Annotated in this window: 53 protein-coding genes (2 of these 53 only partly in view); 37 read left to right on the forward strand and 16 right to left on the reverse strand. The window is 62.4% G+C overall.

Annotation, left to right across the window (positions count from 1 at the left end; translation table 11 throughout):
• The 6 genes from ACSBPU_RS10345 to xth form a co-directional block, all read right to left on the reverse strand.
• Window positions 1–25, reverse strand: the start of a protein-coding gene (locus tag ACSBPU_RS10345) for a RelA/SpoT family protein (protein ID WP_442597860.1). 2,246 nt of this gene lie to the left of the window's left edge; 25 of the gene's 2,271 nt are visible here — the first part of the coding sequence; it begins with the start codon at window positions 23–25; its stop codon lies off the left edge, out of view.
• A gap of 16 nt (window positions 26–41) precedes the next feature.
• Window positions 42–245 (reverse strand): DNA-directed RNA polymerase subunit omega, encoded by a 204-nt coding sequence (rpoZ, locus tag ACSBPU_RS10350; RefSeq protein WP_442597862.1) that lies wholly within the window; start codon window positions 243–245, stop codon window positions 42–44.
• 33 nt (window positions 246–278) lie between these two features.
• Complete coding sequence (gene gmk, locus ACSBPU_RS10355; RefSeq protein ID WP_442597864.1) at window positions 279–914, reverse strand: guanylate kinase; 636 nt, start codon at window positions 912–914, stop codon at window positions 279–281.
• Window positions 915–993: 79 nt separating this feature from the next.
• On the reverse strand, window positions 994–1,350 hold the full coding sequence (locus ACSBPU_RS10360; protein ID WP_180069539.1) for a hypothetical protein: 357 nt from the start codon (window positions 1,348–1,350) through the stop codon (window positions 994–996).
• Window positions 1,331–1,978, reverse strand: coding sequence for a class I SAM-dependent methyltransferase (locus tag ACSBPU_RS10365; RefSeq protein WP_442597866.1), 648 nt, complete (start codon window positions 1,976–1,978; stop codon window positions 1,331–1,333). Before ACSBPU_RS10365 ends, ACSBPU_RS10360 begins: the two co-directional genes overlap by 20 nt.
• Window positions 1,979–2,135: 157 nt before the next feature.
• On the reverse strand, window positions 2,136–2,930 hold the full coding sequence (xth, locus tag ACSBPU_RS10370) for an exodeoxyribonuclease III (protein ID WP_442597868.1): 795 nt from the start codon (window positions 2,928–2,930) through the stop codon (window positions 2,136–2,138).
• Between the two features lie 121 nt (window positions 2,931–3,051).
• Between xth and ACSBPU_RS10375 the strand changes: the two genes are divergently transcribed.
• The 9 genes from ACSBPU_RS10375 (at window position 3,052) to ACSBPU_RS10415 (ending at window position 11,104) form a co-directional block, all read left to right on the forward strand.
• Window positions 3,052–3,195: a hypothetical protein gene (locus ACSBPU_RS10375; protein ID WP_442597870.1), complete on the forward strand. Its 144-nt coding sequence runs from the start codon at window positions 3,052–3,054 to the stop codon at window positions 3,193–3,195.
• Window positions 3,196–3,313: 118 nt separating this feature from the next.
• Complete coding sequence (locus ACSBPU_RS10380; RefSeq protein WP_442598303.1) at window positions 3,314–4,084, forward strand: spermidine synthase; 771 nt, start codon at window positions 3,314–3,316, stop codon at window positions 4,082–4,084.
• A 255-nt stretch (window positions 4,085–4,339) separates the two neighbouring features.
• Window positions 4,340–5,308 (forward strand): ABC transporter substrate-binding protein, encoded by a 969-nt coding sequence (locus tag ACSBPU_RS10385; RefSeq protein ID WP_442597872.1) that lies wholly within the window; start codon window positions 4,340–4,342, stop codon window positions 5,306–5,308.
• Between the two features lie 93 nt (window positions 5,309–5,401).
• Complete coding sequence (locus tag ACSBPU_RS10390) at window positions 5,402–6,292, forward strand: ABC transporter permease (protein WP_442597874.1); 891 nt, start codon at window positions 5,402–5,404, stop codon at window positions 6,290–6,292.
• A 4-nt stretch (window positions 6,293–6,296) separates the two neighbouring features.
• Entirely contained in the window at window positions 6,297–7,091 is a 795-nt protein-coding gene (locus ACSBPU_RS10395) for an ABC transporter ATP-binding protein (protein WP_442597876.1), read from the forward strand.
• A gap of 154 nt (window positions 7,092–7,245) precedes the next feature.
• Window positions 7,246–8,007 (forward strand): endonuclease/exonuclease/phosphatase family protein, encoded by a 762-nt coding sequence (locus ACSBPU_RS10400; protein WP_442597878.1) that lies wholly within the window; start codon window positions 7,246–7,248, stop codon window positions 8,005–8,007.
• The gene (gene clsB / locus ACSBPU_RS10405; RefSeq protein WP_442597880.1) at window positions 8,004–9,215 is read left to right on the forward strand and encodes a cardiolipin synthase ClsB; all 1,212 of its coding nucleotides are present in this window, start codon (window positions 8,004–8,006) and stop codon (window positions 9,213–9,215) included. The genes ACSBPU_RS10400 and clsB overlap by 4 nt, the downstream gene beginning before the upstream one ends.
• Window positions 9,212–10,204 carry a lysylphosphatidylglycerol synthase domain-containing protein gene (locus tag ACSBPU_RS10410; RefSeq protein ID WP_180069509.1) on the forward strand — a complete coding sequence of 331 codons (993 nt, stop codon included), beginning with the start codon at window positions 9,212–9,214 and terminating at the stop codon, window positions 10,202–10,204. Before clsB ends, ACSBPU_RS10410 begins: the two co-directional genes overlap by 4 nt.
• A gap of 270 nt (window positions 10,205–10,474) precedes the next feature.
• Window positions 10,475–11,104 carry a GlsB/YeaQ/YmgE family stress response membrane protein gene (locus ACSBPU_RS10415; RefSeq protein ID WP_442597882.1) on the forward strand — a complete coding sequence of 210 codons (630 nt, stop codon included), beginning with the start codon at window positions 10,475–10,477 and terminating at the stop codon, window positions 11,102–11,104.
• A gap of 132 nt (window positions 11,105–11,236) precedes the next feature.
• Here ACSBPU_RS10415 and ACSBPU_RS10420 read toward each other — a convergent pair whose 3' ends face one another.
• A complete protein-coding gene (locus ACSBPU_RS10420) occupies window positions 11,237–11,554 on the reverse strand; it encodes a BON domain-containing protein (RefSeq protein WP_180069503.1) in 318 nt (105 codons plus the stop codon).
• A 233-nt stretch (window positions 11,555–11,787) separates the two neighbouring features.
• On the opposite strand from ACSBPU_RS10420, the gene ACSBPU_RS10425 reads away from it, so the two are divergent.
• The 6 genes from ACSBPU_RS10425 (at window position 11,788) to ACSBPU_RS10450 (ending at window position 20,721) form a co-directional block, all read left to right on the forward strand.
• Window positions 11,788–12,978 (forward strand): efflux RND transporter periplasmic adaptor subunit, encoded by a 1,191-nt coding sequence (locus ACSBPU_RS10425; protein ID WP_442597885.1) that lies wholly within the window; start codon window positions 11,788–11,790, stop codon window positions 12,976–12,978.
• Window positions 12,979–13,038: 60 nt separating this feature from the next.
• Entirely contained in the window at window positions 13,039–16,239 is a 3,201-nt protein-coding gene (locus ACSBPU_RS10430; protein ID WP_442597887.1) for an efflux RND transporter permease subunit, read from the forward strand.
• The gene (locus tag ACSBPU_RS10435; protein ID WP_442597889.1) at window positions 16,236–17,747 is read left to right on the forward strand and encodes an efflux transporter outer membrane subunit; all 1,512 of its coding nucleotides are present in this window, start codon (window positions 16,236–16,238) and stop codon (window positions 17,745–17,747) included. Before ACSBPU_RS10430 ends, ACSBPU_RS10435 begins: the two co-directional genes overlap by 4 nt.
• A 213-nt stretch (window positions 17,748–17,960) precedes the next feature.
• Window positions 17,961–18,680, forward strand: coding sequence for a pyridoxine 5'-phosphate synthase (locus ACSBPU_RS10440; protein ID WP_180069491.1), 720 nt, complete (start codon window positions 17,961–17,963; stop codon window positions 18,678–18,680).
• 2 nt (window positions 18,681–18,682) lie between these two features.
• The gene (locus ACSBPU_RS10445; protein WP_442597891.1) at window positions 18,683–19,261 is read left to right on the forward strand and encodes a nitroreductase family protein; all 579 of its coding nucleotides are present in this window, start codon (window positions 18,683–18,685) and stop codon (window positions 19,259–19,261) included.
• 23 nt (window positions 19,262–19,284) lie between these two features.
• Window positions 19,285–20,721 (forward strand): dihydrolipoyl dehydrogenase, encoded by a 1,437-nt coding sequence (locus ACSBPU_RS10450; protein WP_442597893.1) that lies wholly within the window; start codon window positions 19,285–19,287, stop codon window positions 20,719–20,721.
• A gap of 129 nt (window positions 20,722–20,850) precedes the next feature.
• Here ACSBPU_RS10450 and ACSBPU_RS10455 read toward each other — a convergent pair whose 3' ends face one another.
• From ACSBPU_RS10455 to ACSBPU_RS10475, 5 genes are all read right to left on the reverse strand, one after another.
• A complete protein-coding gene (locus tag ACSBPU_RS10455) occupies window positions 20,851–21,447 on the reverse strand; it encodes an SCO family protein (protein WP_442597895.1) in 597 nt (198 codons plus the stop codon).
• 52 nt (window positions 21,448–21,499) lie between these two features.
• Window positions 21,500–23,554 (reverse strand): M3 family metallopeptidase, encoded by a 2,055-nt coding sequence (locus ACSBPU_RS10460; protein WP_442597897.1) that lies wholly within the window; start codon window positions 23,552–23,554, stop codon window positions 21,500–21,502.
• A 125-nt stretch (window positions 23,555–23,679) separates the two neighbouring features.
• Entirely contained in the window at window positions 23,680–24,546 is an 867-nt protein-coding gene (gene folD, locus ACSBPU_RS10465) for a bifunctional methylenetetrahydrofolate dehydrogenase/methenyltetrahydrofolate cyclohydrolase FolD (protein ID WP_442597899.1), read from the reverse strand.
• Window positions 24,543–25,169 carry a response regulator transcription factor gene (locus ACSBPU_RS10470; protein WP_442597901.1) on the reverse strand — a complete coding sequence of 209 codons (627 nt, stop codon included), beginning with the start codon at window positions 25,167–25,169 and terminating at the stop codon, window positions 24,543–24,545. Before ACSBPU_RS10470 ends, folD begins: the two co-directional genes overlap by 4 nt.
• On the reverse strand, window positions 25,166–26,923 hold the full coding sequence (locus ACSBPU_RS10475; protein ID WP_442597903.1) for a PAS domain-containing sensor histidine kinase: 1,758 nt from the start codon (window positions 26,921–26,923) through the stop codon (window positions 25,166–25,168). Before ACSBPU_RS10475 ends, ACSBPU_RS10470 begins: the two co-directional genes overlap by 4 nt.
• 261 nt (window positions 26,924–27,184) lie before the next feature.
• Here ACSBPU_RS10475 and aceE point away from each other — a divergent pair, with 261 nt between their 5' ends.
• The 7 genes from aceE (at window position 27,185) to purF (ending at window position 37,801) form a co-directional block, all read left to right on the forward strand.
• Window positions 27,185–29,896: a pyruvate dehydrogenase (acetyl-transferring), homodimeric type gene (aceE, locus tag ACSBPU_RS10480; RefSeq protein WP_442597905.1), complete on the forward strand. Its 2,712-nt coding sequence runs from the start codon at window positions 27,185–27,187 to the stop codon at window positions 29,894–29,896.
• Window positions 29,897–29,910: 14 nt separating this feature from the next.
• Entirely contained in the window at window positions 29,911–31,644 is a 1,734-nt protein-coding gene (gene aceF, locus ACSBPU_RS10485) for a dihydrolipoyllysine-residue acetyltransferase (RefSeq protein ID WP_442597907.1), read from the forward strand.
• An 8-nt stretch (window positions 31,645–31,652) separates the two neighbouring features.
• The gene (gene lpdA, locus ACSBPU_RS10490; RefSeq protein WP_442597909.1) at window positions 31,653–33,428 is read left to right on the forward strand and encodes a dihydrolipoyl dehydrogenase; all 1,776 of its coding nucleotides are present in this window, start codon (window positions 31,653–31,655) and stop codon (window positions 33,426–33,428) included.
• A gap of 93 nt (window positions 33,429–33,521) precedes the next feature.
• Complete coding sequence (gene folC, locus ACSBPU_RS10495; protein WP_442597911.1) at window positions 33,522–34,940, forward strand: bifunctional tetrahydrofolate synthase/dihydrofolate synthase; 1,419 nt, start codon at window positions 33,522–33,524, stop codon at window positions 34,938–34,940.
• Window positions 34,941–34,989: 49 nt separating this feature from the next.
• A complete protein-coding gene (locus ACSBPU_RS10500) occupies window positions 34,990–35,796 on the forward strand; it encodes an SPOR domain-containing protein (protein WP_442597913.1) in 807 nt (268 codons plus the stop codon).
• Window positions 35,793–36,281: a CvpA family protein gene (locus tag ACSBPU_RS10505; RefSeq protein ID WP_180069453.1), complete on the forward strand. Its 489-nt coding sequence runs from the start codon at window positions 35,793–35,795 to the stop codon at window positions 36,279–36,281. Before ACSBPU_RS10500 ends, ACSBPU_RS10505 begins: the two co-directional genes overlap by 4 nt.
• A 20-nt stretch (window positions 36,282–36,301) precedes the next feature.
• The gene (purF, locus tag ACSBPU_RS10510) at window positions 36,302–37,801 is read left to right on the forward strand and encodes an amidophosphoribosyltransferase (RefSeq protein ID WP_442597915.1); all 1,500 of its coding nucleotides are present in this window, start codon (window positions 36,302–36,304) and stop codon (window positions 37,799–37,801) included.
• Window positions 37,802–37,934: 133 nt separating this feature from the next.
• On the opposite strand, the gene ACSBPU_RS10515 is transcribed toward purF, so the two are convergent.
• From ACSBPU_RS10515 to map, 4 genes are read right to left on the reverse strand one after another with little or no spacing between them, the layout of a single operon-like run.
• Complete coding sequence (locus tag ACSBPU_RS10515; RefSeq protein ID WP_442597917.1) at window positions 37,935–38,417, reverse strand: disulfide bond formation protein B; 483 nt, start codon at window positions 38,415–38,417, stop codon at window positions 37,935–37,937.
• Between the two features lie 16 nt (window positions 38,418–38,433).
• Window positions 38,434–39,138 carry a MarC family protein gene (locus tag ACSBPU_RS10520; protein WP_180069442.1) on the reverse strand — a complete coding sequence of 235 codons (705 nt, stop codon included), beginning with the start codon at window positions 39,136–39,138 and terminating at the stop codon, window positions 38,434–38,436.
• 21 nt (window positions 39,139–39,159) lie between these two features.
• Window positions 39,160–41,745 (reverse strand): [protein-PII] uridylyltransferase, encoded by a 2,586-nt coding sequence (locus ACSBPU_RS10525; RefSeq protein WP_442597920.1) that lies wholly within the window; start codon window positions 41,743–41,745, stop codon window positions 39,160–39,162.
• Between the two features lie 9 nt (window positions 41,746–41,754).
• Complete coding sequence (gene map / locus ACSBPU_RS10530) at window positions 41,755–42,561, reverse strand: type I methionyl aminopeptidase (RefSeq protein WP_442597922.1); 807 nt, start codon at window positions 42,559–42,561, stop codon at window positions 41,755–41,757.
• A 190-nt stretch (window positions 42,562–42,751) separates the two neighbouring features.
• Here map and rpsB point away from each other — a divergent pair, with 190 nt between their 5' ends.
• From rpsB to rnhB, 15 genes are all read left to right on the forward strand, one after another.
• On the forward strand, window positions 42,752–43,501 hold the full coding sequence (gene rpsB, locus ACSBPU_RS10535) for a 30S ribosomal protein S2 (RefSeq protein WP_180069434.1): 750 nt from the start codon (window positions 42,752–42,754) through the stop codon (window positions 43,499–43,501).
• Window positions 43,502–43,614: 113 nt separating this feature from the next.
• Window positions 43,615–44,493 carry a translation elongation factor Ts gene (tsf, locus tag ACSBPU_RS10540; protein WP_180069432.1) on the forward strand — a complete coding sequence of 293 codons (879 nt, stop codon included), beginning with the start codon at window positions 43,615–43,617 and terminating at the stop codon, window positions 44,491–44,493.
• A 90-nt stretch (window positions 44,494–44,583) separates the two neighbouring features.
• Window positions 44,584–45,300, forward strand: coding sequence for a UMP kinase (gene pyrH / locus ACSBPU_RS10545; protein WP_180069430.1), 717 nt, complete (start codon window positions 44,584–44,586; stop codon window positions 45,298–45,300).
• Window positions 45,301–45,313: 13 nt separating this feature from the next.
• A complete protein-coding gene (gene frr / locus ACSBPU_RS10550; protein ID WP_180069427.1) occupies window positions 45,314–45,874 on the forward strand; it encodes a ribosome recycling factor in 561 nt (186 codons plus the stop codon).
• A gap of 21 nt (window positions 45,875–45,895) precedes the next feature.
• Window positions 45,896–46,654: a polyprenyl diphosphate synthase gene (gene uppS, locus ACSBPU_RS10555; protein WP_442597926.1), complete on the forward strand. Its 759-nt coding sequence runs from the start codon at window positions 45,896–45,898 to the stop codon at window positions 46,652–46,654.
• A gap of 16 nt (window positions 46,655–46,670) precedes the next feature.
• Window positions 46,671–47,525 carry a phosphatidate cytidylyltransferase gene (locus tag ACSBPU_RS10560; protein WP_442597928.1) on the forward strand — a complete coding sequence of 285 codons (855 nt, stop codon included), beginning with the start codon at window positions 46,671–46,673 and terminating at the stop codon, window positions 47,523–47,525.
• A 5-nt stretch (window positions 47,526–47,530) separates the two neighbouring features.
• Entirely contained in the window at window positions 47,531–48,733 is a 1,203-nt protein-coding gene (ispC, locus tag ACSBPU_RS10565; protein ID WP_442597930.1) for a 1-deoxy-D-xylulose-5-phosphate reductoisomerase, read from the forward strand.
• Between the two features lie 22 nt (window positions 48,734–48,755).
• Window positions 48,756–50,090 (forward strand): RIP metalloprotease RseP, encoded by a 1,335-nt coding sequence (gene rseP, locus ACSBPU_RS10570; RefSeq protein WP_442597932.1) that lies wholly within the window; start codon window positions 48,756–48,758, stop codon window positions 50,088–50,090.
• A gap of 53 nt (window positions 50,091–50,143) precedes the next feature.
• The gene (gene bamA / locus ACSBPU_RS10575; protein ID WP_442597934.1) at window positions 50,144–52,486 is read left to right on the forward strand and encodes an outer membrane protein assembly factor BamA; all 2,343 of its coding nucleotides are present in this window, start codon (window positions 50,144–50,146) and stop codon (window positions 52,484–52,486) included.
• A gap of 62 nt (window positions 52,487–52,548) precedes the next feature.
• Window positions 52,549–53,103, forward strand: a complete 555-nt coding sequence (locus ACSBPU_RS10580) for an OmpH family outer membrane protein (protein ID WP_442597936.1) — start codon at window positions 52,549–52,551, stop codon at window positions 53,101–53,103.
• A gap of 6 nt (window positions 53,104–53,109) precedes the next feature.
• The gene (gene lpxD, locus ACSBPU_RS10585) at window positions 53,110–54,204 is read left to right on the forward strand and encodes a UDP-3-O-(3-hydroxymyristoyl)glucosamine N-acyltransferase (protein ID WP_442597938.1); all 1,095 of its coding nucleotides are present in this window, start codon (window positions 53,110–53,112) and stop codon (window positions 54,202–54,204) included.
• A gap of 28 nt (window positions 54,205–54,232) precedes the next feature.
• Window positions 54,233–54,685 (forward strand): 3-hydroxyacyl-ACP dehydratase FabZ, encoded by a 453-nt coding sequence (gene fabZ, locus ACSBPU_RS10590; protein ID WP_180069402.1) that lies wholly within the window; start codon window positions 54,233–54,235, stop codon window positions 54,683–54,685.
• Between the two features lie 2 nt (window positions 54,686–54,687).
• A complete protein-coding gene (gene lpxA, locus ACSBPU_RS10595; RefSeq protein WP_442597940.1) occupies window positions 54,688–55,482 on the forward strand; it encodes an acyl-ACP--UDP-N-acetylglucosamine O-acyltransferase in 795 nt (264 codons plus the stop codon).
• Complete coding sequence (lpxB, locus tag ACSBPU_RS10600) at window positions 55,479–56,699, forward strand: lipid-A-disaccharide synthase (protein WP_442597942.1); 1,221 nt, start codon at window positions 55,479–55,481, stop codon at window positions 56,697–56,699. The genes lpxA and lpxB overlap by 4 nt, the downstream gene beginning before the upstream one ends.
• Window positions 56,686–57,008 carry the 5' portion of a ribonuclease HII gene (gene rnhB / locus ACSBPU_RS10605; protein ID WP_442597944.1) on the forward strand. It continues 325 nt past the right edge of the window, so the window shows 323 of its 648 coding nt (coding positions 1–323); the start codon lies at window positions 56,686–56,688; the stop codon falls past the right edge of the window. The genes lpxB and rnhB overlap by 14 nt, the downstream gene beginning before the upstream one ends.

Here is a 57,008-nt window from a genome sequence, read left to right on the forward strand (position 1 = left end):
CACCGCGAAGACTGGAGAACGCCATTGCTGCCCCGGCGAGATCAGGTTGGCACTTTGCGCAGCATTTCCAGGCCGGTCACACCGGCGGCGATTTCACGCAGGGCGGTGACGGTCGGCTTGTCTTTGGTTTCCAGCCTGGGCTCATGACCTTGCGCCAGTTCCCGGGCGCGATAGGTGGCGGCCAGAGTGAGATTGAACCGGTTGGGGATTTTGTCCAGACAGTCTTCGACAGTGATGCGGGCCATTTTTTACCTATGAATCCGAGAAGTTAGGGAATTTCAAGCAACAGTCTTGCTGATGCCGAGTTGAGAAAAGAGGTCGGCATTGCGCGCAGCCTGGGTGCCGTAGCGCAAGCGGGTTGCCGCAACGATTTGCCCCAGCTGCAGGAGCGCAGTGCTAAAGTCTTGATTAATAATAACATATTGACACTCTGACGCATGCGACATCTCGCTTCCGGCGGCCAGCAGCCGGCGTGCAATGACGGTGGGCGCATCCTGCCCGCGCTTGGTCAGGCGCGTTTCCAGCGCTTCGATCGAGGGCGGCAGTATGAATACGCCGATGGCTTCGGGATGATGCCGGCGCACTTGGCGTGCGCCTTGCCAGTCTATTTCCAGAAGCACGTCTTTGCCTTCGCTCATGGCTTGTTCCACGCGGTCGCGCGGCGTGCCATAGAAATTGCCATGCACTTCGGCCCATTCGAGCAGGGCGTCGTCATCGCGCAGCGTCTGGAATGCTTCGTGGGTCACGAACCGATAGTGCTTGTCGTGTTCCTCGCCGGGCCGGGGCGTGCGCGTCGTGCACGAAATGGAGAGAACCAACGATGGATCCTGCGCCAGCAGGGCGTTCACCAGGCTGGATTTTCCCGCGCCGCTGGGTGCGACGATCATGAATATATTGCCAGAATAAGACGACATAGGGCTGATTGATCACTACAAGAGTGGCAAGGATAGCAAATCCTTGCCACTCTCACCGAAAATTCTTCTTTTGAAGCGCTCAGTTCAAGCGTTGCGGCGACGCAGAGCCCCCATCCAGGATCTCCTGGCCGAGTTCCTCGAGGGCGCTCAGGTAGGCTTTCTCATTGCCGCACAGGAAAATCGCGGCATCTCCCTGGTTCATGTTGAAGGCGATATCCTGGATCTGATCACGGGCTTCGGCCGGGTAGCTGATGGCTGTCACGTGCACATCCCCGTCTTCTTCGAACTGCTGCTGCGGAACGAAATCGGCCACGAGGTTGATGTCGGGCGGGCTGACGACGACATAGGCCCGGAACTGAAGGTCTTCCATGGTGACGTCCAGCACGACGCCGTGTTCCAGGGTGTCGACGATGCGGCTAAGAGGAATGGTGCTCATGGCGTGGCGGCGTAAGTTTGCGTGTCTTGAATGAAAACGTCGAGATTTGGGCCGGCGGCAGGTTGGCCCAAACGGTGGCGGATCCGATTTCCTCGGCGCGCAGCAAGTCGCGCCAACCGGGGCGGCGCAAATTGTACGTGAATTGCACCGCGATCCCTTCATCGTTCAATAGTATGCGCCATTGCTCGAGAACGGCGCGACTGATGGGAGCAGGCAGCGAGCACAAGGGCAGGCTCGAGACGATGGCGCGGATCCGTTCGCCTTGCGGAATAAGCTGGGCGAGCTCCGCGGCGCTTCCATGAACGACTCTTACATCGGGAAAGCGTTCCCGCAGCCGCTGCACGAAACTGCTGGAAAGCTCGACGACGATCAGGCGGTCGGCCGGGATGCCGCGCTCGAGCAGTGCGCGCGTAATGACCCCGGTACCGCCTCCAAGCTCTATGACAAGGCCGTCGCCATCGGGCACTTGCTGCGCCATGCGGCGCGCGAGATAGGGGGAACTGGGACAGATGGCGCCGATAGCGCCCGGCTTGGCGCAGAGTTCCTGGAGAAAGATGCCGGGGGCCAGGTTCTTGAAGTAATGCGCTACGCGCCTGGGATGCCCAAGCTTCAGTAATCGATACACCATGCTGCCATTGTCTCCATGAATGAAGTCTTACGTTAACAGCAGAGCGTTCAGAGCAAGTGTCGATTTGTAAAGCCCGGCTGCATTGGCTTCCGGTCGGCAGGTGTCGCGTTCTGCTTCTTCCGCAGTATATATTCTTCGCCGCGCGCCATGGCGGTCCTCAAGCCGGGGAGGATGCGAAATCGAGCGTCGCGATCACCGGGGCATGGTCGGAGGGCTGCTCGTTCGCTCTTGGCGCACGATCGACAATGCACGCGGCGCAGTGGGGCCGCAACGCCTCGGACAGCAAGACATGGTCGATGCGCAGGCCGGCATTCCTGCGGAAGGCATAGCGGCGATAGTCCCACCATGTGAAGGTTTTTTCCTCTTGGTCGAACAACCGGAAAGCGTCGGTCAGGCCCAGGCCGATCAGGTCGCGGAATGCGCTGCGTTCGGGTTCGGACACCAGGACTTCGCCTTCCCATTTGGCGGGGTCGTGCACATCTTCGTCCGCCGGCGCGATGTTGTAGTCGCCCAGGATGGCCAGGCGCGGGTAGCGCTGCAACTCCTGTTCCAGCCAGACGCGCAGCGCGGCAAACCATTTGAGCTTGTATTCATACTTGTCGCTGCCCACCGACTGCCCGTTGGGGCAATAGGCGCTGATGACGCGGATGGCGCCGATCGGGCTGTCCAGCGTGGTGGCGAGCACACGCTGCTGCGGATCCTCGTAGTCGGGAATATTCCGTTGCACATCGGAGCATTCCGCCTTGGTGATGACCGCGACGCCGTTATACGTCTTCTGGCCGGCCCATTTTGCCTGGTATCCGATTTCGGTGAATGCATCCAGCGGGAAATTGTCATCCGTGAGCTTGAGCTCTTGCAGGCAGAGCGCCTCGACGGGGTTTTCCTGCAGCCAGTCCAGGACTTGCGGGAGGCGTACTTTAAGGGAGTTGACGTTCCATGTGGCTAGCTTCACATCGATTCCATTGTATGTAAGTTATTGAGCTGATTGGATTTATTTCCGCTGATGGGGTACCCTGTATGAGTACGAGGGCGCACGGTGCGCCCTCTGCCTTTGTATTGCAAGGAGATTTAGCATGGCAACCAAACCGACTGCGAAAAGGCAGCCTTTTGTCATCGAGCCGCTCAATTGGGTGGCCCCGAGCGTGGCCCGCGATGAATCGGACAAGCGCACAGAGGATACAGAACAACCCGCTCAGAAGAAAGAAGACCAAGAGTAACCCGGTATTCGAGCGGTATCGCAAATACGGCGGGGCCTGGCCCCGCCGTATTTTTTGCGCGTCGACCGGGCGCGCTACTATGTCACTCCTCATCTTACCGGAATTACTGGACGACGAAATGACCGAAGCGGAACCATGGCTGGACGATGAACCGACGCTCTCCGAGCTGGGCGGGATTCGTTACTTGCATTTCGGCACCGAATGGGTGCAGGGCGCGATGCGCGTTTCGAAGCCTGCGGAATTGGTGCTCGCCTACACGCAGCAAATGATGGCATGGTTGCTTTTCCTTGAACCGACCAGGCGCGACAGCGTGGGCATACTGGGCCTGGGGGCTGGTTCCTTGCTGCGCTACACGCTCAAGCACACGTCAGCGTCCGTGCGTACTGCTGAATGGAATCCCGCCGTCACGGCGATATGCCGCGCGTATTTCCGGCTGCCGGAGACGGCGCGCTCGTCCATCGATCATTGCGATGCGGCGGCATGGGTGGAAGAGCCCAGCAATTTCGGCCGCTACATGGCCTTGATGGTCGACCTCTATGACGCGTCGGCGCAGGGGCCGGTGCGCGATAGCCTGTCGTTCTACGAAGGCTGCCACCGGGCGCTGTCCGATGTCGGCGTCATGACGGTAAACCTTTTCGGCGACCATGCCAGCTTTCCCCGCAATCTCGAGAACATTCGCGCGGCGTTCGATGGCAGGGTGCTCGAACTGCCGGAAATCGATGCGGGAAACCGGATCGTCCTGGCATTGAAAGGCCCGGTCCTGGACATTACCGCCGCGCAGCTGCTCGAACGCGCGGACATGCTCGAATCCAGCTACGGCCTGCCCGCCCGCCGCTGGGCGAAGGCACTGCTGTCGCGTCAGGGCTGGCGCGGCTCATTCGCCGTGTAATGTTTGGGGTCAGACCCCGTACGCGGTCTGACCCCTCCCAAGCCAAACCCGGCGCATGTTCGCGGGGTCGGACCCCGCATGGGGTCCGACCCCTTCAAACCCGGCCCGGCGCACGCTTACGGGGTCGGACCCCCGTACGGGGTTCGACCCCATCCAGGGATTTCCCTTGGGCCATTGGGCGGGCGGACGCGTTAGACTTACGCCCATCCGGGCGCGTTTGCGGGCGTGCCGTTTATTCTGAACAAGGAGTTACACATGGGGTTTAGCAAGTCGGCCAAACTGGCTTTGGGTGCCGTGGCGGTCATGGGCGCGCTGGCGCATTCGTCGGTATACGCTCAATCGGTGGCTGTCACCTCCATCGTCGAACACCCCGCGCTGGACTCCATCAAGGACGGCGTCAAAGACACGCTGAACAAGGCCGGCTACACCGAAGCCAAGGGCCTGAACTGGCAATTCCAGACCGCGCAGGGCAATACGGCCATTGCCGCGCAGATCGCGCGCAAGTTCGTTGGCGACAAGCCCGATGTCATCGTCGCCATTGCCACGCCTTCGGCGCAGGCGGTCGTTGCAGCCACCAAGTCCATACCGGTCGTCTATTCGGCGGTCACCGATCCCGTCGCGGCGCAACTGGTCAAGTCCATGGAACCTTCCGGCACCAATGTCAGTGGTGTTTCCGACGCCCTGGCACTGGAAAAGCAGGTCGACCTCATCAAGAAGGTCGTACCGGATGCCAAGCGTGTCGGCATGGTCTACAACCCGGGCGAGGCAAACTCGGTCGTGGTGGTGAAGCAGATGCGCGAATTGCTCGCCAAGGACGGCATGTCGCTGGTTGAAGCCACCGCGGCCCGCACCGTCGACGTGGGCGCCGCGGCGCGCAGCCTGGTGGGCAAGGTGGACGTCATCTACACCAATACCGACAACAACGTGGTTTCCGCCTACGAATCGCTGGTCAAGGTGGGCATCGATGCCAAGATCCCGCTCATCGCCTCGGATACCGACAGCGTCAAGCGCGGCGCCATCGCCGCGCTCGGGGTCAATTACTACGATCTGGGCGTCCAGACCGGGAAAATGGTCATCAAGATCCTGAAAGGCCAGAAGCCGGGCGACATGGCGTCCGAAACCAGCGACAAACTCGAGCTCTTCGTCAATCCGGGCGCCGCCAAGAAGCAAGGCGTGACGCTGTCCGACGCGTTCGTCAAGTCGGCCAAGCAGATCGTGGAATAAAATCGGGCCGGTCGTTTAAAATTCCAGTTCCGTTGAACAGGTGGGTTGTGGCGTACAGCCCGCCTGTTTTGTTTTTGCTTTCCTGACTCGAACATGTCTATATATTCCCTGTGGGGTGCGCTCGAAATCGGCCTGATCTTCGGTCTGGTCGCCTTGGGCGTGCTCATTTCCTTCCGCCTGCTCCGGTTTCCGGATCTCACGGTCGACGGCAGCTTTCCCTTGGGCGGCGCCACGGCAGCCACGCTGATTTCCATGGGAATGGATCCCTTCACGTCGACCCTCGTCGCCTGCGTAGCGGGCGCCGTGGCAGGCATGATCACCGGCTGGCTGAATGTGAAGCTCAAGATCATGGATCTGCTGGCCAGCATCCTGATGATGATCGCGCTGTACTCCATCAACCTGCGCATCATGGGGCGGCCCAACGTTCCGCTCATTTCCGAGCCGACGATCTTCACCGTGCTTCAACCCGAAGGGGCCACCGACTACATCATGCGGCCTCTCATATTGCTGGTCCTGGTGGTTGCCATCAAATTCATTCTCGATTGGTATTTCGCGACCAAGGCCGGCCTTGCCATGCGCGCAACGGGCTCCAATCCCCGCATGGCGCGGGCGCAAGGAGTGGCCACCGGCAACCGCATCCTGGTCGGCATGGGTATTTCGAACGCATTATGCGCCTTGGCGGGTGCGCTATTTGCACAATCCCAGGGCGGCGCGGACATCTCCATGGGCATAGGCACCATTGTCATCGGCCTGGCCGCCGTCATCGTCGGCGAAAGTATCATGCCGTCGCGCAAAATGGCCATCATCACGCTGGCCGTCATCGTCGGGGCGGTGCTCTACCGTTTCTTCATCGCGCTGGCGCTCAATGCCGATTTCGTGGGATTGAAAGCACAGGACCTCAACCTTGTCACGGCGCTGCTGGTCACCTTTGCGCTGGTCATTCCATTGCTCAAGCAACGCTTGCGCGGCAAGAAAGGAGGCTAGGGGCATGCTGAGCGCAAAAAACATCCACATTACGTTCAATGCGGGCACGCCCATAGAAACCCGTGCCTTGCGAGGGCTGTCGCTCGAGATACCGGCGGGGCAGTTCGTTACCGTCATCGGTTCCAACGGGGCTGGAAAATCCACTTTCCTGAATGCCGTGTCGGGCGATATTTCCATCGATTCCGGCTCCGTATCCATCGACAACCAGGACGTTACCCGCCAGCCGGTCTGGGAAAGGGCGCGCCAGGTGGCCAGAGTCTTCCAGGACCCCATGGCGGGTACCTGCGAGGACCTCACGATCGAAGAGAACATGGCGCTTGCGTCCAGCCGGGGCGAACGCAGGGGGCTGGGACGGGCGGTGCGCGCCTCGATGCGCGACGAGTTCCGCGATCGCCTGGCCACGCTCGGCCTGGGGCTCGAGGACCGGCTCACCGACCGCATCGGATTGCTTTCCGGCGGGCAGCGCCAGGCCGTGAGTCTCTTGATGGCGTCGATGCGGCCGTCCCGCATTTTGCTGCTGGATGAGCATACCGCGGCGCTCGACCCCCGCACGGCGGAGTTCGTATTGGAACTCACCACCCGCATCGTATCCGAAAGCAAGCTGACCACCATGATGGTGACCCACAGCATGCGCCAGGCCCTGGATGTGGGCGAGCGCACCGTCATGCTCCACCAGGGCAACGTCGTGCTCGACGTTGCCGGGCCTGAACGCCAGGGCCTGGACGTGCCCGACCTGCTGCGCATGTTCGAGCGGGTCCGGGGGGAGAAACTGGCCGATGACGGGCTGCTTTTGAGTTGAACGGTTGAGGGGTCAGACCCCCTGCGGGGTCCGACCCCAGGTCAGGCGCAGGGACAGACGCCGGATCGATGTGCGGGGTCAGACCCCGCAGGGGGTCTGACCCCTTCAGGCACGGTAGTTGCTGCGGCGTCACGGGTTGACAGTAGCAGGTGCCATGACAAACAACAATTCCTCCCTCACCCTCAAGGTTCTGACGGTAAACACCCACAAGGGCTTTACCGTCTTCAATCGCCGTTTCATTCTTCACGAGCTGCGCGACGCCATACGTCAAACGCATGCCGACATCGTCTTTCTGCAGGAGGTTCTGGGCGCCCATCATCGGCACGCCAGCGCGCTGGCTCATTGGCCCACCACCACGCAGTATGAATTCCTCGCGGACACCATCTGGGGCGATTTCGCCTATGGCAGGAACGCGGTGTATCCCCATGGACACCATGGCAATGCGCTCTTGTCCAAGTTCCCGATTGCACGCTATGACAATTTGGATATTTCGGTGGGCCGCCATGAGAAACGGGGTCTGCTGCATTGTGTGCTGCAGCCTCCGGGCAGGCCGGAGATTCACGCCATTTGTGTGCACCTGGGTCTGCGCGAACGCCATCGGGCGTATCAAATGGCTTATCTGTGCCGCTTGATCGAGGAAGAGATCCCCGCCGATGCGCCGCTGGTCATTGCCGGCGACTTCAATGATTGGCGCATGCGCAGTCAGAAAGCGCTGGCCCGCTGCAGCGGAATGATAGAGGCGTTCAAGTCGCACCACGGACAGGTGGCGCGCACGTTTCCGGCACGATTCCCTTTGTTGAGACTGGACCGCATCTATCTCAGAAACGTCCGTGCCTACGAGCCGGTCGCGCTGGCCCACCGGCCCTGGAGCCATCTGTCCGACCATGCGCCATTGGCGGTGGAGATCGAGCTATGACCGTGAAGTGGACGTCGGGTAACCAGCTGGAGCTGCTGGAGAACGGCGAGGAGTTCTTTCCTGCGGTATTTGAAGCCATCCGCAACGCCCAGCGCAGCATCGTCCTGGAAACCTTCATCCTGTTCCAGGACAAGGTCGGCAACGCTCTGCAGGAAGTACTCATCGATGCGGGCCGGCGAGGCGTCAGCATAGACGTGACGGTGGACGGCTATGGGTCGGCGGACCTGGAGCCGTCGTTCATCGAGGCCATGACGTCGGTTGGCATCCGCGTTCATGTCTTCGATCCACGGCCGCGGCGGCTCGGAATGCGTACCAATCTGTTTCGGCGGCTGCATCGCAAGATCGTTGTGGTGGACGGCGAGCTTGCGTTCGTCGGCGGTATCAACTTCAGTGCGGACCACCTGGGCGATTTCGGGCCGACCGCCAAACAGGATTACGCCATATCGATTCGCGGCCCTCTTGTCGACGAGATAGTCCGCTTCGAGGCCGAGGTCCTTGCGCCGGTGCGTACCCAGTTCTCCTGGCGCAAGCTGCGCTGGAGGCGGCGAGGAGAGGCTCAGGTGGAAGGGGATACCCGAGCCGCATTGATCGTACGCGATAACGGTCGCCACAAGAACGACATAGAGCTGTACTACCGCATCGGCCTGCGCGCCGCCCGCCATGACATCGTGCTGGCCAATGCTTATTTCTTTCCGGGATACCGTTTCCTGCGCGATTTGCGCAATGCGGCCAAGAGGGGCGTGCGTGTCCGCCTGATCTTGCAGGGCGAGCCCGACATGCCTGCCGCAAGATTCGTGGCGACGATGCTGTATGACTATCTGCTGTCGGGAGGCGTGGAGATCTACGAGTATTGCGAACGCCCCTTGCACGGAAAGGTTGCCGCGGTGGACGGCGTCTGGTCGACGGTCGGGTCCAGCAATCTGGATCCTCTCAGCCTGGCGCTGAACCTCGAAGCCAATGTGATGATCTACGACCGCGAGTTCAGTACCTTGCTGCAAAAGCGGCTGGAGCGCTTGATCGATGATCATTGCCGGCTGATGGAACGCCAGCCGCGTCCCAGGCGGAAAATCCAGCGCGTGTTCGTGGGCGTCTTCGTCTTCCATTTCCTTCGTCGGTTTCCCGCTTGGGCGGGGTGGCTTCCTCAGCGCAAGGCCGAATTGAAATCCGTGCCGGCGTCCGCCGACGAAACGTATGACGGCAAGCCATGAGCGCCGGGCTGACAGGGTTGTTCCGGTGGGCAAAAGAACATTGGAAGGTGATCCGCAAGGTCGCGGGCGCCCTGTTCCTGGTCCTGGTGCTCGTCTTATTGAGCGTCGCGGTGACGCAAGTCTCCTGGAGTGACGTGCTGGCGGCGATCCGCAAGCTGTCGGGGCGAACGATCATGCTGGCAGCCTTGGTCGCGGCCAGCAGCTATCTGGTATACAGCTGCTTCGACCTGCTCGGGAAATGGTATACCGGGCATGCGCTTGCCTGGTGGCGGTCCATGATGGTGGGATTCATCAGCTATGCCTTCACCATGAACATGGGTGCGCCCGTGGGCGGGGTAGGCTTGAGGGTGCGGCTGTATAGCAAGCAAGGGCTGCCGGTAGGGGTGGTCATGCGCGTCATGGCGATGAGCCTAGCGACCAATTGGCTCGGCTATGTCCTGCTTGCCGGCCTCGTATTCGTTTCCGGACAGTTTTCCCTTCCTTTCGGTTGGTCGCTGGGCGAGCACACGCTGAAATTCATCGGCGCCGCCATGGTCGCCGCAGCGCTGGGCTATCTGTTGCTGTGCGGCTATTCCACCAAGCGCTCCTGGCAGGTCCACGGACACGAAATCGAGCTGCCGACCATAGGTTTGGCGGCTGCCCAGATGTGTATTGCCATGGTCAATTGGATGCTCATTGCAGCGGTGATCTATGTGCTGATGCAACAGCGCGCGCCGTACGGGCTGGTTCTGGGCGCGCTGCTGATAAGCGCCATTGCCGGCGCGCTGTCCCATATTCCGGGCGGACTGGGCGTGCTCGAGTCCGTCTTCGTGGCGATGGTGACCTCGTCGTCTTTCACGCGACCCGAGGTGCTCGGCTCCATTCTCGTCTATCGGGCCGTGTATTACCTTGGTCCGCTGCTGATTGCAGGTACATGGTACCTGGGCGCCGAAGCCAGGATCAAGAAGCCGCGAGACGGGCAACTGGCGGGGCAGGAAAAATCGCCGTAGGTTTTGGGGTCAGACCCCGCATGGGGTCTGACCCCTTTTCGACCATCCGCGATGATCCGGTTGGGGTCGGACCCCGTGCGGGGTCCGACCCCTTCTTGATCCTTCTCGGTGATCAGGTTTGAGGTCAGACCCCATACGGGGTCTGACCCTGTTCGTGACCTTCCGCGGTGTTTGAGTTTGGGGTCAGACCCCATGCGGGGTCTGACCCCTCTGACCTTCCGCGGCATGTTTATTGCTGGATTGTCGTTGTCAAAATCCAGGAGATCGACCATGTCGCTGATCGTAGCCGCGCGTTTCCAGACCTTTGATGAAGCCGAGGGCGCCGCCCGGGCGCTCAAGGAGATCGGAATCATGGAAGACGCCTTGCACACTTTTTTTGTCAACCCTCCGGGCAGCCACGATCGATATCCTCTGGGCGGGGACAGGGCACACGATCCGGATTCTGCCGGTGCGCCTTTCGGTGCCGTCAGCGCGGGCGCCGTCGTCGGATTGATCGGGGCGATCGTGGGCGGCGTGCTCGCCCTGGGGTTCACGGATTCGCTCCTGCCCATCATTGCGGGAGCAGGCGTCGGCGCCTATATCGGGTCTTTGATCGGCGCCGTCTTCGTTCTTGGAAGGAAACGGCCGCGTCGCAGCCTTCAAGAAGCGCGTGACGCCAAGGTCAACCAGGGCAGAGCGTCGGGCGTGATGTTGGCGGTGCATACCTCCCCCGAGCAGCAGAAAGCCGTGGCGGACATCCTCCGCAGCAAAGGCGGCGTTGAGGTCGAGCGCGCGCATGGGCGTTGGGAGGATGGAAAATGGCGTGACTTCGATCCGCTGGTAACGCCGAATCTGGAACAGCAAGGCGGGCAGCCTGGTTCAAGCGGGGTCAGACCCCGAACGGGGTCTGACCCCTTGTAATGTGTTGGATAGGGTCAAACCCCATCCGGGGTCCGACCCCTTGTAAGGTGTTGAATAGGGTCAGACCCCGAACGGGGTCTGACCCTTTTTTGAGCGGAGGGGTCTGACCCTTTTGAGCCGCCCTGGCCCGCATCACGGCTGCGCGAGCTGAAGATCAAAATCCACCTGCTTGACTCCCGCCACTTGGCGCGCCGCCTGGACCACGTTCTGGGCGGCGAGTTTGTCCTGGACCGTTCCCGAAAGCTTGACGATGCCGCCGTTGGTGTTGACTGACATCGAGTTCGCGTCCACCCCGGGTACGCCGGCGACAGCAGCCTGAACGTTCGTGTTGACGGACGTGTCGTCAGTGTATTGCGCGGTATCGGCGCGGTTATGGTAGCCGCCGCAAGCCGTCAGCGCCGCGGTCGCGGCAATCAGTGTCAGCGCCTTCGAATATTGGATGATATGCATGGTGCTCTCCTTCTGGATTGGTAAACAAGCCTGGCTTGGCGAGCCTGTCATAGCAAATTGCGTGCCCCCGAGGGTACGGAAAATCGGGGTGCTTGCTGGCCGATGCAAGGAACTTCGCTTAAAATGCGCTGGTTACAAATAGGCAATTTACTTTATACTCATTGCTCGCCCGAACAAACAGAATCAGCCGACCGTGCTCTGCCGGAGTGCGCGTTGCGTCAGGAGCTATCCCCATGTCTTATCTCGGCCTGCCCACGAGGCAGCAGTTCAAAGCCGTAGTGTTGAGTACCTTGTTGTTTATTGTTTCATGCGGTGACAAACCGCAACAACAAGGCATGGGCGGCGACATGAAAGTCCCTGTCAGCGTCATCACGGTACAGCCTACACCCACTGAAATTTTCGTTGAACTGCCCGGCCGCGTCGAGGCAATCAAGGATGCTGAAATCCGTGCGCGCGTCACCGGCATCGTTACGGACATCAATTTCGAGCAGGGCAGCGATGTCAAAGAAGGGCAGTTGCTGTTCACGATAGACCCGGCTCCCTACGAGGCCCAGCGCAACCAGGCGGCTGCGCAGCTGAAGGTGGCGGAAGCCGATGTCCGCAGCGCCCGTTTGTTCGCGCAGCGCAACAGCAAGCTGGTGAAGTCCAACGCGGTCAGCCGCCAGGAATACGACAACGCCGTGGCGCGCTCGTTGCAGGCTGAGGCCAATGTGGCGGCGGCCCGGGCGGCGCTGCAGTCGGCGGAGATCGATCTGGGCTACACCAAAGTCGTGTCGCCGATCTCCGGTCGCATAGGCAAGTCCATCGTCACCGAAGGCGCGCTCGTCAGCGCCTCGGCGTCCACCCTGATGGCTTCGGTCCAGCAACTGGACGAGGTCTATGTCGACATTACGCGGTCTACCGCGCAGCTGGCGCAGTTGCGCAAGGCCATGGACTCCGGCATGCTCACCCGCTCGAACGACGGGGCCGCGCTGGCCCGCATTGTTCTCGAAGACGGCAGCGTGTATGCGCAGGATGGCAAGCTTCTTTTCTCGGGTGTCAGCGTCGACCCGTCAACAGGGCAGGTCAGCCTGAGAGCCCAGTTCAAGAATACCGATCAGATCCTGTTGCCCGGCATGTACGTACGGGTCCGCCTGCAGCAGGGCGTGGACGAGAAGGCCTTGCTGGTTCCTCCGCAGGCCATTCAGCGGACGGCCGACGGCCTGAGCACGCTCATGGTGGTGAAAGAAGGCAAGGTGGCACCCATTGCGGTGCAGGTGGGCCCCGAAAGCAAGGGCAAGTCCATTATCTACAAAGGCCTCAATCCAGGCGACGTCGTGATCGTCGAAGGCTTTCAGAAAATCCGCCCAGGCGCGCCGGTACAGGCCATGCCCTGGAACGGCGAACAGAAAGCCGCCGGCGCGCCTGCGCCGGCTCAAGGCTGATTACCGGCTCAACGAGGCGGGCTCGGCTCGCCGCATCCATGCATAGACAAGTGAGCGCACATGCCACAGTTTTTCATTGAACGACCTATTTTCGCCTGGGTGGTTGCTCTGACAATCACCTTGGCGGGACTTCTGGCCATTCCGAACATGCCGGTTTCCCAGTATCCCGAGGTCGCGCCGCCCACCATCAACATCAACGCCACCTATCCCGGTGCGTCCACGCAGGATGTCGCCAGTTCGGTGGCCAGCGTGATCGAGAACGAGCTCAATGGCGCCAAGGGGCTGCTGTATTATGAATCCGTCAGCGATTCTTACGGTCAAGCCCAGATCACCGCCACGTTTGCGCCGGGCACGAATCCGGACCTGGCTCAGGTCGACGTGCAAAACCGTATTTCCAACATCACGTCCAGTCTGCCGGCAGCGGTCGTCCAGCAAGGCTTGAAGGTCTCACAATCGAATACCGGGTTCCTGATGGTCGTCACGGTGTCGTCGACGGACGGCAGCGTCGGGGAATCGGCGCTTGCGGACTACATCACCAGGAATCTCCAGAACCCGATCTCGCGCGTGCCCGGTGTCGGTAAGTTCCAGCTTTTCGCCGCTCAGCGCGCAATGCGGATCTGGGTCGATCCGGACAAGCTCGTCGGCTTCAAGATGAGCATGGCCGAAGTCAACAACGCCATCAGCCGCCAGAACGTGCTGATATCGGGCGGCATCATGGGCTCACCGCCCAATCCGTCCGGCCAGCGGGTCGCCGCGCCCATCACCGTGAACGGCCAATTGTCCACGGTCGGCGAATTCGAGAACATCATTCTGCGGTCCAACCTCGACGGCTCGACGGTCAAGCTTTCCGACGTCGCCCGGGTGGAGGTGGGCTCCGACAATTACCAGTTCGGCGCGCGGCTCAACGGCAAGCCGACCGCCGCCTTCGCGATCTCGCTCACGCCCAGCGCAAACGCGCTGTCCACCGCGCAGGGCGTGAAAGACAAGCTGGAGGAACTGGCTGCTTATTTTCCGGACAACATCCAGTACGCCATTCCTTATGACACCTCGCCTTACGTCGAGGTCTCGATCGAGCAGGTGGTCCATACCCTTTTCGAGGCAATGGCGCTGGTGTTCGTCGTGATGTTTCTGTTCCTTCAGAACGTCCGGTACACGCTGATCCCGGCGCTGGTGGTGCCGGTTGCGCTGCTTGGAACCTTCGCCATCATGCTTGCGCTGGGGCTGTCGATCAACGTGCTGACCATGTTCGCCATGGTGCTCGCCATCGGTATTCTGGTGGACGATGCCATCGTCGTGGTCGAGAACGTGGAACGCATCATGGTGGAAGAGGGGCTGCCCCCGAAGGAAGCGACCCGCAAGGCCATGCCGCAAATTAGCGGGGCGATCGTCGGTATCACGCTGGTGCTTACCACGGTATTCCTGCCGCTGGCCTTCATGACCGGCTCGGTGGGGGTCATCTACCGGCAGTTTTCGGTGGCGATGGCCGTTTCCATCATGTTCTCCGCTTTCCTGGCTCTGACCTTCACGCCGGCCTTGTGCGCAACCATACTCAAGCCCATACCGAAAGGCCATCACGAAAGCAAAAGAGGGTTCTTCGGATGGTTCAACCGGGGTTTCGATCGCACCACCAAGCGCTACGAGTCCTGGGTCGGCCGCAGCCTGCGGCGCGGCGGGCGCATGATGTTCGTGTACCTCATACTGGTCGTCGCTCTGGGCTGGCTCTACATGCGCCTGCCCACTTCGTTCCTGCCCGAAGAAGACCAAGGCTACATCGTGGCCAACATCGAGCTTCCATCCGACTCGACGGCCAACCGCACCATTGAAATCATCGAGAAAGTCGAACATTACTTCCAGCAGCAGCCGCAAACCGAGAACATCATTGCGGTGCAGGGGTTCAGCTTCAACGGAAACGGCCTGAACTCGGCCATCGCCTTCGTACCGCTCAAGGACTTTTCCGAACGCAAAGGACCAGGCGACTCGGCCATGGCGGTCGCCGGCAAGGCGGTACAGAACCTGCTGTTCGGTTTGCCGGACGCCATGGTGTTCTCGGTGGTGCCGCCCGCGATTTCATCGCTGGGTAATGCCTCGGGTTTCGACATGCGCCTGGAGGACCGCGGCGGCCGGGGCCACGACGCCCTGATGGCGGCAACCGACCAACTGCTGCAGAAGGCCGCGCAAAGCCCCATTCTGTCGGGCACACGCATCACCGGGCTGGGCCCGGGCTCGCAGCTCAGCATCACGCTCGACCGTGACAAGGCCGCGGCGCTGGGCGTGGATTTTGCCGAGGCCGCGCAGCTGATCTCAACGGCCATGGGTTCGTCTTTCGTGGGCAAGTTCACCAACCAGGGATGGGTGCAGAACGTCTGGGTGCAGGCGGAAGACGCGCATCGCATGAACCCGGACGACATACTCAAGCTCAACGCCCGCAACAGCCAGGGCGAAATGGTGCCGCTGTCTTCCTTTGTCAGCTACGAATGGCAACGTGGGCCCGTCCAGGTCGTGCGCTATAACAGCTACGAATCGATCCGTCTCGGCGGTTCGGCCGGTCCGGGCTATTCCACGGGCGATGCCATGGCGGAAATGGAGCGACTGGTGGGCGAGCTTCCCGAGGGCTTTGCTTTCGAGTGGACCGGCCTGTCCTATCAGGAACTTCAGGCGGGCGGACAAACGACCATCCTGCTCGGCCTGGCGGTCCTGGTGGTGTTCCTGGTGCTTGCCGCCCTGTACGAAAGCTGGGCCATTCCACTTTCAGTCATGCTGGCGGTTCCCCTGGGCATGCTGGGCGCCGTCCTGATGGTAAGCGGGCTGGGCATGTCCAGCGACGTCTACTTCCAGGTCGGCATGGTCACGGTGATCGGGCTCTCGGCGAAGAACGCCATCCTGATTGTCGAATTCGCCAAAGACACCTATGCCAGAGGCGGTTCCATCTATGATGCCACGGTCGAGGCGGCGCGCCTGCGCTTCCGTCCCATTCTCATGACCTCGTTTGCCTTCATTCTGGGCGTCTTGCCGCTGGCGCTTGCCACGGGCGCCGGCGCAGCCAGCCAGAATGCGGTCGGCCTGGGCGTGCTGGGCGGCATGCTTGCGGCCACGCCGCTGGCCGTACTGTTCGTTCCCACGTTTTTCGTGGTGGTCCTGACCCTCTTCAAAACCCGTCCCAAACTGTTGGGCGCGCATGCCGTGCACGCTGAACCCGTGCCTTCCACAGCGCCTGTTTCTCCGGCGGCGCCCGGTGCCGGCACGACCGAGGATCAAAAATGAGTCATGGATTTCATCTGAAGATGGCCTTGCCGGCCGTAGTCGCAGCCCTGCTTGCGGGCTGCTCCCTGGCGCCCGACTATCACCGGCCCGCGGCGCCCGTGCCGGGGCAGTATCCCGACGCCGATGCGGTGAACAATACCGGGGAACGCAGCGCTGGCGCAGTATCGCCGCAGGTGCAGTACAGTTCCGACCTGGGCTGGTCGGAGTTCTTCCGTGATCCGCAACTGCGAGCGCTGATCCGCCTTGCGCTGGACAACAATCGCGACATGCGTGTCGCCGTCGGCCGCGTCCAAGAGGCGCGCGCTCAATACGGCATCGTGCAAAGCGACCAGTTCCCCACGATCGGGGCGGGTGCCAACACGCAGCATACGCGCAATCCTGAAAATCTCAGGGCCGGCGGACCCGACTCGCCCGGCATCACGCACTACTATCAGGCCGGGCTCGGCATGACGGCGTTCGAGCTGGATTTCTTCGGACGCCTGCGCAACCTCAGCGAAGCCGCCAACCAGCAATATCTGGCGACCGCGCAAGCCCGCCGCACGGTGCACATCAACCTGGTCGCGCAGGTGGCCGAGGCTTATTTCCGCCTGCGCACCGCGCAGCAACTCGATGGGCTGATGCAAAGCACATTGAAGGCGCGGGAGCAAACCTTCAATCTCGTGCAGGCGCGCTACGACGAGGGCTTGGCATCCGCGCTCGACCTGAACCAGGCACGCGGGCAGCTCGAGACGGTCCGGGCGGATCTCGCCGGCATTCAGCGCACGCAATCACAGGCACGCAATGCCTTGCAGCTGCTGCTGGGCACACCCATACCCGATGGCCTGCCCGAAGCCGCCGTCTTCGGACGCGACCAGATCCTCTCGGCCATCCCCGTGGGGTTGCCGTCGGACTTGCTGCAGCGCCGTCCGGACATCATGGGCGCCGAGAATGCGTTGCGGGGCTCCAACGCGAATATCGGCGCGGCGCGGGCCGCCTTCTTTCCGCGGATATCCATCACCGGACTGCTGGGCTTCGCCAGTCCGCAACTGGGCGGGCTGTTCGGATCGGGTCAGGAGTACTGGCAGTTCGCACCGCAAGTGCAGATTCCCATCTTCCAGGGCGGCGTCAGCGGCAACCTGGCCTTGGCCGAGGCGCGCAAGAACATCGCCGTCGCGCAGTACGAACAGACCATTCAGGTCGCATTCCGGGAAGTGGCGGACGCGCTGGCCGGCGAAGCCACTTACAGCGGACAGCTGGACGCCTTGCGCGCACTCGAGGCCTCGGCAGCCGAAAGCCTGCGGTTGGCCAACCTGCGCTACGAAACCGGCCTGGACAGCTTTCTGCAGGTACAGAGCGCCCAGGTCGACCTGTACAACACGCAGCGCACTTTCCTGCAGACCGGCATGGATTCATTGTTGAACCGTGTCGAACTGTATAAAGCGCTGGGCGGCGGGTGGCTGCAGGACTCGGCGGCGGCTGAGGGGTCAGACCCCATGCGGGGTCTGACCCCGGTGCAGGAAAAAGGATAGGGCGCGTTAAATGGGGTCAGACCCCGTACGGGGTCTGACCCCGGTGCAGGAAAAAGGGTAGGGCGTGTTAAATGGGGTCAGACCCCGTACGGGGTCTGACCCTTGGCCCCCCATCATTAGGGGGTCTGACCCCCGGCCCGCCGGGACACAGTCGGGATAAAAGGGGATAATAGCCCTTTACCGTCATTGCTCGTAAGGAAGGGTGCCTGCCAAATGATTGAACTGGGTGTAAATATCGACCATGTCGCCACGTTGCGGCAGCAGCGTTTCACCTCTTATCCCGACCCGGTTCAGGCCGCTCTTCGCGCGGAAGATGCCGGCGCAGACCTCATTACCCTGCATCTGCGCGAGGACCGTCGCCACATTCAAGATGCCGACGTAGCCGCGATCCGTCCCGTGCTGCGCACGCGCATGAACCTGGAATGCGCCGTTACCCCCGAGATGCTTGGCATCGCCTGCCAAGTCCGTCCCCAGGATGTCTGCCTGGTGCCGGAAAAGCGCAGCGAGCTCACCACCGAGGGCGGCCTGGACGTCATCGGGCATTTCGATTCTGTGCGGCAAGCCGTTTCACAGCTGCATGACGCCGGCATCCGCGTCTCTTTGTTCATCGATCCCGAGGCCGATCAGATCGACGCGGCCCAGCGCGCAGGGGCCACGGTCATCGAGCTTCACACCGGCGCGTATGCCGATGCGTCTGATGCATCGGCGGTTGAATTCGAACTCGCCCGGCTGCGCACCGGCGTCGCGGCCGGTGTTGCCGCAGGCCTGCGGGTGAACGCGGGCCATGGCCTGCATTACGAAAACGTTCAGGCCATATGCGCCATCCCCGGCATTGCCGAGCTCAACATCGGCCATGCGATCGTGGCGCGCGCCGTATTCGACGGCTGGGAAAAAGCCGTCCGTGATATGAAAGCACTGCTCAGGAAAGGATGAAGATGTCGTTCGTAGCCCCTATCGATTACCTCCATACCCGTTTTTCGGTCAAGTTCGTCCAGCAGCCCGGCCCTTCGGACGAAGACCTCGACAAGATCTTCAGGGCGGCGATGACGGCGCCCGACCACGGCAGGCTCCGGCCATGGCGTTTCGCCTTGATCAGGGGCAATGCCATTGCGCGACTGGGCGAGCTGGCCATCTCGTCGATCAAGGCGGCCGGCCTGCCCCTTGCACCCGAGAAGGAAAACACCACGCGGCGCTGGCTCGACAAGGTTCCCTTGCTGATTGCCGTCGCCTGCCGGCTCGACCACACCAATACCAAGATTCCTGAACACGAACGCATGCTCGCCACTGGCGCGGCGGTCGGCAATATCCTCAATGCCGCCCATATGCTGGGCTACAGCGCGTTCTGGAGCACCGGACTGGGCACTTATGTGGATACGGTGGCCGAGGCCCTCGGGTTCGACGCCCTCGATTACCGCTTCATGGGCTTCGTCGCCATCGGCACCCCCATCCAGTCCATGGCACCGCCCGAAAGGCCGGATTACCGCCAGTTCGTCACCGAGTGGACAGGAGTCTGACGCTCGTCCAGCAAGGAGCCATCATGAAACGCATCAACACCGACGTTGCCATCATCGGTGCGGGAACCGCTGGCCTGACGGCCTATCGGGCGGTCAAGACCGCGGGATTGCGGGCCGTACTGATCGAAAGCGGCCCTTATGGCACCACGTGCGCCCGGGTGGGCTGCATGCCGTCCAAGCTCTTGATTGCCGCCGCAGATGCCGCGCACGGGACAGCAACGGCGGCGGATTTCGGGGTGCACATCGACGGCGAAGTGCGCATCGACGGCCGCGAGATCATGGAAAGAGTCAAGCGCGAACGTGACCGCTTCGTCGGTTTCGTGCTGGAAAGCGTGGACAATATTCCTGACGCCGACAAGGTCCGCGGCCACGCGAAATTCCTGTCCGCCACCGAGCTGCAGATTGACGACCATACCGTTGTCCATGCCGAACGCACAGTCATCGCTACCGGCTCTTCGCCTGTGGTGCCGAAGGAATACAAGAAGATCGGCGACCGGGCCATTGTCAATGACGACGTGTTCGCCTGGGACGACCTTCCGCGCAGCGTGATGGTCGTGGGTGCCGGGGTCATCGGCCTTGAATTGGGCCAAGCCTTGTCCCGTCTGGGCGTGCGCACCCGCATCGTGAGCCGCGGGGAGGGCATAGCGGGGCTCAGCGATCCAGTGGTCCGGGACAGCCTGCGCGCGGCTTTGCAGGCCGAACTGAGCCTGCAGACCAGTACCCGCGTGCTTGGCGTCGAACGTATTGGCGATGAGGTCGAAGTCCGCTACCAGGAAGAAGGCCAGGCCGAACGCACGGAGCGCTTCGATTACATACTGCTGGCCACCGGCCGCAGTCCCAACCTCGATCTGGACCTCGCCAAGACCGGGGCGAAGCTGAACGAGAAAGGGATGCCCGATTACGATCCGGACACCTTGCAGGTGGCCGATCTGCCGCTCTTCATCGCCGGCGACGTCAACGGCGTGCTGCCGCTGCTGCACGAAGCGGCCGACGACGGCCACATCGCGGGCAGTAATGCGGCGGCGTATCCTGACGTCAAGCCGGGCAAGCGCCGTGCACCGATGGCGGTGGTGTTTTCCGATCCGCAGGTCGCTGCGGTGGGGGTGCGTTTCCGTGATCTTCCCCAACAAGGCGTGGCCGTCGGCGAAGTCGACTTCAATGGGCAAGGGCGGTCGCGCATCATGCTCAAGAATCGGGGCAAGCTGCGCGTATATGCCGGCCATGCCGACGGCAGGTTGCTGGGCGCCGAAATGGCGGGTCCCGCCATGGAGCACATTGCCCACTTGCTGGCATGGGCCATACAGAAGAAACTGACCATTCCGGAAATGCTGGCGATGCCCTTCTACCATCCGGTGGTGGAAGAGGGACTGCGGACGGCGTTGCGGCATGCGGCGATGGAGCTCAAGGCGGCAGAGCTCGAGCGTGTCAGCGAGGGCGAGCAGGCGGTCAACAACGCTTGATAGAGGATCAGGTCGGGGTCAGACCCTATAGGGTCTGACCCCTCCGCCTCTTTTATCGGGTCAGACCCCGCCGCCCGGTCTTTGATGGGGTCAGACCCTATAGGGTCTGACCCCTCAAAACCCTCAAAATCATCCCTGCGCCAAAAGGCGCTTGACGCCTTCGCTCAGCACCTCCACCGACTCGGTGTCCGCCGCCAGCATGCGGGCGCGTCCCTGGCCGTCGAATATATACACGCCGCGGCTGTGCGCGACTTCGTAGTTGTCGGGGTTGTCCTTGCTGGGCTTGGCGATCTGGTATGCCACGCGGTAGCGGCGGGCGACATCGGCCACTTGCTTCTCGGTGCCGGTCAGGCCGATGGCGTTGCTGTCGAATGCGTTGACATAGGCTTGCAGGATTTCCGGCGTGTCGCGATGCGGATCCACGCTGACGAACAGGATGCGTACTTTCGACGCGTCGTCGCCCAGCGTTTCCAGCACTTGCGACAATTGCGCCATGGTGGTGGGGCAGATGTCGGGGCAACTGGCATAGCCGAAGAACATCATGACGGTCTTGCCCTTGAAGTCGTCCTGCGTGATGGTTTTCTCGCCTGGGCCGACCAATGTGAAACGGAGATCGGGCAGGAAGCCGCGCACGTTGTGCAGCGCGGTCTCGGCGGAAGCGAACGGAGCGAAGGCGAGCAGGAGGGCGGCCCCAAGGGCCGCGATGGCGCGAAACAATGTAGACATGGCAGTAATGCGAAAACAGATTGCGGCGGGATGGCCTGAGGCCATTATAGGTCTATTCCCCCAGCCCGCTATGGCGCAGCAAGGCGTCGATGCTGGGCGCCCGGCCGCGAAATGCCGCGAAGGACTCGCTTGCGGGGCGGGATCCGCCGACCGCGAGGATCTCTTTCAGGAAGCGCCGGCCGGTAAGCGGATCCAGCGTATCGCCGGCACCGGATGCCGCGCCTTCCTCGAAGGCCGCGTAGGCGTCCGCCGAGAGGACCTCCGCCCATTTGTAGCTGTAATAGCCCGCGCCGTAGCCGCCCGCGAACAAGTGCGAAAAGTTGTGGGGAAAGCGATGCCAGGCCGGTGGGAACAGAACGGCGACCTCCTTGCGGACTTCGTTCAGGGCTTCCAGTACCAGTTGGATCGACAAGCCATGCGCCTGATGGTGAATGTTCATGTCGAAGAGAGAGAACTCGATCTGGCGCAGCATCTGCATGCCGCTCTGGAAGTTCTTGGCGGCTCGTAGCTTGTCGTACAGCGCACGAGGCAAGGATACGCCCGTGTCGACGTGCGCGCTCAGGGAAGTGACGACGCCCCATTCCCAGCAGAAGTTTTCCATGAACTGGGAAGGCAGTTCGATGGCATCCCATTCCACGCTGGAAAATGCCGCCGAACCCAGGTCGTCGACCTCGGACAGCAAAGCATGCAACGCGTGTCCGCTTTCATGGAACAGGGTGATGACGTCGTCGTGGGTCAGCAGCGCGGGCCTACCGTTCTGGCCTTTCGAGAAATTGCAGGTCAGATAGACCACCGGCGTACGGACGGCGCCATGCCGCGCGCGCCGGTTGCGTTCGCCGTCCACCCATGCGCCGCCTTGCTTACCTTGCCGGGCATACAGGTCCAGATACAGGATGCCCAGGATCTCGCCTGCCGCGGACAGCACTTCGTACGCCTTGGCGTCCGGATGCCAGGTCGGTGCGTCGCTGGCGCGCAGGCGGATGCCGAACAGCTTTTCCACCACCTGGAACAAACCTTGCAGCACCTGCGGCTCGGTGAAGTACTGTTTGACTTCATCTTCGGAATAGTCGTAGCGCTCTTCGCGCAAACGCTCTGATACGAATGCGACATCCCAGGGCTGAAGCTCGTCCAGCGCCAATCGGTCGCGGGCAAATTCGCGCAGCTCTTGCAGATCGCGCATGGCGTAAGGCTTGGCTTTCCGGGCCAATTGACGCAGGAAATCCAGTACCTGGCCCGCGTCGTCGGCCATGCGCGTTTCGAGCCGCAGCTCTGCGTAGCTGGCATAGCCCAGCAGCGCCGCTTCCTCGGCGCGCAAGGCCAGGAGCTGTTCGATGAGCGGCGAGTTGTCCAGCTTGGCGTCGCCGTGCTCGGAGGCTATGGTCGCGTAAGCGCGGTACATTTCCTGCCGCAAGGAGCGGTCCGTCGCGTATTGCATCACGGGCAGGTAGCAAGGCATCTTGAGCACCAGCTTCCAACCTTCCTTCCCGTCTTCCCGCGCGGCTGCCTTGGCCGCGTCGACGACGTCGGGGGGCAGGCCATCCAGCCTGGAGGCATCATCGACGTACAGAGACCATCCGTCCACCGAGTCCAGGACGTTTTCGGAGAACTTCTGGGACGCCTGCGCCTGCTGGTCCGAGATCGCGGCGTAGCGCTCGCGATCGGCGCCTTCGAGTTCGACGCCGCTGAGCCGGAAGTCGCGGAGGGCGAGATCGATGATGCGCCGGCGCGCCGGTGCCAGGTCTTTGAAGGCGTCCGAGGCGCGCAGGCGCTTGTATTGCGCATACAGGCCCGTGTGCAGACCCGACCAGGTGGAGAACTCGGTGATGAGCGGCAGGCACTGGTTATAGGCGGCCCGCAGTTCCGGTGTGTTGACCACCGCATTCAGATGCCCCGCGACCGACCAGCTGCGCCATAGCTTCTCGCCCGCGTCATCCAGCGGCTCGACGATGTCGGCCCAGGTGGCGGGAAGGGCTGGGTCGGCGGCCCGTTCCACCGCAGAGCGGGCTTCCTCGATGAGGGTTCTGATCGCCGGCTCGATGTGCGCAGGGGAGATGGACGAATAGTCGATCAACGCCTCGATCGGCGCCAGAAGGGGATTTTGTGTCATGTGAATCTAGGGCTGTTAAGGTCGGAGGCGGGGTCATACCCTGGGGTTGGCAGAGGCGGGGTCAGACCCCATACGGGGTCTGACCCCTGGGTTGCCCTGGGTTGGCAGAGGTGGGGTCAGACCCCTTATGGGGTCTGACCCCCGGCTGCGCTGCGCTCTGCGGCTTCCAGGGTGTTGACGAGCAGCATGGCGATGGTCATGGGTCCGACGCCGCCGGGCACGGGAGTGATCGCGCCGGCGACCTTGCTGGCGGACTCGAACTCGACGTCGCCGACCAGCTTGCCGGATTCGTTGCGATTGATGCCCACATCGATAACGGTGGCGCCCGGCTTGATCATGTCGCCGGTGACCATGCCGGGCTTGCCGGTGGCGACCACCAGCACATCGGCGCGGCGGGTCTGGGCGCCCAGGTCGCGCGTCTTGGAATTGCAAAGCGTGACGGTTGCGCCGGCTGCAAGCATCAGCATGGCCATGGGTTTGCCGACGATGTTGCTGGCGCCGACCACGACGGCTTCGGCGCCCCACAGGGAAACGTTCTCGGATTCCAGCATCTTCATGACGCCGTAGGGCGTGCAAGGACGAAAGAGCGGTTGCCCCGTCATGAGCAGGCCGGCATTGCTGACATGGAAACCGTCGACGTCTTTTTCCGCGGCGATCGTTTCGATGACTTTGCCGGCATTCATGTGGGCGGGCAGGGGAAGCTGCACGAGTATGCCGTGGACGTCCGGATCGTCGTTGAGTCCGCGCACGACATCCAGCAATTGTTCTTCCGGAATGTCGGCGGGCAGGCGTATCACTTGGGAATACAGCCCGGCCTTCTCGCAGGCCGCGGCCTTGTTGCGCACGTACACATGGGAGGCGGGGTCGTCGCCCACGAGCACCACGGCCAGGCCGGGGGTGACGCCGCGTTGCTTCAAGACCTGAACGCGTTGGCCGACTTCGGCCTTGATCTTGTCGGACAGCGCCTTGCCGTCGATGAGGCGTGCGGTCATGCTGTACCTTCTGCTTTGGTGAGCGCGATCTTCATGAGATCGGCCACGGTGGTGACTTCGAGTTTTTCCATGATATTGGCGCGATGCGCTTCAACGGTCTTGATGCTGATGTTGAGATCGCCGGCGATCTGCTTGTTCAGCCGGCCGGCGACGATGCGCTCGAGCACTTGCTGTTCGCGCGCGGTAAGGCGGCTGAGGATGGCTTCGTGATTCTTCTGGGCCTGGGCTTGGCTGACGCGTTCGCTGGCCTGTTCGAGCATGCGTGCGACGATGTTGCGCAAGTCCGTTTCGTTGAACGGTTTTTCAAGGAAATCGATTGCGCCTTTCTTCATGGTGGAAACGGCCATGGGGACGTCGCCGTGGCCGGTGATGAAGACAATGGGCAAGGGCGCTTTGCGCGCGATCAGGGCTTCCTGGAGTTCGAGGCCGCTCATGCCGGGCATGCGGACGTCGGCAATGAGCACGCCTACCTGGTCGGGCTCGTAGGCATTTAGGAATTCTTCTGCACCACTGAAGCTGCGGACACGGTAGCCGTTGGCTTCGAGCAGCCAGCGCAATGAATCACGTACGGCTTCGTCATCATCGACGATGAATATTGTTTGCGGTGCTTGGGGTGTGGTCATGCATGCAACTCCTGATTGTCTTCTGTCGAGCTAGGCGCTTGTGGCGTAGCGCGCGGCAAAGTGAAACGGAAAATCGTGCCCCCTTCCGGGTTGGGATCGGCCCAGAGCCGACCATGATGAGACTCGATAATAGTACGGCAAATATTCAGCCCCATGCCCAAGCCTTCGGATTTGGTGCTGTAAAAGGGTTCAAACAGGCGTTCGGGATCGCGCAGGCCATGGCCGCGGTCGATCACTGCGATCTCGATCAGCGGCGACTGGTCGGAAATGACCAGCGTCAGTGTGCGGTTCTCGCTTTTCTCCATGGCTTCTATGCCATTTTTCAGAAGATTCAGCAGGACCTGTTCGATGAGTATGGGATCGGCAAGAACGTCGGGAATGGTATCGGGGACATCCAGTGCGATGTCGACCTGGCGCTTGTGGGCATCGATCTCGGCGAACCCTACTGCATTGTCGACGATGCGCGTGATCGGTACGGGCTGGCGGCGCGGTTCGCTGCGTTTCACGAATTCGCGGATCCGGCTGATGATCTTGCCGGCGCGTTCGGCCTGCATCGCGGACTTCTCCAGGGCTTCGAGCAGCCGCTCGGGATTCGGATTGCCGGCCTTGAGCATGGCGACCGCGCCCATGCTGTAGTTGGTGATGGCGGTAAGCGGTTGATTGAGTTCATGAGCCAGCGACGAAGCCATTTCGCCCATGGTCGTCAGGCGGCTGGTAAGCTGGATTTTCTCCTGCTGGACGCGCGATGCTTCTTCGTGCGTACGGCGCTCGGTGATGTCGCGCGCGACCTGCAGGCGCACGCGGCGCCCGTCGGTCCAGGCCAGCGTGCGGTGATGGACTTCGAACCAGCGCTGAGCGGATTCCGAGAAGATTTCGACCGTTTCATCGGTGAATCGCCCGAGCCGCCCACCCATCAGTTCACCGTGGCCATTGGACTGGGCGCCGAAGAAGCGGCGATAGGTGCGATTGGCAAAAAGCAGTTCCAGGCCTTCGGTGGTGTCGGCCACCACCGAAATCGCGTCGTCCAGGCCTTCAAGCACAGTCATGAAGCGCTCATGCGCGGCAGTCAGCGCTTCGCGGATGCGCTTGGGTTCGGTGATGTCGGTCATGGAGGTCATCCAGCCGATCTGTTCGCCGTTGGGATCCCGCAGCGGCGACACATACATGCGGGCCGTGAAGCGGGACCCGTCGCGGCGCTGCGCTTCGACTTCCAGGCCGCTGCTGGGGGTCCGGCCGGAAAGCAGCAGGTCCAGGGTTTCCTGATGCTGGGCATGGCGGCCGGGCAGCCAATAGGGAAAGGGCGTCGTGCGGCCGATCAGATCGGCCTCGTTCCAGCCTATCATCCGACAGAAAGCGGGATTCACATACGCAATGCGGCCATGCATGTCGAAGACGCGCATGCCGGTGGACATGGAGTTTTCCATGGCGCGGCGGAAACCGGTTTCGGCAATGAGCGCGGCTTCGGCGCGGGTGCGGAAACGTGTATAGCGCCACAATGCCAGCAGGCTCAGGACGATCACGCAGGAGAGGGCGACGATGACCATCATCAACCGCTGCTGCCGGGTTTCCTGATCGATGGTCACGAACATGACGCTGTCGTTGTGCAGCTGCTGCAGCCAGATGAACACGCCCATCACGCAAATATAAAGAATGAGCACGATGACGGGCGTCAGCCAATAGAAGCCGCGCCGCGGATGATTCGCCTGGTCGTAGAACGTCGTGGGGATCAGGGATTTTTTTGAATGGCTCGCCATGGGTCTCGAAATTGCATCATGATGCGAAGAGCATTTTAGTCGTTAACGCCGCCTCGTATTTTTCACATTATAAAAACTCATATCATAAAATGAAATTTTGCTTGAACATATGCCCAGTCTTTCCTAGAATGGGCTGGTTTGATATGACACGTCCCTTATAAACGGGCGGCCGCGCCATGATCTGGCGCCAAGCATAACGACTGCCACGGGCGGCGCTCGCGGCGGTGTGTCCGGATTCCACCTCTAACCAGGAGACAGCGAATGTCCTCTCTTGATCAAGTCAGCAACACGGCTCATGTCACCGACGACGATGCCCTTGAAACACAGGAATGGCTAGACGCGCTAGAAGCCGTGCTCGATCGCGAGGGGCCTGAACGCGCGCACTTCCTGCTCGAGCGCCTTATCGACCTGGCCCGCCGCTCGGGCGCCTATATTCCCTTCTCGCCCAATACGGCTTACGTCAACACCATTCCGCCCGGCCTGGAGCCGCCGCATCCCGGCAATATCGTACTCGAAGAGCGCATCCGCTCGTACGTGCGCTGGAACGCCATGGCGATGGTCGTCAAGGCCAACAGCCACCACCCCCACGATGGCGGCGACCTGGGCGGCCACATCGCATCGTTCGCGTCGCTCGCCACCATGATAGGCTGCGGCCAGAACCATTTCTGGCATGCCGAAGCCGAAGACCACGGTGGCGACCTGGTCTACTTCCAGGGCCACTCGTCGCCCGGCATCTACGGCCGGGCCTATCTTGAAGGCCGCCTCACGGCCGAGCAACTGGACAACTTCCGGCAGGAAGTCGACGGCAAGGGCCTGTCTTCCTATCCGCACCCCAAGCTCATGCCGGAATTCTGGCAGTTTCCCACCGTTTCCATGGGGCTGGGGCCGCTCATGGCCATCTACCAGGCGCGCTTTCTCAAATACCTGCATGCGCGCGGCATCGCCGACACCAGCAAGCGCAAGGTCTGGGTATTCTGCGGCGACGGCGAAATGGACGAGCCCGAATCCCTGGGCGCCATCAGCCTGGCTTCCCGCGAAAAACTCGACAACCTCATCTTCGTCATCAACTGCAACCTGCAGCGGCTGGACGGCCCGGTGCGCGGCAATGGCAAGATCATCCAGGAACTCGAAGGCGATTTCCGCGGCAGCGGCTGGAACGTCATCAAGCTGATCTGGGGCGGCTATTGGGACCCGCTCCTGGCGCGCGACAAGGAAGGCATATTGCGCCGTGTCATGGAAGAATCCGTCGACGGCGAATACCAGGCATACAAAGCGCACGACGGAAAATTCGTGCGCGAGAACTTCTTCGGCAAGCATCCCAAGCTGCTGGAAATGGTCAGCCGCATGAGCGACGAAGACGTCTGGCGCCTGAACCGCGGCGGCCATGATCCCTACAAGGTCTACGCGGCCTTTAAGGCGGCATCCGAGCACGCCGGACAGCCCACCGTCATCCTGGCCAAGACCATCAAGGGCTATGGCATGGGGCAGGTCGGCCAGGCCAAGAACCCCACCCACCAGCAAAAGAAGCTGGACATGGCCTCCGTGCGCGAATTCCGCGACCGCTTCAATATTCCGGTTCCCGACGACAAGCTCGAAGAGCTGCCTTACTTCAGGCCCGCGGACGACTCTCCCGAAATGGTCTACCTGCACGAGCGCCGCAAGGCGCTGGGCGGCTACCTGCCGGCACGCCGCCGCAAGGCGGACGAACACCTCAAGGTGCCGGCGCTCGACGCCTTCAAGGCGATTCTCGACCCCACCGCCGAAGGCCGTGAAATCTCCACCACGCAGGCTTTCGTCCGCTTCCTGAACCAGTTGCTGCGCGACAAGCAACTGGGTCCGCGCGTCGTGCCCATCCTGTCCGACGAGTCCCGCACTTTCGGCATGGAAGGCCTGTTCCGCCAGATCGGCATCTATTCGCCCGAAGGGCAGAAATACGTGCCCGTCGACAAGGACCAGGTGATGTACTACCGGGAGACCGAGAACGGCCAGTTGCTGCAGGAAGGCATCAACGAAGCGGGCGCCTTCAGTTCCTGGATCGCGGCGTCCACGTCGTATTCCACGAACAACCGCATCATGATTCCGTTCTTCATCTATTACTCGATGTTCGGTTTCCAGCGCGTGGGCGACCTGGCCTGGGCCGCGGGCGACATGCAGGCCCGGGGCTTCCTGCTGGGCGGCACCGCCGGGCGCACGACGCTCAACGGCGAAGGACTGCAGCACGAAGACGGGCACAGCCATATCCTGTCGTCCATGATTCCGAATTGCGTGTCCTACGACCCGACCTTCGCCCACGAGCTGGCGGTCATCATGCAAGACGGCCTGCGCCGCATGGTCGAGAACCAGGAAGACGTCTTCTATTACCTCACCGTCATGAACGAGAACTATGCCCAGCCCGGCCTGAAGCCCGGCGACGAAGAGGGCATCATACGCGGCATGTACAAGTTCAAGACGGTGGGCGACGACAAGCAGCCCCGCGTGCAACTGATGGGCTCCGGCACGATATTGCGCGAAGTGCTTGCGGCCCAGGATCTGCTGCAGCAGGATTGGGGCATCGCCTCGGACGTCTGGAGCGTCACCAGCTTCACCGAATTGCGCCGCGAAGGCCTGGATTGCGATCGCCACAACTTGCTGAACCCGGAATCCAAGGAGCCCATGGTTCCCTACGTGACCAAGCAGCTGCAGGGCGCCGGCGGCCCCATCATCGTGTCGACCGACTACGTCAAGGCCTTCGGCGACCAGATCCGCCCGTTCATTCCGAAGGGCCGCGGTTTCTACGTCTTGGGCACGGACGGCTTCGGCCGTTCCGATTTCCGCTACAAGCTGCGCGAGCACTTCGAGGTCGACCGCCATTTCGTGGTGCTGTCGGCGCTGCGCGGCCTGGCCGACGAAGGCAAGCTGCCGGTGTCCAAGCTGTCGGAAGCCATCAAGAAATACGGCATCAACGTAAATAAAGCCAACCCGCATCACGCGTAAGGAGGGGCGCTGATATGAGCAATACGATCGAAGTGAAAGTTCCGGATATTGGCGACTTCAGCGAGGTCGAGGTCATCGAGGTACTGGTGGCCCCGGGCGATACGGTCGCGGCCGAACAAAGCCTGATCACGGTGGAGTCCGACAAGGCCTCCATGGAGATCCCTTCCTCGCAGGCGGGTGTCGTCAAATCGGTCTCGGTCAAGGTCGGCGACAAGGTCAAGCAAGGTTCGGTCATCGTCCAACTTGAATCCGCAGGCGCCAAAGAGGGCGGCGACGCGGCCCAGCCTCAGGCCAAGCAGGCAGCGGCCGAGCCGCCGGCCACGGCTGCCGATGCGGCCCCCGCGGCGGCAGGCCAATCCGAAGAACCGGCCGAGCCCAAGGGGCAAGCCCAGTCGGGCGGCCAGTCGGTAACGGTGGCCGTACCCGACATCGGTGATGCGACCGACGTGGAAGTCATCGAGATCATGGTTGCGGTCGGCGATACCGTCGCGGCCGAGCAAAGCCTGATCACCGTGGAATCCGACAAGGCCTCCATGGAGGTTCCTTCGTCTCATGCGGGCGTCGTCACGGCGATCAAGGTCAAGCTGGGCGACAAGGTGAATCAAGGCTCCGACATCATCGAGCTGCGCGCGACCGGGGCGGCGGCCAAGGCCGAGCCCGCCCAGGCGAAACCCGCCGCCGAGCCCGCGCCCGCGCGGTCCGACGAGCCAGCCGCGGCAGCGGCCCCATCCCAGGACGAGCCGTCCAATGGCGCATCCCTGGCTTCGACCCCGCCCGAGCGCCATTCCCCCACCGAAGCCTTTGCCGAGGCCGATGTGCCCTTGCGCAATCTGCCCCATGCCTCGCCTTCGGTGCGCAAGTTCGCCCGCGAGCTTGGCGTGAACCTGGCATCGGTGCGCGGCACCGGCACCAAGAACCGCATCACCCAGGACGACGTCCGCCAGTACGTGAAGCAAGCGCTGGCGGGCGGCGCCGGCGCAGGGGCGGCCGCCACGGCGCCCACGGCGGGCGGCGGGCTGAACGTCCTGGGCTGGCCCAAGGTCGACTTCGCCAAGTTCGGCGACATCGAAGCCAAGCCGCTGTCGCGCATCAAGAAGATCTCCGGCGCGAATCTGCATCGCAACTGGGTGATGATTCCCCACGTCACCAACAACGATCAAGCCGACATCACCGAGCTCGAAGAGCTGCGCCAGACGCTCAACAAAGAGAACGAGAAATCCGGCGTCAAGGTCACGATGCTGGCTTTCCTGATCAAGGCGGTCGTGGCTGCGCTGAAGAAGTTCCCCGAGTTCAACGCATCGCTCGATGGCGACAACCTCGTCTACAAGCACTATTTCCACATCGGTTTCGCGGCCGATACGCCCAATGGCCTGGTCGTGCCCGTCATACGCGATGCCGACAAGAAAGGCATCTTCGAACTCGCCAAGGAAACCGCCGAACTCGCCAAGCTCGCACGCGACGGCAAGCTGTCTCCGGGCCAGATGCAGGGCGGATGCTTCTCTATTTCGTCGCTGGGCGGCATCGGCGGCACCGATTTCACCCCCATCATCAACGCCCCCGAAGTCGCCATCCTGGGCGTGTCGCGGTCCACGCAGGCGCCGGTCTGGAACGGCAAGAAGTTCATCCCGCGCCTCATGCTGCCGCTTTCGCTGTCCTATGACCACCGCGTCATCGACGGCGCTGCCGCCGCGCGATTCAACGCCTATCTGGGCGCCTTGCTTGCCGACTTCCGTCGCATCGCCCTCTAGGAGCGCATATGAGCACAACTGAACTGAAAGTGCCCGATATCGGCGACTTCACGGAAGTGGAAGTCATCGAGGTGCTGGTGGCGAAAGGGGACACCATCCAGGCCGAGCAAAGCCTCATTACGGTCGAGTCCGACAAGGCTTCCATGGAGATCCCCGCAGCCAGCGCCGGGGTCGTCCAGGAAGTCCTGGTCAAGGTGGGCGACAAGATCGCGGAAGGCACGGCCATCGTACGGATCGAAGCGTCGGAGGGTGCGGGCAAGGAAGCCGCCGCGCCTGCGGAATCGCCTGAAGCCGCCAAGCCGCAAGCCGCGGTTGCCGACGAACGGCCCGCGCAGGCGGCCGTACCCGCCGCCGCCAGTTATACGGGCCAATCGGACGCGGAGTTCGACGTCCTGGTGCTGGGCGCGGGGCCGGGCGGCTATTCGGCCGCCTTCCGTGCGGCGGACTTGGGGCTGTCCGTGGCGCTCGTCGAGCGCTACGACACGCTGGGCGGCGTGTGCCTGAACGTGGGCTGCATACCTTCCAAGGCGCTGCTGCACACCGTGGCGGTGCTTGAAGAAGCCCGCTCATTGTCTTCGCACGGCATCAGCTTCGGCGAGCCCAAGATCGATCTGGACGGCGTGCGCGCCTACAAGGACGGCGTGGTGTCCAAGCTGACAGGCGGCCTGGCCGGCATGGCCAAGGCACGCAAGGTCAAGGTGCTGACCGGCGTCGGCGCTTTTGCGGATCCGCATCACTTGTCGATCACCGTGGACGGCAAGACGACGACCGTGAAGTTCAAGTCCGCCATCATCGCGGCGGGCAGCCAGTCGGTGAAGCTTCCGTTCCTGCCCGAAGATCCCCGTATCGTGGACTCCACCGGCGCACTGAAGCTCGCATCCATTCCCAAGAAGATGCTCATCATCGGCGGCGGCATCATCGGCCTCGAAATGGGCACGGTGTATTCCGCCCTGGGTGCCCGGCTGGACGTCGTCGAAATGCAGGACGGCTTGATGCAGGGCGCGGACCGCGACATGGTCAAGGTCTGGGAAAAAATGAACGCATCGCGCTTCGACAACGTCATGCTGGAAACGCGCACCGTGGCTGCCGAGGCCCGCGACGACGGCATCTGGGTCACTTTCGAAGGCAAGAACGCTCCCAAAGAGGCGCAGCGCTACGACCTGGTGCTGCAGGCGGTGGGCCGCTCTCCCAACGGCAGGAAGATCGCCGCAGAGAAAGCGGGCATCGCCGTGACCGACCGCGGTTTCATCGAGGTCGACAAGCAGATGCGCACGAACGTGCCTCATATCTACGCCATCGGCGATATCGTCGGCCAGCCCATGCTGGCGCACAAAGCCGTGCACGAAGGCCATGTGGCGGCCGAGGTCATTGCGGGGCAGAAGAGCTTCTTCGACGCGCGCGTCATCCCATCGGTGTCGTATACGGATCCCGAAGTGGCCTGGGTCGGCCTGACCGAGGACGAAGCCAGGAAAGAGGGCATCGCAGTCACCAAGGGCCTGTTCCCCTGGGCGGCTTCGGGGCGCGCCATCGCCAACGGGCGCGACGAAGGGTTCACCAAGCTGCTGTTCGACGCGGAAACCCATCGCGTGCTGGGCGGCGGCATCGTCGGCACGCATGCCGGCGACCTGATCAGCGAGGTCGCCCTGGCCATCGAGATGGGCGCCGACGCGGTGGATATCGGCAAGACCATACACCCGCATCCCACGCTGGGCGAGTCCGTCGGCATGGCGGCCGAGGTCGCGGAGGGCAGTTGTACCGATCTGCCGCCGGCCCGGCGCAAATAAAGTCCGTTACCCGGGCGCGGGCAAACGCCGTTGCATCAGCGGCAGGTGCTAATATCGGCACCTGCCGCCCGTTTTTTTACAGAAGCATCCATTATGTCCAGTCTTGTTCCCAACGAGTCTTCCGGTTTGCAGGAATGGCTCGGCTATCTTGAAACCTTGCACCGCAGCGCCATCGATCTGGGGCTCGAAAGAATAAAGGGGGTGGCCGACAAGCTTGGGCTCAAGCTGCCGTTCGTCAAGATCACGGTGGGCGGCACCAACGGCAAGGGGTCCACCTGCGCCATGCTCGAGGCCATACTGCTGGCGGCCGGCTACAAAGTGGGCATGTACACATCGCCGCACCTGATCGATTTCAATGAACGCATACGCCTGAACGGCGACATGGCCGATGATGGCCAGATCATCCGCCAGTTCCGGGTCATCGAGGACGCCCGGGGCGACACCACCCTGAGCTATTTCGAATACACCACGCTCGCGGCGCTGATGCTCTTCGAAGAGCAGCGCGTCGACGTGGCGGTGCTGGAAGTCGGGCTGGGCGGCCGGCTGGATGCGGTCAATCTCGTGGACACCGACTGCGCGGTCATCACCAGCGTGGACATCGACCACACGGCCTATCTGGGTGATACGCGCGAGAAAATCGGTTGGGAGAAAGCCCATATCTTCCGGCCGGGCAAGCCCGCCATCTGCGCCGACCCCATGCCGCCCGACACCATACTCGAGCATGCCAAGGACATCGGCGCAGACCTCTGGCTGTTCGGCAAGGATTTCAATTACTCCGGTGATCGCCAGCAGTGGGCCTACGGCGGGCGCGGCCAGAGGCGCAGCGGGCTGGCGTATCCGGCGCTGCGTGGCGCGAACCAGTTGCTCAACGCTTCCGCCGCCCTGGCCGCCCTCGAGGCGCTGCGGCCGCAGCTGGTGGTGCCGCAGCAGGCGGTGCGCATCGGCCTGGCGCAGGTCGCCTTGCCGGGGCGGTTGCAGATACTGCCGGGCACGCCGACCATCGTGCTGGACGTGGCCCACAATCCGCACGCGGCCGCCGCGCTTGGGCAAAACCTGGACAACATGGGATATTTCCCGCATACGCATGCGGTGGTGGGCATGCTCAACGACAAGGACATGATCAGCGTCGTCGCCAAACTGGCCAACCGGGTGGACCGCTGGTACTGCGCCGGCCTGGAAGGTCCGCGGGGCACGTCCGGCGAAGATCTTGCAGCCTTGGTGCGCAAAGCGGTCCAAAGCGTGACGGGCAAGGAAACGCTCGAGCAGGCCAGCGTCGAGCTCAAGCGCATTTCCGAGCCGTCCCACGACGCGCCCGCCGGGCGGCCGGGAGTCAAGCCGGCCGCGCGCCCCGTTCTGAACGCCGAGGCGGTAACCGTTTCCAGTTTTGATAATCCGGTACAAGCGTTTACGGAGGCACGAAAACAGGCATCCGAGAATGATAGAATTCTCGTGTTCGGATCTTTTTCGACTGTCGGACCCGTGTTGAAGGAATTGGGACGGCAGGTCACGTAGTTCAAGCTCGCCGGCTGGCCGCTTGTTTACCAGATAGGTTTTTTGCTCCATGGGATTGTTTTCTCGTAACGAGTCCGCTCCAGTGTCGGGACGGCGTTCGTCTCTTTCCAGTGAAGCTCAGGTCAACGAACTCCGCGGCCGGGCGCGTCGCCGCCTCATCGGCGCACTGGTGCTGGTACTGGCGGCCGTCATCATCGTACCCATGCTGTTCGACTCCACCGAACCCGTTGACCAGGCGGCGGGTCCATTGGTCGTGCCGGCCATCGTCGCGCCGGGCGAGGGCGGCCTCGCCATGGCGCCGTCCCCGGTCAGCCCGGGGGCTTCGGGCACCATCAGTCAAACTCCCGAGCCCGCGCAGCCGGCCGAAGGCACTGCTGAAGCACCCGCCGATACCGGGACGGCCACGATAGAACCGCCTCCGCCGGCCGTGACCGAAGCTCCGCCGGAGCCGCCCCCGTCCAGCAAGCCCGAGCCTGCAGCCGAACCCAAGCCAACCAAAAAAGAAGAGCCCAAGCCCAAGGAAACCAAGCCAACGGCCGAGCGTACGGACGACGGCTCGGTGGCCATTGCGCTGCTCGAAGGCCGCACGCCTTCAAAGACGGCGCCCGCCGCGTCCAGCTCGGGAAGCTTCATTCTCCAGATCGCCGCCTATACCAACGACAAGGACGCGCAAGTACGTCGCGACCGCCTGGTTTCGGCCGGCGTGACCAACGCTTATGTGGAAAACGCAAGCTCTGGCGGCAAGCCCACCTACCGCTTGCGCGTCGGCCCCTTCCCGACGCGCGATGCAGCCCAGGCCGCGCAGGCGCGGCTGAGGGCGCTGGGTTACGACAACGGCTTCATTTCCACTAAGTGACCAGCTTCGACTACCTCGTCCTTGCCATCCTGGCCTTTTCGGCCTTTTTGGGGTTGCTACGCGGCCTGGTCAAGGAAGTGCTTTCGCTCGTCGCCTATATCGTCGCCTTTCTGGCCGCCGTCTGGTGGGGGCCGCTGATGTCGATCTGGCTGGCCGCCTGGATCGACAATGAATTGTTGCGCACCGCCGCCGCTTACGGGCTGGTCTTCATCGTTGTGCTGCTGCTGGTGGGGCTCGTCAACGTCACCCTGGCCACGCTGATCCACAAGACCGGCCTGACGCCGGCGGACCACGGCCTTGGCGCCTTGTTCGGCCTGTTGCGGGGCGTCGTCTTCGTGTTGTTGCTGGTGGTGATGGCCGGCTATACCGACTTGCCGAAAGAACCCTGGTGGCAGGATGCCCGTCTTTCCCGCAGTGCCATCCAGGGCGTGCAGCAGATCAAGCTGCTGTTGCCGCCCTCGCTTGCATCGTGGTTACCGTATTGATATTCACAGGAATATAGAAAATGTGTGGAATAGTGGGGGTAGCAGGCCGCGGCCCCGTGAACCAGTTGATTTACGACAGCTTGCTCCTGTTGCAGCATCGCGGGCAGGATGCCGCCGGCATTTCAACCTCGCATGACCAGTTTTTCAATATGCACAAGGCCCATGGTCTGGTGCGCGACGTCTTCCGTACGCGGAACATGCGCTCCCTGCCGGGCAACAGCGGCCTGGGCCAGGTTCGATACCCCACCGCGGGCTCCAGCGACAGCGTCGACGAGGCGCAGCCTTTTTACGTGAATGCGCCCTTCGGCATCACCTTCGTCCATAATGGCAATCTGACCAATTGGCGTGAGCTGCGCGAGGCGCTGTTCCGCGTCGACCGGCGCCATATCAACACCAACTCCGACTCGGAGGTGCTGCTGAATGTGTTTGCCCACGAACTGCAGCAGGCCTCCAGCGGCGGCTCATTGGATGAGGACGCCATTTTCAAGGCGGTATCCGCAGTGCATCGCCGAGCGAAAGGCGCATACGCCGTCATCGCCCAGATCGCGAACTACGGCATGGTGGCGTTTCGCGACCCCTATGGCATCAGGCCCTTGTGCCTGGGCTCCGTCGAGACGGAGCAGGGCACCGAATGGATGGCGGCCTCGGAATCCGTGGCGCTGACCGGCTGCGGGTTCTCGCTCGTTCGGGACATCGAGCCGGGCGAAGCGGTCTTCATCGACCTGGAAGGCAAACTCAGCAGCAGGCAGTGCGCAACGAATCCGGTGCTGACGCCCTGTGTATTCGAATACGTGTACTTCGCCCGGCCCGATTCGCTGATGGACGGCGTTTCCATCTACGACGCACGCCTGAACATGGGCGAGTACCTGGCCGACAACGTGGCCAAATCCTTGCGGCTGGGCGACATCGACGTCGTCATGCCCATTCCGGACTCATCCCGCCCTTCGGCCATGCAACTGGCGGCCAAGCTCAATCTCAGCTACCGCGAAGGCTTCATCAAGAACCGCTACGTCGGCCGGACCTTCATCATGCCGGGCCAGGCAGTGCGCAAGAAATCAGTCCGTCAGAAGCTCAGCGCCATCGACATGGAATTCCGCGGCAAGAACGTCCTGCTGGTCGATGACTCCATCGTCCGGGGCACGACCAGCCGCGAAATCGTGGACATGGCGCGGGCTGCCGGCGCCAACAAGGTCTATTTCGCATCGGCCGCGCCCGCGGTCCGCTTTCCCAACGTCTATGGCATAGACATGCCGACGCAGGCGGAACTGATCGCCTATGGCCGCGACACCGACGAGGTGAGCCGGGAAATCGGTGCGGACGGCCTGGTGTATCAGGAACTGGCCGATTTGGAGCAGTCCATCCGGGACAGGAATCCCGCCATGAAGCAGTTCGAATCGTCCTGCTTCAACGGCCACTACGTGACGGGCGATATCGACGCCGAATACCTGGAGCGCCTGAGCCGCACCCGCGGCCTGAGACCGGCCGCCGGCGAGATGTCCACCAGCACCGCGCCGGAATAATTGGGCTTTTGATGGGAGGTCAGACCCGTGGGTCCCCTATGGCTTTGGGCTTTTTGGGGTCAGACCCATGGGTCTGACCCCGGCAGCGTTAGGGCCGGACCCCATCCGGGGTCCGACCCCTACAACCCCTATTTCAACGCCCCTGGAGCCTGACCCCGGCCACCGCGCCCAGGACGATGACCACCGCAAACAGGCCCATGCTCCACAAGGCATACTCCACGCCCAGCAGGTCCACCCGCGCATCCATGCAGGATGCAAAAATGCCGAACAGCCAAGGCACGCCGGCGTCCAGTCCGGATGAAACCATGAAGCGGTCGGCGAAGGTCATGTCGCAGGAAAACATCTGCGCCGCGACGGTGTATTGATACCAGGCGGCGACCACGCCGCCGATACCCAGGAGCGCCGCCAGCCAGGCGGCAAGCCGGCGAAGGCCGGGAATGGCGCGTCCTGTCAGGACGCCCAGCCAGCACACCACGGCGATGACCAGGAAGATCAAGCGCTGCAGAACACACCAGGCGCAGGGTTGCATGTCGAACACGTGCTGCGAAACGAGCGCGATGGCCAGTGCCGCGACGCACAGCAGGGCAATGGCATGTAGGATTCTGTTGGTCGTCATGTTGTCCTTCGATGTATCAAGCGCGTCGGATGGAGGCACTGTCGTGAATGATGCCCATGATCAGTTCATGGAGGCCGTCCCAGACGATCTGCACGCCCAGGCACAGCAGGATGAAGGCGGACAGGCGCATCAGCACCGCCGTGCCGTTGGGACCCAGCTTGTGCAGGAACTGGGCGGCGAAGCGCAGGCACAGATACACCACGAGGGCCGCGGCCGCGATTGCCGGCAAGGATCCGGCGAACTTGAAGGCAGCGACCAGGCTGCGTTCATCGTGCAGGGTGGCCCCGATGGTGATCGCCGCCGACAGCGCGCCGGGCCCGCAGATCATGGGGAACGTCAGGGGATAGAAAGCCTTCGAGCGGATCTGGTCGAAGGAATAGGCTTCCGCCATGTCCTGGGCGTGCTTGGCATCGTAATCGGAAGCGCCGACCAGCCGCCAGGCGGTGGCGATGACCAGAAGGCCGCCGCCCACGCGGACCACCGGCAGCGATATGCCGAAGAATCCCAGGACCACATTGCCACCGAACATGGCGATGGCGAGCATGATGAAAATATTGATGGCGACGCGCTTGGATAATTGCGTGCGCGCATTGGTGCTGGCCCCTTCGGTGAGGGTCAGGAAGATGGGCGCGACGGCGGGCGGATTGAGAATGGGCAGCAGGGTGGCCAAAGCAAACAGGAAGCTGCGGCCGAAGGTGAAGATCAAGTCGTTGAATTCCATGCCGTCCGTCGTCAGGAAGAATCAGGAGCCCGCGCCGTCGAGCGTCGCGAGGATGTTGCGCTCGAATTGTAGCTGGCTTCGGGGGTTTCCGAGAGCGTCGCCTTCGATGATGAAAATGTCCTCGACCCGGTCTCCCAGTGTAAGAATCTTCGCCATCTTGAGATTGATGCCGTGGTCGACGAATACCCGCGCAAGACTGTAGAGCAGTCCCGGCCGGTCGGACGCCGTCAGCGACAGCCTCCAGGATGCGCTGCGCTCGTCCGGCTGCAGTTCGACATTGGGCACGATGGGGAACACCCGCGAGCGGCGTGATCCTTTTTTCCAGGGGGACGGAACAAGTGCCGGGTCGGCCTCGGGCGCATCCGGCAGCTTCAGCGCGGCGACGAGTTCGTGCTCGACCAGCGTTGCCTGCGAGCGGTAGTCTTTTTCGTGGGCCGGCAGCAATACGATGAAGCTGTCCAGGGCCCATCCATGACGGGTGGTGTGTATGCGCGCATCCTGGATGCTGAAGGCGCGGCGGTCGAAATACCGGCAAATGGTGACGAACAGATCATCGCGATCCTGGGTATAGACCATGATCTGCAGGGCTTCGTTCTGCCCCACCACCCGCGCCTTGACGACCGGGTCCGGGGAATTGACCCTGTGGTAAAGATGCCGGGTATGCCAGGCGATCTCGCTGGCTTCGTGGCGCAGAAAATAGGCGACGTCGAGCTCGTCCCAGAAAAGGTCGCGGCTGTCGTCCCGCAAGCCCATCAGGCGTATGTCGGTCGCCGCCGCCTCTTTGCGCATGGCCAGCACCGTGCCCGTGTCGCTGCGGCCGCCGCCCAGCGATACCAGCGTCTGCTGATAGAGATTCTCGAGCAGCTTTCCCTTCCAGGAGTTCCATACCTTGGGGCTCGTGCCGCGTATGTCGGCCACGGTGAGCAGGTATAGCGCCGTCAGCTTGCGCTCGGTGCCCACGCATTGCGCGAACTGGCTGACGACCTCGGGATCGCTGAGGTCTTTCTTTTGCGCGACGGTGGACATGACAAGGTGCCGGCGCACCAGGAACTCGATGAGGTCGGCGTCCTCGCCTTCAATGCCGTGGTCAGCGCAGAACCGCCGCGCATCGATGGCCCCCAGCTCGGAGTGGTCGCCGCCTCGCCCCTTGGCGATATCGTGGAACAGGGCGGCGATGTACAGCAGCCAATGGCGATCGAAGTCGGCCATGAGCTGGCTGGCCAGCGGGTATTCCTGGGCGTGTTCCGGCATGGTGAAGCGACGCAGATTGCGTATCACCATCAGGATGTGCTGGTCGACCGTGTAGGCATGAAACAGGTCGTGCTGCATCTGGCCGACGATACGGCGAAACACGGGCAGGTAGCGCGGCAGGATGTTCAGCATCGTCATGCGGCGCAAGGCGCGGACCAGGCCGCGCGGCTGCTGGAAGATCTGTATGAATTGCCGGCGATTGACCGGATTCTGGCGGAACTGGCTGTCGATGCGTCGCCTTGCATGCCACATGGCGCGCAGGGTGGGCGCCGAGATTCCGTCGATGTCCGCACGTTCCTGCATGATGAGAAAAGCGCGGAAGAGCAGCGCCGGATTACGCTCGAATGCATCCTCGCGCTGGGTGGCAAGGCGCCCGCGCAAGACCGAGAAATCGTCGTCTATCGCCTTGGCCTGGTCTTCGGGCAGGGGAAACAACAGCTCTTCGATGCTCTGCAGCAGTATGGTGTTCAACTGGTTGACCACGCGGGCCGCCCAATAGTAGCGCTGCATGAGGATTTCGCTGGGACGCCGGTTCTTGGCCGGCTCGAAGCCATAGATGGCGGCCAAGCCGGGCTGCAGGTCGAACAGCACCCGGTCCTCGCGTCGCCCGGTGAGCAGATGCAGCTCGATCCGCAGGCGCTTGAAGGCTTTCTCGGCTCGCCGCAGCGCCCGGAACTCGGTGGGCGTCAGCAGGTCGGTCTGGGCAATTTCGTTCCAGGTGCTGCCCAGCCCGGCGGCATCGGCCATCCACAGCAGGACTTGAAGGTCGCGAAGCCCGCCCGGAGCCTCCTTGCAGTTGGGTTCCAGCGCATAGGGCGTGTCCTGGTGCCGGGCATGGCGCTGCTGCATCTCTGCGCGCTTGGCCTGGAAAAAAGCCTGCGGGTCCATTTGCTCGCGCATCGCCTTGCGCAATGCCTGCAGCAAATCCCGGGATCCGACCAGCCAGCGCGCTTCCAGCAACGCGGTTTCGACGGTGACGTCGTTCGCCGCTTCGCGGCGGCAGTCCTCGATGGTGCGCACGCTGTGGCCGGGCTCGATGCCCAGGTCCCACATCGCGGCCACCAGCGACTGGATGCGTTCCGCTTCTTCAATCGTCGGGGAATGCTTCAGGAGTATGAGGATATCGACGTCGGAGTATGGGTAGAGCTCTCCGCGTCCGTAGCCGCCCACCGCAGCCAGCGTCGACCCGGTGGGCAACGGGTGCAGGTGAACGAGCTCGCGCAGCGCCTGGTCGGTGATGCGCCGCAGGGCCGTCAGCAGGGCTTCGGGCCGGCGGTGCTCGCGGAATTCCCGTATGGCTTCGTCCCGCCGCGCGGCGAGCCGTTCTCGCAAAGGCATGACGAGCGGCGCGGACATGGCTTAGGGCTAAGGTTTGCTGACGAAGGCGGGCGGCGCGGGCATGTTTTCCGATACGGTCAGGATCTCGTAGCCGCTGTCGGTGACCAGGATGCTGTGCTCCCATTGCGCGGACAAGCTGTGGTCCCGCGTGACGACGGTCCAGCCGTCGGCCAGCGTACGGATTTCCTTGCGGCCGGAGTTGATCATGGGTTCGATCGTGAAGATCATGCCGGGCTCGAGCCGTACGCCGGTATTCGGCTTGCCGTAGTGCAGGACTTGGGGATCCTGGTGGAACTTGCGTCCCACGCCGTGGCCGCAATATTCGCGAACGACCGAGAATCCGTTCTTCTCAGCATGCTTCTGGATGGCGTGGCCGATGTCGCCCAGCGTGGCGCCTGGACGAACCTGCTCGATGCCCAGCCACATGCAATCGTAGGTGGTTTCGGTCAGCCGGCGCGCCAGGATGGAGGGCTCGCCGATGTAATACATGCGGCTCGTATCGCCGAACCAGCCGTCCTTGATGACCGTGACGTCGATGTTCATGATGTCGCCGTTCTTCAGGACCTTGTCGCCCGGTATGCCATGGCAGATCACATGGTTGACGGAGGTGCAGATGGAGGCGGGGAAGGGGGTGTATCCCGGAGGCGCGTAGCCCACCGTGGCGGATTCGACCTTGAGCACGTTGGTGATGTAGTCCATGCACAGCCGATCGAGTTCGCCGGTGGTGACGCCTGGGCGCACGTGGGGCGCGAGGTAGTCCAGGGCGGCGGCGGCGGCCTGACAGGCTGCGCGCATTTTATCGAGGTCGGTGGGGTCGGTAACGAGTGTGCTCATGTCAACTTGAATCTAACGGGCGAAAAATAGTAGAATTATAGGCTTTCCTGAATTTCAGGAATGACACTGCCGTTCGTAAAAATCGCGTGCCCTGCGCCTTAAGGGTGTTTCGACCATTGTAGCGCCCGTAAATTTCGGGCCCTTGGCGGGATGCAAGCATGGGTACAAGACCTAACCCTTGGAGAATATTATGTCTTTGATGCGTGAAATGCTGGAAGCTGGTGTGCACTTTGGCCACCAGACACGTTACTGGAACCCCAAGATGGCGCCGTTCATCTTCGGTCAGCGTAACAAGATCCATATCGTCAACCTGGAACAAACCGTCGTCAAGTATCAGGAAGCGGCCAAGTTCGTGCGCCAGCTTGCTGCCCGTGGCGGCACCGTCCTTTTCGTTGGCACCAAGCGCGCCGCTCGCGAGCTCGTGGCTGCGGAAGCTGCACGCTGCGGCATGCCTTATGTCGACAGCCGCTGGCTGGGTGGCATGATGACCAACTTCAAGACGGTCAAGACGTCGGTCAAGCGACTGAAGGAAATGGAAAGCCAGCTGGCTGAAGGCGCGACCGAGCGCATGAGCAAGAAAGAAGCGCTCATGTTCGACCGCGAACTCGAGAAGCTCAACAAGGCGATCGGCGGCATCAAGGACATGAACAACCTGCCCGACGCCCTGTTCGTGATCGACGTCGGCTATCACAAGATCGCCGTGGCGGAAGCACGTACCCTGGGCATTCCGGTTGTTGCAGTCGTTGATACCAACCACTCGCCCGACGGCGTGGATTACGTCATCCCCGGCAACGATGACTCGGCCAAAGCCATTGCCCTGTACGCACGCGGCATGGCCGATGCCGTGCTGGAAGGCCGTGAACAGAACCTCAACGGCCTGGTCGAAGAGATCACCGAAGGCGACGAAGAGTTCGTGGAAGTCGAAGAAGACCGCGAATAAGCCATGGGCCGGCTTTTGCCGGACTGGCGCGCCGCCCATGGCGGCCCGCCGCATGATTGTTTCGCAGTTGCCCCGGCCCGGCCGGGGCGTGTTTTAAAGATTTGGAGAAAATAGTGGCTCAAATTACCGCATCCATGGTCAAAGAACTCCGTGAGAAAACCGACGCCCCCATGATGGAGTGCAAGAAAGCACTGACCGAGGCCGACGGGGACATGGCTCGCGCCGAAGAGATTCTCCGCGTGAAACTGGGCAACAAGGCCAGCAAGGCCGCCGCACGCGTCACGGCCGAAGGCCTGATCGGGCTGCACGTTGCCGCCGACGGCAAGCGTGGCACGCTGATCGAAGTCAACTGCGAAACCGACTTCGTCGCCAAGAACGACGACTTCATCGCGTTCATCAACCAGGTCGCTGAGCTGGCCACCGAAAAGAATCCCGCCGACGTCGCCGCCTTGAACGAACTTCCCATGGGCGAAGGTACGGTCGAAAGCACACGCGCCGCGCTGGTGGGCAAGATCGGCGAAAACATCTCCATCCGCCGTTTCGACCGCTTCGAGACCGCTGACCAGCTCGCCAGCTACGTGCACGGCGGCAAGATCGGCGTGCTCGTCGAGTTCTCCGGCGCGGAAGAAACCGGCAAGGATCTGGCCATGCATATCGCGGCCACCAAGCCCAAGGCGCTGGACGCCAGTGGCGTGCCCGCCGCCGACATCGCCGCCGAGCGCTCGGTTGCGGAACAAAAGGCCGCCGAATCCGGCAAGCCCGCCGAGATCGTCGCCAAGATGGTAGAGGGTTCCGTACAGAAGTTCCTGAAGGAAGTCACGCTGTTGTCCCAGCCGTTCGTCAAGAACGACAAGCAGACCGTCGAGCAGATGCTCAAAGAGAAGGGCGCGAAGATCACCCGCTTCTCGCTCTACGTGGTCGGCGAAGGTATCGAGAAGAAGTCCGAAGACTTCGCTGCCGAAGTCGCGGCGGCGGCAGCCGGCAACGCTTGATCGTTCATCAGGCAAAAGTCGAGCCGGCGCTTTCGCGTCGGCTCGACTCTGGCTTACACTTTCGTTGGATTGTTTACTGGGATACTACCTATGACCACCAGATCGTATAAGCGTGTTCTTCTCAAACTGTCCGGCGAAGCGCTGATGGGTGAAGACGCGTTTGGGATCAACCGCGCCACGATCTTGCGCATGACGGAAGAAATCGCCGAAGTCGCCACGCTGGGCGTCGAGCTGGCCATCGTCATCGGCGGCGGCAACATCTTCCGCGGCGTCGCGCCCGGTGCACAAGGCATGGACCGCGCAACCGCCGACTACATGGGCATGATGGCCACCGTCATGAATGCGCTGGCCCTGCAGGACGCCCTCAAGCATCGCGGCATCGACACCCGCGTTCAATCGGCGCTCAATATCGATCAGGTCGTCGAACCCTATATTCGTCCCAAGGCCCTGCGCTATCTCGAAGAAGGCAAGGTGGTGGTCTTCGCCGCGGGCACGGGCAACCCTTTCTTCACGACGGACACCGCCGCGGCACTGCGCGGTGCGGAAATCGGAGCCGAGATCGTCCTCAAGGCCACCAAAGTCGACGGCATCTACAGCGCCGATCCCAACAAGGATCCGAATGCCACGCGCTATGCGCGCATCAGCTTCGACGAGGCCATCGTACGCCGGCTCGAAGTCATGGACGCCACGGCGTTCGCACTGTGCCGCGATCAGAAGCTGCCGATCAAGGTGTTCTCCATCAACAAGGCCGGAGCGCTAAAAAGAGCGGTTTCGGGCGAAGACGAAGGTACACTGGTACACGTTTGATAAAGGAACAATAATGAGTCTTTCAGAAGTCAAGAAATCGGCTGAGCAACGCATGGGCAAGTCGATCGAAACGCTCAAAGTCAGCTTGTCCAAAATCCGCACCGGTCGTGCGCACGCAGGCATCCTTGATCACGTCATGGTCGAATACTACGGTTCGCCCGTGCCGGTCAGCCAAGTCGCCAATGTCAATCTGGTCGATGCCCGCACACTCAGCGTCCAGGTATGGGAAAAGAACATGGCGGGCCCGGTCGAAAAGGCAATTCGCGAATCCGACCTGGGGTTGAATCCCATTTCCATGGGCGACAACATCCGTGTTCCCATGCCGGCCCTCACCGAGGAACGCCGCCGCGATCTGACGAAAGTCGTGCGTACGGAAGGCGAAGACGCCAAGGTGGCGGTCCGCAATCTGCGGCGCGACGCCAACGACACGCTCAAGAAGCTGGTCAAGGAAAAGGAAATCTCCGAAGACGACGAGCGCCGCATGCAGGACGAAGTCCAGAAGCTCACCGACAAGCACGTTGCCGAGATCGACAAGCTGGTGGCGCAGAAAGAAGCAGAAATCATGACGGTCTAGCACGAGGTTCCGGACTCATACATGATCGACAGTTCCACCCTTTCGGTACCCCTGTGCACGGACACCCCGCGCCACCTGGCCATCATCATGGACGGCAACGGCCGCTGGGCGACCAAGCGATTTCTCCCCCGCACGGCAGGCCATGTGCGGGGCGTGCAGGCGGTCAGAAGGGTCGTCGAGGCCTGCGGACAGCGCGGGGTCGAATACCTGACCCTTTTTGCGTTCAGTTCCGAGAACTGGCGCCGCCCGCAGGAAGAGGTCTCACTGCTCATGCGGCTTTTCGTGCAGGCTCTGGAAAAAGAAGTCGACAAGCTGCAAGAGCAGGGGGTCCGGCTGCGGGTGATCGGCGATCTGTCGCCCTTCGACGACCGCTTGCGGGAACTCATCCGCGATGCCGAACAAAGAACCGCCGGCAATAGCGCCCTGCATCTGACCATCGCAGCCAACTACGGCGGCCGCTGGGACATCCTGCAAGCGATGCGCCGGCTGCTGCGCGAGCATCCCGAACTCGGCGATGACCCCGACGCCATCGACGAGCGTTTGCTGTCCCAATACCTGTCCATGGCTTTTGCGCCGGAGCCCGATCTTTTCATACGCACAGGCGGCGAACAGCGCATTTCCAATTTTCTCGTCTGGCAGCTTGCCTACACTGAACTCTTTTTTTCCGACGGCTTCTGGCCGGATTTCGGCGGAGAGGAAATCGATCGCGCCTTTGAGTGGTATAAAACCCGAGAGCGCCGATTCGGGCGTACCAGCGCACAGGTCGTGAATCAAACCTGACTTTGCAGGAGCTCCTATGTTGAAGCAGCGCGTCATCACGGCGGTCGCCCTATTGGCCATATTGCTGGGGACGCTGCTGGCGCCAAGCCTTTGGCCGCTGGTCGTCCTGCTTACGGTCACAGCCGGCTGCGCGCTTTGGGAGTGGCTGCGCCTGACCTGGCCGGAGCCAGACACCCGGTGGCCGGCCGGCCTGGCCGTCGCGTCGGCGGTCGTCCTGTTTTGCATTGCCTATTTTTGGCTGGAGGCCGACCCCGCAGGCTGGGCGTTCGCGCTGCAGGCCGGCATCAATCGCTGGCTGCTGCCTGCCGTCGTTGGGATCTGGGTGTTCGGGGCCACCGCACTGGTCATGCAGGGCCAATCCTCCAAGCGCTCCGGAGGGCTCGCACTCAGCCTCTTCGCATTTGCCGCCATGGTCGCGGTCTGGGCCGCGCTGGTACAGATATTCATTGCGCGCGGCGCCTGGTATCTGGTTTCGCTGATGGCGCTGATCTGGTTTGCGGACATTGCCGCCTATTTCACCGGCAAGGCTTTCGGACGGCACAAGCTGGCGCCGCGCGTCAGCCCTGGCAAGACCTGGGAGGGCGCAGTCGGCGGCGTGGCCGCAGCCACGCTCTGGATCTGGATCAGCAGCTTCTGGGCAGGCAGCTTCGGCGCGGAGCTCTACCAGAAATGGCCATGGTGGGGCGTCGTGCTGGTGTCGGTATTCCTGGCCGCCTTGTCCATCGTCGGCGATCTCTTCGAATCGCTGCTCAAACGCCGCGCCGGAGTCAAGGATTCCAGCCAATTGCTGCCCGGGCATGGCGGTGCGTATGATCGCATCGACGCATTGCTGCCGGTTGCGCCTCTGGCCATGCTCATGACGGGGATCTGAATTCCATGAAGTTTCAACGTGTATGCGTGCTCGGGTCCACCGGTTCCATCGGCGAGAGCACCCTGGACGTCATCTCCAGGCATCCCGACGTGCTGTCGGTCTACGCGCTGAGCGCAAACAGCCGGATCGACAAGCTCGCGCGTCAGGCTGCCGCCACGCGGGCCAAGGTCGTGGTCGTTCCCAACGACGCTGCCAGACAGCGCTTCACCCAGGCCTGGCAAGGGGGAGGGGCGATGCCGGAAGTACGCGTCGGCCCGCAGGCGCTTGGCGAGACCGCGGTCGATGCCGAAGTCACGACGGTCATGGCGGCCATCGTCGGCGCCGCCGGCCTTCCGTCGGCGCTGGCCGCCGCCCGGGCCGGCAAAAGAGTGCTGCTGGCCAACAAAGAGGCACTGGTTGCCGCGGGCGGCCTGTTCATGCGCACCGTACGCGAAAGCGGGGCCGAGCTCCTGCCCATAGACAGCGAGCACAACGCCATCTTTCAGTGCATGCCTCGCGGAGACGGAGCACTGGCCCCGACCGACCCTGCCAAGGGAGTCCGGCGCCTGCTGCTCACGGCGTCCGGCGGCCCCTTCCGGACGACCTCGCTGGACCAGCTCGGTGCGGTCACGCCCGACCAGGCCTGCGCGCACCCGAACTGGAGCATGGGCCGCAAGATCTCCGTCGATTCAGCCACCATGCTCAACAAGGGCCTGGAGGTCATCGAGGCGCATTGGCTGTTTGCCATGCCGGTGGAGCGCATCCAGGTGGTCGTGCATCCGCAAAGCGTCGTCCACTCCATGGTGGAATACCAAGACGGCTCCATCCTGGCTCAGCTGGGCCAGCCCGACATGCGGACCCCCATCGCCTATGGCCTCGGGTTTCCCGAGCGCATCGATAGCGGGGTAGGGCTGCTGTCCCTGGCGGCGCTGGGCCGCCTGGACTTCGAAGAGCCGGACTTCGAACGCTTTCCCTGCCTGCGCCTGTCTTTCGATGCGCTCAAGACCGGCCAGGCGGCTTGCGTCGCCCTGAATGCCGCCAACGAGGTCGCCGTCGATTGTTTCCTCAAGGAACAGATTCGGTATACTGAAATCGCCCACGTCATCGAAGACTGCCTCGAAAAGATAAACGGCATGTCCGTCAGCCGGCTCGATTCGCTGGACGACGTGCTCGCGCTGGACGCCCACACCCGCAAGATCGCGTCACAACGTTGCTCGATGCAGGCCTGATCGTCGTTATTTCTGGAATTTCATGCTTTTTACCCTCCTTGCGTTCGCCGTCGCACTCGGCGTACTGATCACCTTTCACGAGCTCGGCCATTATTGGGTCGCGAGGCTGTGCGGTGTACGGGTGCTCACCTTTTCGGTGGGGTTCGGCAAGATCGTCCTGCGCCGCCGCGACCGGCATGGCACCGAATGGGCATTGTCGGCCATACCGCTGGGTGGCTACGTGAAGATGCTCGACGATCCGTTGCCGAATGCCACCGCCGAACAAGCGGCACAGGCCTTCAACCGCAAAAGCCTGCGGCAGCGCAGCGCCATCGTCGCCGCAGGGCCCATCGCCAATCTTCTGCTCGCGGCGCTGCTGTACAGCGCCCTGAACATGGTGGGCACGAGCGAGCCGGCGGCCATCCTGGCCGCAGCGCCCGCCCATAGCCAGGCCGCGCAGGCGGGCGTCATGGCGGGCGATCGCATCACCGCGGTGAACGGGCATCCCGTGCAATCCTGGGGTGAGGCGCGCTGGCAACTGCTGGATCCGCTCACGACCGGAGGCGAGGTCCGGCTGCAGGTGGATACGCGCGAGGGACAAGCGCGCGAGCGCATACTGCGCTTGCATGCAGTGGCCATCGAACCCGAGGGCGTCGATCTCATGGCGGAGGCCGGACTGGCGCTTGCCATGCCGCAGCCTCGCATCAGCGGTGTCAATCCAGGCGGGGCGGGCGAAGCCGCCGGGCTGCGCGACGGCGATCTCATTGTCGCCGTCGGCGACATCGACAAGCCCGGTTCCGGCGCGGTGGTCGAGGAAATCCAGAAGTATCCCGGCCAGCCCGTCTCCATCACGGTGCAGCGCGACGGCGCGCCGCTGTCGTTCACCGTGGTGCCCCAGGCGCATACCGGCGACGACGGCGTGCAGGTGGGACGAATCGGCGTGATGCTCGCGGCCGATTTCCCCATGGTCACCGTCCGTTATGGCCTGATCGACAGCCTGTACCGCGGCATTGCCAAGACCGCCGATACGGTCTGGTTTTCCTTGAAGATGATGGGGCGCATGCTGACCGGCGACGTCTCCATGCGCAATGTAAGCGGCCCCGTCACCATCGCGGACTATGCCGGGCAGACCGCGCGCGTCGGTCTGGCTGCATATATAGGGTTTTTGGCACTGATTAGTGTTAGTATCGGCGTGTTAAATTTACTACCTATCCCTATGCTGGATGGCGGACACCTTATGTACTACGCTTTCGAGGCCATACGCGGCAAACCCTTGCCGGAAAAATGGCTGGAAAGCGGGCAGCGCGTCGGGCTGGGGTTGCTTGCCGCTCTCATGGGGCTGGCATTTTTCAACGACTTTACGCGCCTTTTCAGTTAAAGGCTTTGTGCCTTACAATCCTCCACCATTTAATCGTCCAAGGATAGTCCAGGATGTCGTCTAGCCGGAAACCACCTTTTTCCAAGCGCGCCATGTCAGTATTGCTGGCTGCCTTGCTCGCGCCCAGCATCGCTTCAGCCTTCACCCCCTTCACGGTTCGCGATATTCAGGTCAATGGTATCCAGCGCGTCGATGTCGGCACGATATTCAGCTATCTTCCCGTCAAGGTGGGCGAACAGTTCACCGAAGAGCAGGCCGCCGAAGCCATTCAGCGCCTTTATGCCACGGGATTCTTCAGCGATGTGTCCATCGACACCACCAACAACGTGCTGGTAGTCAATGTCCAGGAAAGGCCCACCATCGCGTCCGTCAGCTTCAACGGCATGCGCGAATTCGACGACAAGGCCATCCTGAAGTCGCTGGCGCAGGTCGGGTTCGGCCCGGGGCGCGTGTTTGACCGCTCCATGCTCGAGCGCGCCGAATTCGAGCTCAAGCAACAGTATCTGTCCAAGGGCAAGTACGGGGTCGAGGTCAGCCCCATCATCACGCCCCTTCCGCGCAATCGCGTGGGCGTGAGCTTCGATATTTTCGAAGGAGACCTCGCCAAGATCGGCTCTATCCGCATCATCGGCAACGAAGCCTTCTCCGAAAGCACTTTGCTCGACGAAATGGAGCTCACCAGCTCGGGCATGATGACCTGGTACACGGGTACCAACAAGTATTCCCGCGAAAAGCTCGAAGGCGACGTCGAGCGCATCCGCTCCTACTACCTGAACCGAGGCTTCCTGGAATACACCGCCGAGCCTCCCCAGGTTTCGATTTCGCCCGACCGCCAAGACATCTCCATCACGCTGACCGTGCACGAGGGCCAGCCCTACAAGGTCCGCAGCGTCAAGCTCGCCGGTGATCTTCTTGGGCTCGAAGACAAGATCCAGCCCATGGTCGCCGTCAAGGAAGGCGAGACCTTCTCGGCGGAAAAGAGCAGTGCCACGGCCAAGGCCATCACCGATTACCTCGGCACGCTCGGCTATGCGTTCGCCAACGTCAACCCCAATCCCGTGCTCGATCGGGAAAGCCACGAAACGGATCTCACCTTCTATGTGGATCCGGGCCGCCGCGTCTATGTCCGCCGCATCCAGATCGGCGGCAACACCCGTACCCGCGACGAAGTCATACGCCGCGAAATGCGACAGCAGGAAGCCGCCTGGTACGACGCCGGCAGCATCAAGACCTCTCGCGACCGCATCGACCGCCTGGGCTATTTCAACGATGTCAACGTCACCACCGCGCCGGTCGCGGGTTCGACGGACCAGATCGACGTCAACGTCGACGTCAAGGAGAAACCCACCGGCCTCATCAACCTCGGGGTGGGCTATGGCTCCACCGACAAGCTGATCCTGTCGGGCGGCATCAGCCAGGACAACATCTTCGGCAGCGGCAACACACTGTCCTTGCAGCTCAATACCAGCAAGACCAACCGCGCCGTCGTGGTATCGCACACCAACCCGTACTGGACCCGCGACGGCATCAGCAAGACCACCTCCGTCTACTATCGCCGCACCACGCCTTACGATAGCCGCGATTCCTTCGGCGACTACCGCGTGACCTCCATCGGCGCGGGCATGAACTTCGGCGTGCCTATTTCCGAGTTCGACCGCGTCTTTGCCGGCTTCAGCTACGAGCACAACAAGCTGTCCGACCTCAGCCCGCAGTACACCCCGCAAGCCTACCAGGACTTCGTCAAGGAGTACGGCGAATCCACCAATGCGGTCATCTTCAACGTCGGCTGGTCCAAAGACACGCGGGACAGCGCCATTGCGCCGACCAAGGGCGGCTATACGCGCCTGTCGGGCGACCTGTCCGCCGGCGACCTGCGCTACTACATGCTCAGCGCACAGCAGCAATACTATCTGCCGTTCGGCCGCGCCTACACGCTGGCGTTCAATGGCCAGGTCGATTGGGGCAAAGCGTTTGGCGACAAGACCTTCCCGGTCATCAAGAACATCTACGGCGGCGGCATCGGATCGGTGCGCGGCTTCGAAGGCGCTTCGCTCGGCCCGCGCGATACACTCACTAACGATTACCTGGGCGGCTCGCGCCGTATCGTGGGCAACGTGCAGCTATACTTGCCGTTCCCGGGCGCCACGCGAGACCGCACGCTGCGGTGGTTCGTGTTCGCCGACGCCGGCCAGATCCAGACGACCGGCAACAGCGTTTGCTACCGCGGCATCAACAATCAGTCCGCCGATCCTTGCGGCTGGAAGTATTCTGCGGGTATAGGCCTGTCATGGCAATCGCCATTGGGGCCGCTGCAACTGTCATTCGCGCGCGCCCTCAACGCCAAAGAAGGCGACGACAAACAGGCCTTCCAGTTCCAGATCGGCACTGGTTTCTGATGTCGTTCAATTAATGGCACAATAACTCTTTTATCTCTGCTATTTCGCAAGGTAGATTTTTCATGAAGTCTCAATTCGCACTAAAACTTTCTGCTGTAAACCGCGCCATGAGCCGGGGCAATCGCGCCCTGGTCCTTGCCGCGGTGCTTGGCGTTGGCGCCATGGTGGCTGCGCCTGTGCATGCGCAGGCGACCAAAATCGGCTTCGTGAGCACCGAGCGCATCCTGCGTGATTCCAAGCCCGCCAAGGCTGCGCAGTCCAAAATCGAAGCCGAATTCAAGAAGCGCGACGACGAACTCCAGAACCTCGCCAACCGTTTGCGCAACGACGCCCAGAAATTCGACAAGGACGCCCCCGTGCTTTCCGAGTCCGAGCGCGTCAAGCGCCAGCGCCAGCTGGCCGACCTGGATTCCGACCTGCAGCGCAAGCGCCGCGAATTCCAGGAAGACTTCAACCGCCGTCGCAATGAAGAATTCTCCAGCATCGTCGAAAAGGCCGATGCCGCCATCAAGAAAATCGCCGAGCAACAGAACTACGACCTGATCATCCAGGACGCCGTCACAGTCAGCCCCCGGGTCGACATTACCGACCAGGTGCTCAAGGCTCTGGGCGGCTAATTCAACATGCCGGTACTGTTAGCGCCTGAACAGGCGCCTGCCTTGCATGAACTCCTCAAACAGGCGAATGTTGCAGGCCTGGACTGTAAACCGGCCGATTCCAGCGACCAACCCGAACCCCGCATAAGGGGTTTGGGTTCGTTGTCGTCTGCGGGGCCGTCGGAAATCAGTTTCCTGTCCAATCCCAAGCTGCACGAGCAACTGCTCGGCTGCCGCGCGGCTGCGGTCATCATGACGGAAGCCGCATTCCAGGCGCTGCCCGATGGCGACCGCGCTTACCGGGTCGTGCTGTGCAGCCAGCCCTACCTCATGTATGCCTTGCTGGCGCAATGGTTCGACCGGCATCGGCTCAACGGCCTCCAACGCGGCATACATCCATCGGCGGTCATCGCACCCACGGCCGTCATCGGCGCCGGCGTCAGCATCGGCCCTCTTTGCGTGGTCGAGGACGGCGTGCGCATCGGCAAGGGCAGCCGGCTGGGGCCGGGTTGCATCGTCGGCGCGAAGTCCCGAATCGGCGATGACTGCCTGCTGCACGCGCGCGTCACCTTGTATCATGATGTCAAGATCGGTGACCGGGCCATCCTGCATTCGGGGTGCGTATTGGGTGCAGACGGTTTCGGTTTCGCGCCCGACCCTCGCAAGGACACCGGCGCGTGGGCCAAGATCGCGCAAATCGGCGGCGTCACGATTGGCGACGACGTCGAAATCGGCGCCAACACCACGGTCGATCGCGGGGCGCTGGAAGATACCGTGCTGGGCAACGGCGTCAAGCTCGACAATCAGATCATGATCGGCCATAACGTCCATGTCGGGGACCACACCGCCATGGCGGCATGCGTGGGAGTGGCGGGGTCCACCGTCATCGGCGCGCGCTGCACCATCGCCGGGGCGGCCATGCTTTCGGGCCATCTGGTTTTAGCAGACGACGTGCACGTTTCGGGCGGAACCGCCATCACGTCCAGCATCGCCAAGCCGGGGCGCTACACCGGGGTCTATCCGTTTGCCGAGCACGTGCAGTGGCAGCGCAACGCCGCGGTGCTTTCGCAGCTGGCACAGCTGCGCCGGCGCCTGAAGGCATTGGAAACGACAAAGTCTTAACTGAAGAAGCACGCAGGATACAAAAAAAATGGAACTCGATATTAAACAGATCATGGAACGGCTGCCGCATCGCTACCCGATGCTGCTCGTGGATCGTGTCATTGAAATGGTTCCCGGCAAGAGCATCGTCGCCATCAAGAACGTGACCATGAACGAGCCTTTCTTCACAGGCCATTTTCCGCATCATCCGGTCATGCCGGGCGTGCTCATCATCGAGGCCCTGGCGCAGGCGGCGGCGCTGTTTTCCTTCGAGGGCGAAAACGACGTCACTCCTTCGGATCACAAGATAGCCTATTACCTGGTCGGGGTGGACGGCGCGCGCTTTCGCAGGCCGGTGGTGCCTGGCGACCAATTGCGGCTGGAGGTCACGGCCGATCGCATCAGCCGATCCATCTGCAAGTACACGGCGCAAGCCACCGTCGACGGGCAATTGGCGGCCGAGGCCAAGATCATGTGCGCGATACGCGTGCTGGAAGAGTAGGAATGGCGAGTCATATTCATCCTACGGCGATCGTTGCCCCCGGGGCCAGGATCGCCGGCGATGTAAGCATCGGGCCATACAGCATCATCGGTGATCACGTCGTGATCGGGGCGGGCACCACCGTGGGCCCGCACTGTGTCATCGACGGCCACACCACGATAGGCGCAAACAACAATTTCTATCGTTTCTGCTCCATCGGCGGCATTCCGCAGGACAAGAAGTACCGCAACGAGCCCACCCGGCTCGAGATCGGCGACGGCAATACCATACGCGAGTACGTCACCATCAACACGGGGACCGCACAAGACGTGGGCGTGACCCGTCTGGGCAACGACAACTGGATCATGGCCTATGTGCATATCGCGCATGACTGCCAGATCGGCAGCCATACCGTGATCGCCAACGGCGTCCAGCTCGCGGGCCATATCCACATAGGCGATTGGGCCATCCTGGGCGGTTTGTCGGCCGTCCATCAGTTCGTGCGCATCGGCGCGCACACCATGATTGGCGGCACCAGCTCCATCCGCCAGGACACCCCGCCTTATCTGATCGGCGCGGGCGATCCCTTTCGTCCGGTGGGCATCAATTCCGAAGGGTTGAGCCGCCGCGGTTTCACGCCCGAGGCCATTGCGGCGCTCAAAGAGGCCTACAAGCTTCTGTACCGCCGCAACCTGAAGGTCGAGGAGGCCTGCGAGAAAATGCGCGAGCTGCAGCGCGAAAAGCCCGATGCGGCCGACGCCTTGCAGCCCCTGATCGACTTTCTTGCCGCCTCGACACGAGGCATCGTGCGCTCATGACCTTGCGTCTGGGCATGGTCGCCGGAGAACCTTCGGGCGACCTGCTGGCCGCCCGCATCATCCACGGAATCCAGGGGCACGTGGATCAAAGCAGGTTCGAAGGCATAGGCGGGCCCGCCATGCGGGCCCAAGGCCTGGATGCCTGGCACGATATGCGGACGCTTACGGTCTTCGGCTATGTCGACGCCTTCAAGCGCCTGCCCAGCTTGCTGAACACGTATTTCGACGTCAAGAAGCGCTGGCTCGGGCGCAAGCCCGACGTCTTCGTCGGCATCGATGCGCCCGACTTCAACCTGAGGCTGGAACTTCAATTGAAGCAGGCCGGCGTGCCCACGGTGCATTTTGTCGGGCCATCGATCTGGGCCTGGCGCTACGAGCGCATCCACAAGATTCGCGCCGCCGTGTCCCATATGCTGGTGCTGTTTCCGTTCGAAGAGGAAATCTACCGGAAGGAAGGGGTTCCGGTTACCTATGTCGGCCATCCACTGGCCCAGGTCATTCCCATGCAGCCGGACCAGGCCGCGGCGCGCCGATACCTGGGTGTGGACGACCAGGCCAAAGTCCTGGCCGTGATGCCGGGCAGCCGGTCTTCCGAGATCAAGCTGCTGGCGCCGCGGTTCCTGCAGGCCGTGCAGTTGCTGACACGCCGAGACCCGGCTCTGCAGGTACTCGTCCCCATGGTCAACAGCGAACGCAGGCTGGAGTTCGAATCCCTGCTTCGCCAGTATCCGGTGCCCAACTGCCGGATCATCGATGGCGGCTACCGGGCGCCCGACGCTCATTCGGAAGGCCGGTCATCAGCCCGGGCTGCCCGTCCCGCCGCCTGGAACGTGATGGAAGCGGCGGATGCGGTCCTGGTGGCCAGCGGCACCGCCACCCTGGAGGCCGCCTTGTTCAAGCGGCCCATGGTGATTTCCTACGTGCTGTCGCCCATGATGCGGCGTATGATGGAATGGAAGTCCGGGCAGGCCAGGCCGTATGTGCCCTGGGTCGGGCTGCCGAATGTCCTCGCCCGGGATTTCGTGGTGCCCGAGCTTCTCCAGGACGACGCCGCGCCGCAGGCATTGGCCGAAGCGAGCTGGAAAGCCTTGATGGATGCGCCCTACGGCAGCCGGGTTGCCGAACGATTCACGCAGATCCACGAATCCCTGAACCGCGACACGCCCGCTTTGGCGGCGCGCGCCATCGTCGAGCAGCTTCAGCATGGAACAGGTTGATCTTTTTGCTCCGCTTCAAGTGCCCATCGACCGCATCGCGGGCATCGATGAGGCGGGGCGCGGGCCGCTCGCCGGCCCGGTATTCGCCGCCGCCGTCATCCTGGATCCGGGCCGTCCGATCCATGGGCTGGACGATTCCAAAAAGCTCACTGCAGCGCGGCGAACCGAACTGAGCCTTGAGATACGCGAGTACGCGTTGGCATGGTGCGTGGCCAGTGCCAGTGTCGAAGAAATCGACCGCCTGAACATATTGCAGGCGACCATGCTCGCCATGCGGCGTGCCTGCGGGGGGCTGGCCATTCATCCCGG

The sequence above is a fragment of the Parapusillimonas sp. JC17 genome (assembly GCF_052180245.1).
Taxonomy (GTDB): Bacteria; Pseudomonadota; Gammaproteobacteria; order Burkholderiales; family Burkholderiaceae_B; genus Parapusillimonas.

Coding starts and splice junctions, on each gene's coding strand:
- pyrH (WP_180069430.1), top strand. CDS start 44,584: ATGACCACCAGATCGTATAAGCGTGTTCTTCTCAAACTGTCCGGCGAA.
- ACSBPU_RS10420 (WP_180069503.1), bottom strand. CDS start 11,554: ATGCATATCATCCAATATTCGAAGGCGCTGACACTGATTGCCGCGACC.
- aceF (WP_442597907.1), top strand. CDS start 29,911: ATGAGCAATACGATCGAAGTGAAAGTTCCGGATATTGGCGACTTCAGC.
- lpxB (WP_442597942.1), top strand. CDS start 55,479: ATGACCTTGCGTCTGGGCATGGTCGCCGGAGAACCTTCGGGCGACCTG.
- rpoZ (WP_442597862.1), bottom strand. CDS start 245: ATGGCCCGCATCACTGTCGAAGACTGTCTGGACAAAATCCCCAACCGG.
- ACSBPU_RS10455 (WP_442597895.1), bottom strand. CDS start 21,447: ATGTCTACATTGTTTCGCGCCATCGCGGCCCTTGGGGCCGCCCTCCTG.
- ACSBPU_RS10360 (WP_180069539.1), bottom strand. CDS start 1,350: ATGAGCACCATTCCTCTTAGCCGCATCGTCGACACCCTGGAACACGGC.
- lpdA (WP_442597909.1), top strand. CDS start 31,653: ATGAGCACAACTGAACTGAAAGTGCCCGATATCGGCGACTTCACGGAA.
- ACSBPU_RS10445 (WP_442597891.1), top strand. CDS start 18,683: ATGTCGTTCGTAGCCCCTATCGATTACCTCCATACCCGTTTTTCGGTC.
- ACSBPU_RS10425 (WP_442597885.1), top strand. CDS start 11,788: ATGTCTTATCTCGGCCTGCCCACGAGGCAGCAGTTCAAAGCCGTAGTG.
- uppS (WP_442597926.1), top strand. CDS start 45,896: ATGATCGACAGTTCCACCCTTTCGGTACCCCTGTGCACGGACACCCCG.
- ACSBPU_RS10415 (WP_442597882.1), top strand. CDS start 10,475: ATGTCGCTGATCGTAGCCGCGCGTTTCCAGACCTTTGATGAAGCCGAG.
- ACSBPU_RS10380 (WP_442598303.1), top strand. CDS start 3,314: ATGACCGAAGCGGAACCATGGCTGGACGATGAACCGACGCTCTCCGAG.
- lpxD (WP_442597938.1), top strand. CDS start 53,110: ATGCCGGTACTGTTAGCGCCTGAACAGGCGCCTGCCTTGCATGAACTC.
- bamA (WP_442597934.1), top strand. CDS start 50,144: ATGTCGTCTAGCCGGAAACCACCTTTTTCCAAGCGCGCCATGTCAGTA.
- ACSBPU_RS10375 (WP_442597870.1), top strand. CDS start 3,052: ATGGCAACCAAACCGACTGCGAAAAGGCAGCCTTTTGTCATCGAGCCG.
- ACSBPU_RS10460 (WP_442597897.1), bottom strand. CDS start 23,554: ATGACACAAAATCCCCTTCTGGCGCCGATCGAGGCGTTGATCGACTAT.
- purF (WP_442597915.1), top strand. CDS start 36,302: ATGTGTGGAATAGTGGGGGTAGCAGGCCGCGGCCCCGTGAACCAGTTG.
- ACSBPU_RS10410 (WP_180069509.1), top strand. CDS start 9,212: ATGAGCGCCGGGCTGACAGGGTTGTTCCGGTGGGCAAAAGAACATTGG.
- ACSBPU_RS10385 (WP_442597872.1), top strand. CDS start 4,340: ATGGGGTTTAGCAAGTCGGCCAAACTGGCTTTGGGTGCCGTGGCGGTC.
- map (WP_442597922.1), bottom strand. CDS start 42,561: ATGAGCACACTCGTTACCGACCCCACCGACCTCGATAAAATGCGCGCA.
- ACSBPU_RS10390 (WP_442597874.1), top strand. CDS start 5,402: ATGTCTATATATTCCCTGTGGGGTGCGCTCGAAATCGGCCTGATCTTC.
- ispC (WP_442597930.1), top strand. CDS start 47,531: ATGAAGTTTCAACGTGTATGCGTGCTCGGGTCCACCGGTTCCATCGGC.
- ACSBPU_RS10470 (WP_442597901.1), bottom strand. CDS start 25,169: ATGACCACACCCCAAGCACCGCAAACAATATTCATCGTCGATGATGAC.
- ACSBPU_RS10515 (WP_442597917.1), bottom strand. CDS start 38,417: ATGACGACCAACAGAATCCTACATGCCATTGCCCTGCTGTGCGTCGCG.
- ACSBPU_RS10400 (WP_442597878.1), top strand. CDS start 7,246: ATGACAAACAACAATTCCTCCCTCACCCTCAAGGTTCTGACGGTAAAC.
- ACSBPU_RS10475 (WP_442597903.1), bottom strand. CDS start 26,923: ATGGCGAGCCATTCAAAAAAATCCCTGATCCCCACGACGTTCTACGAC.
- ACSBPU_RS10450 (WP_442597893.1), top strand. CDS start 19,285: ATGAAACGCATCAACACCGACGTTGCCATCATCGGTGCGGGAACCGCT.
- ACSBPU_RS10500 (WP_442597913.1), top strand. CDS start 34,990: ATGGGATTGTTTTCTCGTAACGAGTCCGCTCCAGTGTCGGGACGGCGT.
- ACSBPU_RS10430 (WP_442597887.1), top strand. CDS start 13,039: ATGCCACAGTTTTTCATTGAACGACCTATTTTCGCCTGGGTGGTTGCT.
- rpsB (WP_180069434.1), top strand. CDS start 42,752: ATGTCTTTGATGCGTGAAATGCTGGAAGCTGGTGTGCACTTTGGCCAC.
- fabZ (WP_180069402.1), top strand. CDS start 54,233: ATGGAACTCGATATTAAACAGATCATGGAACGGCTGCCGCATCGCTAC.
- frr (WP_180069427.1), top strand. CDS start 45,314: ATGAGTCTTTCAGAAGTCAAGAAATCGGCTGAGCAACGCATGGGCAAG.
- lpxA (WP_442597940.1), top strand. CDS start 54,688: ATGGCGAGTCATATTCATCCTACGGCGATCGTTGCCCCCGGGGCCAGG.
- folD (WP_442597899.1), bottom strand. CDS start 24,546: ATGACCGCACGCCTCATCGACGGCAAGGCGCTGTCCGACAAGATCAAG.
- ACSBPU_RS10365 (WP_442597866.1), bottom strand. CDS start 1,978: ATGGTGTATCGATTACTGAAGCTTGGGCATCCCAGGCGCGTAGCGCAT.
- gmk (WP_442597864.1), bottom strand. CDS start 914: ATGTCGTCTTATTCTGGCAATATATTCATGATCGTCGCACCCAGCGGC.
- aceE (WP_442597905.1), top strand. CDS start 27,185: ATGTCCTCTCTTGATCAAGTCAGCAACACGGCTCATGTCACCGACGAC.
- ACSBPU_RS10525 (WP_442597920.1), bottom strand. CDS start 41,745: ATGTCCGCGCCGCTCGTCATGCCTTTGCGAGAACGGCTCGCCGCGCGG.
- rseP (WP_442597932.1), top strand. CDS start 48,756: ATGCTTTTTACCCTCCTTGCGTTCGCCGTCGCACTCGGCGTACTGATC.
- ACSBPU_RS10395 (WP_442597876.1), top strand. CDS start 6,297: ATGCTGAGCGCAAAAAACATCCACATTACGTTCAATGCGGGCACGCCC.
- clsB (WP_442597880.1), top strand. CDS start 8,004: ATGACCGTGAAGTGGACGTCGGGTAACCAGCTGGAGCTGCTGGAGAAC.
- ACSBPU_RS10435 (WP_442597889.1), top strand. CDS start 16,236: ATGAGTCATGGATTTCATCTGAAGATGGCCTTGCCGGCCGTAGTCGCA.
- ACSBPU_RS10580 (WP_442597936.1), top strand. CDS start 52,549: ATGAAGTCTCAATTCGCACTAAAACTTTCTGCTGTAAACCGCGCCATG.
- ACSBPU_RS10520 (WP_180069442.1), bottom strand. CDS start 39,138: ATGGAATTCAACGACTTGATCTTCACCTTCGGCCGCAGCTTCCTGTTT.
- ACSBPU_RS10440 (WP_180069491.1), top strand. CDS start 17,961: ATGATTGAACTGGGTGTAAATATCGACCATGTCGCCACGTTGCGGCAG.
- ACSBPU_RS10560 (WP_442597928.1), top strand. CDS start 46,671: ATGTTGAAGCAGCGCGTCATCACGGCGGTCGCCCTATTGGCCATATTG.
- folC (WP_442597911.1), top strand. CDS start 33,522: ATGTCCAGTCTTGTTCCCAACGAGTCTTCCGGTTTGCAGGAATGGCTC.